At 61.3% G+C, this 57,500-nt stretch carries 50 protein-coding genes and 1 pseudogene (2 of these 51 running past the window's edge); 12 read left to right on the top strand and 39 right to left on the bottom strand.

Going from position 1 to position 57,500, the window contains the following annotated elements; translation table 11 throughout:
- A protein-coding gene (locus AB7M25_RS27305; RefSeq protein WP_454238228.1) for a dermonecrotic toxin domain-containing protein crosses the window boundary here: on the top strand, positions 1 to 3,571 show its 3' portion. 1,700 nt of this gene lie to the left of the window's left edge; the window shows 3,571 of its 5,271 coding nt (coding positions 1,701-5,271); the start codon falls outside the window, past its left edge; its stop codon occupies positions 3,569 to 3,571.
- Between the two features lie 66 nt (positions 3,572 to 3,637).
- On the opposite strand, the gene ureC is transcribed toward AB7M25_RS27305, so the two are convergent.
- The 25 genes and pseudogenes from ureC to cbiE all read right to left on the bottom strand — a co-directional run bounded on the left by ureC (position 3,638) and on the right by cbiE (position 26,714).
- Entirely contained in the window at positions 3,638 to 5,338 is a 1,701-nt protein-coding gene (gene ureC, locus AB7M25_RS27300) for an urease subunit alpha (RefSeq protein ID WP_429382449.1), read from the bottom strand.
- Between the two features lie 16 nt (positions 5,339 to 5,354).
- Positions 5,355 to 5,486, bottom strand: coding sequence for a hypothetical protein (locus tag AB7M25_RS27295; RefSeq protein ID WP_454238227.1), 132 nt, complete (start codon positions 5,484 to 5,486; stop codon positions 5,355 to 5,357).
- The gene (locus AB7M25_RS27290) at positions 5,476 to 5,781 is read right to left on the bottom strand and encodes an urease subunit beta (RefSeq protein ID WP_429382447.1); all 306 of its coding nucleotides are present in this window, start codon (positions 5,779 to 5,781) and stop codon (positions 5,476 to 5,478) included. Before AB7M25_RS27290 ends, AB7M25_RS27295 begins: the two co-directional genes overlap by 11 nt.
- Entirely contained in the window at positions 5,781 to 6,314 is a 534-nt protein-coding gene (locus AB7M25_RS27285; protein ID WP_104451521.1) for a GNAT family N-acetyltransferase, read from the bottom strand. The genes AB7M25_RS27290 and AB7M25_RS27285 overlap by 1 nt, the downstream gene beginning before the upstream one ends.
- 6 nt (positions 6,315 to 6,320) lie before the next feature.
- Positions 6,321 to 6,854 (bottom strand): GNAT family N-acetyltransferase, encoded by a 534-nt coding sequence (locus AB7M25_RS27280; RefSeq protein WP_104451520.1) that lies wholly within the window; start codon positions 6,852 to 6,854, stop codon positions 6,321 to 6,323.
- A 9-nt stretch (positions 6,855 to 6,863) separates the two neighbouring features.
- A complete protein-coding gene (locus AB7M25_RS27275; RefSeq protein WP_007945249.1) occupies positions 6,864 to 7,166 on the bottom strand; it encodes an urease subunit gamma in 303 nt (100 codons plus the stop codon).
- A 138-nt stretch (positions 7,167 to 7,304) separates the two neighbouring features.
- Complete coding sequence (locus tag AB7M25_RS27270) at positions 7,305 to 8,144, bottom strand: urease accessory protein UreD (protein ID WP_454238381.1); 840 nt, start codon at positions 8,142 to 8,144, stop codon at positions 7,305 to 7,307.
- Positions 8,145 to 8,309: 165 nt separating this feature from the next.
- Positions 8,310 to 9,008 carry an urea ABC transporter ATP-binding subunit UrtE gene (urtE, locus tag AB7M25_RS27265; RefSeq protein WP_007979642.1) on the bottom strand — a complete coding sequence of 233 codons (699 nt, stop codon included), beginning with the start codon at positions 9,006 to 9,008 and terminating at the stop codon, positions 8,310 to 8,312.
- 130 nt (positions 9,009 to 9,138) lie between these two features.
- On the bottom strand, positions 9,139 to 10,008 hold the full coding sequence (urtD, locus tag AB7M25_RS27260; protein WP_104451518.1) for an urea ABC transporter ATP-binding protein UrtD: 870 nt from the start codon (positions 10,006 to 10,008) through the stop codon (positions 9,139 to 9,141).
- Positions 10,005 to 11,084, bottom strand: a complete 1,080-nt coding sequence (gene urtC / locus AB7M25_RS27255; protein ID WP_429382443.1) for an urea ABC transporter permease subunit UrtC — start codon at positions 11,082 to 11,084, stop codon at positions 10,005 to 10,007. The genes urtD and urtC overlap by 4 nt, the downstream gene beginning before the upstream one ends.
- The gene (urtB, locus tag AB7M25_RS27250) at positions 11,084 to 12,586 is read right to left on the bottom strand and encodes an urea ABC transporter permease subunit UrtB (protein WP_429382441.1); all 1,503 of its coding nucleotides are present in this window, start codon (positions 12,584 to 12,586) and stop codon (positions 11,084 to 11,086) included. The genes urtC and urtB overlap by 1 nt, the downstream gene beginning before the upstream one ends.
- A gap of 156 nt (positions 12,587 to 12,742) precedes the next feature.
- On the bottom strand, positions 12,743 to 14,008 hold the full coding sequence (gene urtA / locus AB7M25_RS27245; protein ID WP_007979634.1) for an urea ABC transporter substrate-binding protein: 1,266 nt from the start codon (positions 14,006 to 14,008) through the stop codon (positions 12,743 to 12,745).
- A gap of 317 nt (positions 14,009 to 14,325) precedes the next feature.
- Positions 14,326 to 14,748 carry a hypothetical protein gene (locus AB7M25_RS27240; RefSeq protein WP_104451514.1) on the bottom strand — a complete coding sequence of 141 codons (423 nt, stop codon included), beginning with the start codon at positions 14,746 to 14,748 and terminating at the stop codon, positions 14,326 to 14,328.
- 201 nt (positions 14,749 to 14,949) lie between these two features.
- Entirely contained in the window at positions 14,950 to 15,960 is a 1,011-nt protein-coding gene (locus tag AB7M25_RS27235) for a FecCD family ABC transporter permease (RefSeq protein ID WP_429382438.1), read from the bottom strand.
- Positions 15,957 to 16,916: an ABC transporter substrate-binding protein gene (locus AB7M25_RS27230; protein ID WP_429382436.1), complete on the bottom strand. Its 960-nt coding sequence runs from the start codon at positions 16,914 to 16,916 to the stop codon at positions 15,957 to 15,959. Before AB7M25_RS27230 ends, AB7M25_RS27235 begins: the two co-directional genes overlap by 4 nt.
- Positions 16,913 to 17,701: an ABC transporter ATP-binding protein gene (locus AB7M25_RS27225; RefSeq protein WP_429518817.1), complete on the bottom strand. Its 789-nt coding sequence runs from the start codon at positions 17,699 to 17,701 to the stop codon at positions 16,913 to 16,915. The genes AB7M25_RS27230 and AB7M25_RS27225 overlap by 4 nt, the downstream gene beginning before the upstream one ends.
- Positions 17,702 to 17,864: 163 nt before the next feature.
- Entirely contained in the window at positions 17,865 to 19,244 is a 1,380-nt protein-coding gene (locus tag AB7M25_RS27220) for a PepSY-associated TM helix domain-containing protein (RefSeq protein WP_454238226.1), read from the bottom strand.
- Positions 19,245 to 19,372: 128 nt separating this feature from the next.
- Complete coding sequence (locus AB7M25_RS27215) at positions 19,373 to 21,490, bottom strand: TonB-dependent copper receptor (RefSeq protein ID WP_454238225.1); 2,118 nt, start codon at positions 21,488 to 21,490, stop codon at positions 19,373 to 19,375.
- A gap of 191 nt (positions 21,491 to 21,681) precedes the next feature.
- Entirely contained in the window at positions 21,682 to 22,125 is a 444-nt protein-coding gene (locus AB7M25_RS27210; protein WP_429561333.1) for a DUF2946 domain-containing protein, read from the bottom strand.
- 21 nt (positions 22,126 to 22,146) lie between these two features.
- Positions 22,147 to 22,626 carry a copper chaperone PCu(A)C gene (locus AB7M25_RS27205; protein WP_007979618.1) on the bottom strand — a complete coding sequence of 160 codons (480 nt, stop codon included), beginning with the start codon at positions 22,624 to 22,626 and terminating at the stop codon, positions 22,147 to 22,149.
- 48 nt (positions 22,627 to 22,674) lie between these two features.
- On the bottom strand, positions 22,675 to 23,073 hold the full coding sequence (locus tag AB7M25_RS27200; protein WP_033048371.1) for a DUF2946 domain-containing protein: 399 nt from the start codon (positions 23,071 to 23,073) through the stop codon (positions 22,675 to 22,677).
- Positions 23,074 to 23,110: 37 nt separating this feature from the next.
- Positions 23,111 to 23,430 (bottom strand): annotated as a pseudogene (locus AB7M25_RS27195) (addiction module antidote protein).
- 257 nt (positions 23,431 to 23,687) lie between these two features.
- Entirely contained in the window at positions 23,688 to 24,416 is a 729-nt protein-coding gene (locus AB7M25_RS27190; protein WP_454238224.1) for a cobalt-precorrin-6A reductase, read from the bottom strand.
- Complete coding sequence (locus tag AB7M25_RS27185) at positions 24,413 to 25,510, bottom strand: cobalt-precorrin-5B (C(1))-methyltransferase (protein ID WP_454238223.1); 1,098 nt, start codon at positions 25,508 to 25,510, stop codon at positions 24,413 to 24,415. Before AB7M25_RS27185 ends, AB7M25_RS27190 begins: the two co-directional genes overlap by 4 nt.
- A complete protein-coding gene (gene cbiE / locus AB7M25_RS27180; protein WP_454238222.1) occupies positions 25,503 to 26,714 on the bottom strand; it encodes a precorrin-6y C5,15-methyltransferase (decarboxylating) subunit CbiE in 1,212 nt (403 codons plus the stop codon). Before cbiE ends, AB7M25_RS27185 begins: the two co-directional genes overlap by 8 nt.
- A gap of 168 nt (positions 26,715 to 26,882) precedes the next feature.
- On the opposite strand from cbiE, the gene cobG reads away from it, so the two are divergent.
- The 6 genes from cobG (at position 26,883) to AB7M25_RS27150 (ending at position 32,987) form a co-directional block, all read left to right on the top strand.
- Entirely contained in the window at positions 26,883 to 28,205 is a 1,323-nt protein-coding gene (gene cobG, locus AB7M25_RS27175) for a precorrin-3B synthase (RefSeq protein ID WP_454238221.1), read from the top strand.
- Positions 28,198 to 28,824 (top strand): precorrin-8X methylmutase, encoded by a 627-nt coding sequence (locus tag AB7M25_RS27170; RefSeq protein ID WP_007979603.1) that lies wholly within the window; start codon positions 28,198 to 28,200, stop codon positions 28,822 to 28,824. The genes cobG and AB7M25_RS27170 overlap by 8 nt, the downstream gene beginning before the upstream one ends.
- Positions 28,824 to 29,555 (top strand): precorrin-2 C(20)-methyltransferase, encoded by a 732-nt coding sequence (locus AB7M25_RS27165; RefSeq protein ID WP_429382811.1) that lies wholly within the window; start codon positions 28,824 to 28,826, stop codon positions 29,553 to 29,555. Before AB7M25_RS27170 ends, AB7M25_RS27165 begins: the two co-directional genes overlap by 1 nt.
- Entirely contained in the window at positions 29,555 to 31,258 is a 1,704-nt protein-coding gene (gene cobJ / locus AB7M25_RS27160) for a precorrin-3B C(17)-methyltransferase (RefSeq protein WP_454238220.1), read from the top strand. Before AB7M25_RS27165 ends, cobJ begins: the two co-directional genes overlap by 1 nt.
- Positions 31,259 to 31,464: 206 nt before the next feature.
- Complete coding sequence (locus tag AB7M25_RS27155; RefSeq protein ID WP_429382415.1) at positions 31,465 to 32,280, top strand: hypothetical protein; 816 nt, start codon at positions 31,465 to 31,467, stop codon at positions 32,278 to 32,280.
- 56 nt (positions 32,281 to 32,336) lie between these two features.
- Positions 32,337 to 32,987 carry a hypothetical protein gene (locus AB7M25_RS27150; protein ID WP_429382413.1) on the top strand — a complete coding sequence of 217 codons (651 nt, stop codon included), beginning with the start codon at positions 32,337 to 32,339 and terminating at the stop codon, positions 32,985 to 32,987.
- Positions 32,988 to 33,071: 84 nt separating this feature from the next.
- On the opposite strand, the gene AB7M25_RS27145 is transcribed toward AB7M25_RS27150, so the two are convergent.
- The 14 genes from AB7M25_RS27145 to gcbA all read right to left on the bottom strand — a co-directional run bounded on the left by AB7M25_RS27145 (position 33,072) and on the right by gcbA (position 51,741).
- Positions 33,072 to 33,668, bottom strand: coding sequence for a MarC family protein (locus AB7M25_RS27145; protein ID WP_429382411.1), 597 nt, complete (start codon positions 33,666 to 33,668; stop codon positions 33,072 to 33,074).
- Positions 33,669 to 33,733: 65 nt separating this feature from the next.
- A complete protein-coding gene (locus AB7M25_RS27140; protein ID WP_429382409.1) occupies positions 33,734 to 36,511 on the bottom strand; it encodes a hybrid sensor histidine kinase/response regulator in 2,778 nt (925 codons plus the stop codon).
- Between the two features lie 100 nt (positions 36,512 to 36,611).
- On the bottom strand, positions 36,612 to 37,907 hold the full coding sequence (purD, locus tag AB7M25_RS27135) for a phosphoribosylamine--glycine ligase (protein WP_429382407.1): 1,296 nt from the start codon (positions 37,905 to 37,907) through the stop codon (positions 36,612 to 36,614).
- A 155-nt stretch (positions 37,908 to 38,062) separates the two neighbouring features.
- A complete protein-coding gene (purH, locus tag AB7M25_RS27130; protein WP_015093300.1) occupies positions 38,063 to 39,670 on the bottom strand; it encodes a bifunctional phosphoribosylaminoimidazolecarboxamide formyltransferase/IMP cyclohydrolase in 1,608 nt (535 codons plus the stop codon).
- Between the two features lie 82 nt (positions 39,671 to 39,752).
- Positions 39,753 to 40,073 (bottom strand): DNA-binding transcriptional regulator Fis, encoded by a 321-nt coding sequence (gene fis, locus AB7M25_RS27125; RefSeq protein ID WP_015093301.1) that lies wholly within the window; start codon positions 40,071 to 40,073, stop codon positions 39,753 to 39,755.
- Positions 40,070 to 41,080, bottom strand: a complete 1,011-nt coding sequence (gene dusB, locus AB7M25_RS27120) for a tRNA dihydrouridine synthase DusB (protein WP_454238219.1) — start codon at positions 41,078 to 41,080, stop codon at positions 40,070 to 40,072. Before dusB ends, fis begins: the two co-directional genes overlap by 4 nt.
- Before the next feature lie 184 nt (positions 41,081 to 41,264).
- The gene (locus tag AB7M25_RS27115; RefSeq protein ID WP_428610521.1) at positions 41,265 to 42,518 is read right to left on the bottom strand and encodes a DUF3426 domain-containing protein; all 1,254 of its coding nucleotides are present in this window, start codon (positions 42,516 to 42,518) and stop codon (positions 41,265 to 41,267) included.
- Between the two features lie 30 nt (positions 42,519 to 42,548).
- The gene (gene prmA / locus AB7M25_RS27110; protein ID WP_015093304.1) at positions 42,549 to 43,427 is read right to left on the bottom strand and encodes a 50S ribosomal protein L11 methyltransferase; all 879 of its coding nucleotides are present in this window, start codon (positions 43,425 to 43,427) and stop codon (positions 42,549 to 42,551) included.
- Between the two features lie 273 nt (positions 43,428 to 43,700).
- On the bottom strand, positions 43,701 to 45,059 hold the full coding sequence (accC, locus tag AB7M25_RS27105; RefSeq protein WP_008053950.1) for an acetyl-CoA carboxylase biotin carboxylase subunit: 1,359 nt from the start codon (positions 45,057 to 45,059) through the stop codon (positions 43,701 to 43,703).
- 17 nt (positions 45,060 to 45,076) lie between these two features.
- Positions 45,077 to 45,541, bottom strand: a complete 465-nt coding sequence (accB, locus tag AB7M25_RS27100; RefSeq protein ID WP_007971363.1) for an acetyl-CoA carboxylase biotin carboxyl carrier protein — start codon at positions 45,539 to 45,541, stop codon at positions 45,077 to 45,079.
- A gap of 24 nt (positions 45,542 to 45,565) precedes the next feature.
- Positions 45,566 to 46,021, bottom strand: a complete 456-nt coding sequence (gene aroQ / locus AB7M25_RS27095) for a type II 3-dehydroquinate dehydratase (protein WP_007971361.1) — start codon at positions 46,019 to 46,021, stop codon at positions 45,566 to 45,568.
- A gap of 132 nt (positions 46,022 to 46,153) precedes the next feature.
- Positions 46,154 to 47,899 carry a protein-disulfide reductase DsbD gene (locus AB7M25_RS27090; RefSeq protein ID WP_454238218.1) on the bottom strand — a complete coding sequence of 582 codons (1,746 nt, stop codon included), beginning with the start codon at positions 47,897 to 47,899 and terminating at the stop codon, positions 46,154 to 46,156.
- A 172-nt stretch (positions 47,900 to 48,071) separates the two neighbouring features.
- Positions 48,072 to 48,620 (bottom strand): methyl-accepting chemotaxis protein, encoded by a 549-nt coding sequence (locus tag AB7M25_RS27085; protein WP_371318459.1) that lies wholly within the window; start codon positions 48,618 to 48,620, stop codon positions 48,072 to 48,074.
- Positions 48,621 to 50,070: 1,450 nt separating this feature from the next.
- Positions 50,071 to 51,741, bottom strand: coding sequence for a diguanylate cyclase GcbA (gene gcbA / locus AB7M25_RS27080; RefSeq protein WP_102700469.1), 1,671 nt, complete (start codon positions 51,739 to 51,741; stop codon positions 50,071 to 50,073).
- Positions 51,742 to 52,224: 483 nt separating this feature from the next.
- Between gcbA and AB7M25_RS27075 the strand changes: the two genes are divergently transcribed.
- The 5 genes from AB7M25_RS27075 to AB7M25_RS27055 all read left to right on the top strand — a co-directional run.
- Entirely contained in the window at positions 52,225 to 53,292 is a 1,068-nt protein-coding gene (locus AB7M25_RS27075; RefSeq protein WP_104451492.1) for a DUF2333 family protein, read from the top strand.
- A 3-nt stretch (positions 53,293 to 53,295) separates the two neighbouring features.
- Complete coding sequence (locus AB7M25_RS27070) at positions 53,296 to 53,853, top strand: NUDIX hydrolase (protein ID WP_429561329.1); 558 nt, start codon at positions 53,296 to 53,298, stop codon at positions 53,851 to 53,853.
- Positions 53,854 to 54,185: 332 nt separating this feature from the next.
- The gene (locus tag AB7M25_RS27065) at positions 54,186 to 54,557 is read left to right on the top strand and encodes a translation initiation factor Sui1 (RefSeq protein ID WP_102700472.1); all 372 of its coding nucleotides are present in this window, start codon (positions 54,186 to 54,188) and stop codon (positions 54,555 to 54,557) included.
- 219 nt (positions 54,558 to 54,776) lie between these two features.
- Complete coding sequence (gene speA, locus AB7M25_RS27060; RefSeq protein WP_007971353.1) at positions 54,777 to 56,690, top strand: arginine decarboxylase; 1,914 nt, start codon at positions 54,777 to 54,779, stop codon at positions 56,688 to 56,690.
- A gap of 232 nt (positions 56,691 to 56,922) precedes the next feature.
- Positions 56,923 to 57,500 carry the start of a type VI secretion system Vgr family protein gene (locus AB7M25_RS27055; protein WP_454238217.1) on the top strand. 742 nt of this gene lie beyond the right edge of the window, so 578 of the gene's 1,320 nt are visible here — the first part of the coding sequence; it begins with the start codon at positions 56,923 to 56,925; its stop codon lies off the right edge, out of view.

Genomic DNA, 57,500 nt, shown 5'->3' with positions numbered 1-57,500 from the left:
CGGACATGTGTTGCCCGGCACCGCTGTCGCACCGATCAAGGTGTCGCCGTTTGTCGAGGGACTCAAACCAGTGGAAGTCGGGGGCAAGGAGCGATTGTGGAACCCTGACCTCGCTCCTTATGAGCAATCGATCGCATTGCCCGATGGGGCGAAGGCCGGTGACACAGGGCTGTACCATCATCAGGAGCAGGATCTGCTTCGGCTCGATGACAAATGCTATGCCGTCAGGCAAGACCCGGACACTGGCCAGCATCGGCTGCAACACCCGACTCGCGCCGATGCCTATCAGCCATTGTTGGAGCATAACGGTGCCGGCAGTTGGAAGACGGAACTCGATCAACCGCTCGAATGGGATCGGCGTGGCGTACTCAGACGTCTGGGCGCTTCGGTGGATGGGCTTTCCGATGAGACCCTGGAGCAGATTTTGACTGCCAGCGGCGTGCATGAAAACACCTTGCGCCGGCTCCATGTCGAGCACGAAACTCCGCCCGCGTTATTGGCCGATACCCTCAAGCGCTTCAAGGTCCATGCCGATGCCGAAGCCGGTGCGCAACAGATTCTGGCCCATCGGATTGGTGACGATTGGGCGGATTACTCGCTTCGGCTCATGACGGAGTTGCGCGGCTGGCCCGGCGACAAGGCCATTGAAGTCTTCCAAGGACCGGGCCTGACTGGTGCATCAATCAAGGAGGGCTACGCCGAGGCGTCAGCGACCAATACCTTGCAGATGACCTGGTCTGAACTGCTTGCGGGTGAGTTGCCTGAACGGGTGGTCGGCTTCCTTGACGAAAAAGCGCAACGCGAACTGCTTGGAACAGGGTATTCCGATGACCAACCCAAACGTGCCCAGGCACTTTGTGATCAATGGGCGGCGCTGGCGCGTCAGCGCAAAAGTCAGTTGTTCGACCTGTTGTACAAGCGCCGGACTCGGTCGGACGATCCATTGGTGAACATGCTCAAGGATGATGGGGCTGATATCTCTGTCAGTCAGGCACAGGAGCTGCTGAGTGAAGCGCACCCCTCGGATGTGCGGCATTTGAACGAAAAAAAACGTGTTCCGTTGAGGCTGGCTGAACAAGCCCGGGAGGCCGCGGAACAACTGCGTGTGACACGGGCTTATGAAGGCCTGTACCTCGACGTACTGCACAATCGCGATACCGCACGTCTGGAGCTGCACTCGCTGGTCGCATTGCCGGGCTGGCCGGCGGATCTGCGTCTGGAAATCCGTGAGTATTCATTCAAGGGATCACTGACCGACAGTCTCGGCCCCGTCGACGCAACGACCCGAAAAGTGCTGGTCCTGGGTGAGGATGGCCAATACGAGGCACGGGACGGCAACGATCTGCATTTGCACGGCGCGGACAATTTGTACGCGGCGGTGCTGCATGCCTTGCCTGACGCGCAGCGAAAAGCCCTGGGCTTTGAGATCCATGAAGCGCAGCGTCTTGAGCAAGCGGTCAAGGCCCGACCGCTGGATCGTGCAAGGCTTGAGCCGATTCTGCGGGATAACCCGGTGTTTAAACCTGCGTACGATCCACGCATCATGCGGCTGCGCGGCGGCATGCCAGGTTACGCGCAGCAAGTGCCGCGCGGGATGGGCCTGCGGCGGCGGGTCCGTGGGCTGTATCCGGGATACACACCGCAGGAGGTTGAAAACCTGCTGGCGGAACTCGGCCAGAGTGGCGGCGCGGTGCATGAGCGGCTGTCTGCGCTGGAGGCTGAGTTCAATCTCTTGCACGCCTCGCTGCTACGCTGGATGAACTCACCGACGCAGTCCTTTCGTTTCAGTCCGGCGGGTGTGGCCGAGTGGCAGGCACGCAATCAGCTCTACAAGGCGCTCAGACAGTGTTGGCAGCGCACTGGGCCGGAGGGTTTCGAGGCTTCTGGGGTAGTGCGGCCACAGGCGTTGAATCTGGACAACATTCCCAAGCTGGACCGACTGCTGGATACCCTGCCGAAGCTGGAGGCCAACTTTGACCACGTCACCAGCCTGAGCCTGCGCGGTGGGCAGTTGCGTTCCGGGAACCTGTCGTTCCTCGACCCGTTCCATAAGGTGCGCTACCTCAACCTGCAAGACAATCTGCTGACGACGCTTCCGCAGGCGGTGAAAGACATGCGTCATCTCACTCACCTGTTTCTTGACGGCAATAACATTGAACTGGATGCATTGGCGCTCGATCACCTGAAAAACCTGACGCGCATGACATTCCTGCGCTTGCGCGGCAACCCGCTCAAGCTCATTCCGAATATCAGCCGAATGCCGCATTTGCAGGTGTTGTTGCTGGACGAAACCGGACTGGACAGCTGGCCCGTTGGGCTGTTTTCGCAATCGCGACCGCGCAGTATCTACCTTGACTTGAGTAGCAACCCGATCAGTCGGATACCCGAGGTCGCACCCGGTTCATTTCGCGCAGAGTTACTGGCGCGCACCGTGATCAGTCGGGGCCCGCGTTGGATCTCGTCGGAGAATCTCGAGATCCTCAAGTCTTACATCGAGTCGGTTGGAATGGACCCGGAGCGTCCTTATCCGCCCCGAGGCGTACTCGACAGCGCGGAATGGGGGACGGGCATGACCGAGCGGCAATGGCAGGAAAAGCAGAACATCTGGAACGACGTTGAAGACGAGTTTGGTTCGGTGCCGTTTTTCAATGAACTGCGCAAACTCACCCAGTCCGCCGACTTCAAGGCCGGCGGTGCCTATCAGACGGAACTGACAACCAAGGTCTGGCGCATGCTCGAAGCCATGGCCAGCGACAGTGAACTGCGAAGCAAGCTGTTCAATGAGGCGGCAACGCCCACCGAATGCGTGGATGGCGGTACGCAGCTGTTCAATGCCATGGGCGTGCAGGTGATGGTGCACGAAGCCTACGCCCTGGTGCGTGCGGACCTGATCGAGGTGCAATTGCTGGAACTGGCCCTGGGCAAGTCCCGGCTCGATGAACTCGGTGCCATTGCCCGTCAGCGGGTGTCTGCGCGGTTGGCGAAAGGAGAGCGGTTCCGTCGCTACAACGCCGATGGCGACGTGATCGGCACTATCGATGAAGTGGAAGTGCACCTGGCCTACATGACCGATCTGGCGCAGCGTCTGGATTTGCCGTGGCAGGCGCGGGGCATGCAGTTTCGCAACATCGCCGGTGTGAGCAAGGAGATGATCGAAGCAGCGTTCCAGCGGATCAAGGCGCTGGAGGAGGGTGATCTGCTGGTTGATCGCGTCTTCGAGCAACCGCTCTGGCGAACCTGGCTGGAGTCTACTTACCGCGAAGAGTTGAACGGATTGAAGCGCAGGATCGACGCCACCACCGATTTGCAGGATGCGTTGCAGCGCCGGGCCGATGGTGCACGACTCTCGGTCGGGCAAAGGGCTGAGGTGGCGGCGGAAATCACCGCGCTTTGCCGCGAGTTGGGCAAAAGCGAAAGTGAGTTTGCCAATGGCCAGCTCATGACGGACGAGGCCTATGTTCAGGCGTTGAATGACATCGATCGGCAAATCACGCAGCAGTTGAAAACATTGACGCGAGAGGCAATGACTCGGGGCAGGCTGGACCGACTGCGGATAGCAGCGGATCAGTAACGGCGGAAAAGACAAAGGCCTCGATACGCTGTGATCGAGGCCTTTGTGTGTGGCGCAACAACCGGTTCAGAACAGGAAGTAACGCTGGGCCATCGGCAATGTCTCAGCCGGTTCACACCACAGCAAAACCCCATCGGCCTTGACCTGATAGGTCTGCGGATCGACGTCGATTTTCGGCAGGTAGTCGTTGTGGATCAGGTCGGTTTTCTGCACGTCGCGGCAACCTTTGACCACCGCGATTTTCTTCTTCAAACCCAGCGCTTCAGGCAAGCCTGCCTCCTGCGCCGCCTGACTGATGAAGGTCATGCTGGTGGCGTGCAGCGAACCGCCGAAGCTGGCGAACATCGGGCGGTAGTGCACCGGTTGCGGTGTCGGGATCGAGGCATTGGCGTCGCCCATCAGGCTGGCCGCGATGGCGCCGCCTTTGAGAATCAGCGTCGGTTTCACGCCGAAAAACGCCGGACGCCAGAGCACCAGGTCCGCCCATTTGCCCACTTCGACCGAACCCACTTCATGGCTGATGCCGTGGGTGATCGCCGGGTTGATGGTGTACTTGGCGATATAGCGCTTGGCGCGGAAGTTGTCGTTGCCCTCACCATCGCCGGGCAGCGGCCCGCGCTGTTTTTTCATCTTGTCGGCGGTCTGCCAGGTGCGGGTGATGACTTCACCGACCCGCCCCATGGCCTGGCTGTCGGAGCTGATCATCGAGAACGCTCCGAGGTCGTGGAGGATGTCTTCGGCGGCAATCGTCTCGCGGCGGATGCGGCTTTCGGCGAAGGCCACATCCTCGGCAATGCTCGGGTCGAGGTGATGGCAGACCATCAGCATGTCCAGGTGTTCGTCGATGGTGTTGCGGGTGAACGGCCGGGTCGGGTTGGTCGAACTCGGCAGCACGTTGGCAAAACCGCAGGCCTTGATGATGTCCGGCGCGTGACCGCCACCGGCACCTTCGGTGTGATAGGTGTGAATGGTGCGGCCCTTGAAGGCGGCGAGGGTGGTCTCGACGAAGCCGGATTCGTTGAGGGTGTCGGTGTGGATCGCCACCTGCACGTCGAACCGGTCGGCCACGCTCAGGCAGTTGTCGATGCTCGCGGGCGTGGTGCCCCAGTCCTCATGCAACTTGAGGCCGATGGCACCGGCCTTGACCTGTTCGATCAACGGCTCCGGCAAGCTGGCGTTGCCCTTGCCGGTGAGACCGATGTTCATCGGGAACGCGTCGGCAGCCTGAAGCATGCGCGCCAGGTGCCACGGCCCGGAGGTGCAGGTGGTCGCGTTGGTGCCGGTAGCCGGTCCGGTACCGCCACCGATCATGGTGGTGACACCGCTCATCAATGCCTCTTCGATCTGCTGGGGGCAGATGAAGTGGATATGGGTGTCGATGCCGCCGGCGGTGAGGATCATGCCTTCGCCGGCGATGACTTCGGTGCTGGCGCCAATGGCGATGTTGACGTTGGGCTGGATGTCCGGGTTGCCGGCCTTGCCGATCGCCGCGATGCGCCCGTCCTTGAGACCGACGTCGGCCTTGACGATACCCCAGTGATCGATGATCAGCGCGTTGGTGATCAGGGTGTCGACCACGTCGGCGGCCAGCAACTGGCTCTGACCCTGGCCGTCACGAATGACTTTACCGCCACCGAATTTCACTTCTTCGCCGTAGGTGGTGAAGTCCTGCTCCACTTCGATCCACAACTCGGTATCGGCCAGGCGCACCTTGTCACCGACGGTGGGACCGAACATGTCGGCGTAGGCTTGACGGGAAATCTTCATGTGTTCGCCTTGCAATTCAATTGAGTTTGAGACCGCTCGCGTTGCTCGCTATCGCTGGCAAGCCAGCTCCTACATCAATGCGATTCCCTGTAGGAGCCGGCTTGCCGGCGAAGGGGTCGGCACTGGCGCTGCATGACTTAGAGATCACCCATGATCCTGCCGGCAAACCCGAACACCCGCCGATGCCCCGCCAAATCCACCAACTCCACCTCGCGACTCTGCCCCGGTTCGAAACGCACCGCCGTGCCGGCCGGGATGTTCAGGCGCATGCCGCGACTGGCGGCACGGTCGAACGCCAGGGCGTCGTTGGTTTCGAAAAAATGGTAGTGCGAGCCGACCTGGATCGGCCGATCACCACTGTTGGCCACCTTCAGGCTGATCGTGCGGCGGCCGACGTTGAGTTCGATGTCGCCGGACTGGATCTGGTATTCACCGGGAATCATCAATGGGCCCCCTGAAGAATCTTGTAGTAGAGGGCGGTCGGTTTGTAGCGGCCGCTCGGGTCGCAGGCGTAGTCGGGGATTTCACCGGCACGGGTATAGCCCAGCGATTGGTAGAAGGCTTCGGCAGGCGAACCGGCCTCGGTGTCGAGGTACAGCATGCCGCGCTTGTGCTGCAGGGCGGCCGCCTCCAGAGCGCTCATCAGTTGCTGGCCCAGGCCGCGACGCCGGGCATGTTCGCGCACCAGCAGCTTTTGCACTTCGGCGCGGTTCAGGCCGTTGGCTTTCTGGCACAAACCCAATTGCACGCTGGCCTGCACCTGTTCGTCCTTGACCACCACCCACAGCAACAGATTGCCCTTGTTCAGGTTGTCCTGGACCTCATCGAAATAGGCGTGGGCCTGGGTCGCATCGAGGCCGGCCATGAAGCCGACACTGGCGCCATAACCGACGGCATCGAGCAGCAGGTCGATCAGGCCCTGACGATAGTGCGCAAAGCTTTCAACGTTGACGCGTCGCAGTTGGGCGGCGTTCATCGGGCATTACTCCTGGTTGACGCTCGGCGGTTGCGCGCCGGGGTTGAGGGTCAGTTGCATGAAGGTCAGGTCCAGCCAGCGGCCGAACTTGGTACCGACCTGGGGCATTTGCCCGGTGGTCACGAAGCCGATGCGCTCGTGCAAACGAATGGACGCAGCGTTGCCACTTTCGATGGCGGCGACCATCACATGCTTGCCGCAGTCTTTGGCGCGTTCGATCAGCGCTACCATCAGTTTCGGGCCGAGGCCGTTGCCACGCTGGTCACTGCGCACGTAGACCGAGTGCTCGACGGTGTGGCGGAAACCGTCGAAGGGGCGCCAGTCGCCGAACGAGGCGTAACCGAGCACCGAGTTGTCGGCATCGACAATCACCAGAATCGGATAACGCTGGGTTTGCCGGGCGCTGAACCAGGCCTGGCGGTTGTCGAGATCGACCGCTTGCTCGTTCCAGATCGCGGTGGTGTTGAGCACCGCGTCGTTGTAGATGTCGCGGATGGCCGGCAGATCGGCATGCTCGGCATCGCGGATGTGGTAAGTCATGGCGCGGCCTCAGGCGATGGGTTGGTGGACGGTGACCAGTTTGGTGCCGTCGGGAAAGGTGGCCTCGACCTGGATTTCCGGGATCATTTCCGGGATACCCTCCATCACTTGTTCGCGGGTCAGCAGGGTGGTGCCGAAGTGCATCAGGTCGGCCACGGTCTGGCCGTCACGGGCGCCTTCGAGCAGGGCCGCGGAGATGTAGGCCATGGCTTCCGGGTAGTTGAGCTTCACGCCGCGCGCCAAACGCCGCTCGGCCACCAGGCCGGCGGTGAAGATCAGCAGCTTGTCTTTTTCGCGTGGGGTCAGGTCCATTGTTGGCGTCCATCCGGGCAGATAAAAAATATTCGGATCTGTAAATACATAACCTGTAGGAGCTGGCTTGCCAGCGATGGGGACCTCAAGGCCGCCAAAAGCATCGCTGGCAAGCCAGCTCCTACAAGGGATCGGTGTTCAGGTGTTCCATATTCTGGGTGGCACGGCCTCGCGACCCAGCAGCGCTGGCCTAAGCAATCGCCACAAATCAATCAGCCAGCCCCGCGCCAACAACGCCTCACTCGCCAGGCACCGTGCAACCAGCAACCCCGGCAACTGGGTCAAATCCCCGCGCACGTTGTTGGGCAGCGAGCGGCAGCGCTCCAGCAGTTCGCTATCGATCTCACCCGTCACCAATAACGTGGCAAACACCGGTTGCCCATCCAGTCCGATGGGCGAATCAAGTAAACCGTCCGCTCCGACAATGCGCTGACGTTCATGCCAGAGCAACTGGCCGTCGCGGCGCACATCCAGTCGTGCCTGGAAATGCCCAACGTCGAAGCGCTCGCCACTGGCCGGGCGGCCCAGGGCCACGACGTCCCAGTAGAACAAACGCGCATCGCCTTCAAGGTCGATGGAGGTGCTGAGTTCAGCCTGGGCCGCACTGAAAATGATCGTCTCCTGGGGCAGCCATTCCAGTGTTGCACCGGCCGCCACCTTCAGATTCAGCTGCTGATAGGCGGGACCAGCGGCGCGATACCACTTGGCCGCACCGGGGCTGGTGATTTGCGCCCAGGCATCGCCCTCGACGCTGGCAGAAATGTCCAGTCGATCGCCGCCGGCGATACCTCCGGGTGGGTGGACGATGATGTGCTGGCAGACTTCCGGCCCTTCGGCATACAGGTGTTTTTGTACCCGCAGCGGGCCTTTGTGCCGGCGCTGGACCGGGCGCGTGGTGTTGTCGAATCGGGCGTAGCCCAGTTCCAGTTCGGCGTGCCAACTGGGGGTGAACAAAACGCCTGAAGCCGGAAGAGTCATAGTCAATGCTTGTCGAGAGGTCGTCAGGATGTTTGCAAAGGCTGTGCCGCAAGGATTTTCAGGCAGGAGGTGGCTGTTGAGTGTTGGGGTGCACCAATATCGTGCACGGCCGCAGCTTCGGCGCGACAAGTTGGTGCCTAGTCAAATGGAGCGGACCGTGACGCCTCAGATGGTAACGAGCCCACGCACGCCTTCTGCTTCCATGTTTTCACCGCGCCCCTGTTGCACGATTTCGCCCCGGGACATCACCAGGTATTGGTCAGCCAGTTCGGCGGCGAAATCGTAGAACTGTTCCACCAGCAGAATAGCCATGTCACCCCGGGCCGCGAGTTTTTTGATCACGGCACCGATCTCCTTGATCACCGACGGCTGGATGCCTTCGGTGGGTTCGTCGAGGATCAGCAGGCGAGGGCGACTGGCCAGCGCGCGGCCGATGGCCAGTTGCTGTTGCTGGCCACCGGACAGGTCGCCACCGCGCCGCTGCTTCATTTGCAAGAGCACCGGGAACAGTTCGTAGATAAACGCCGGGACTTCCTTCGCTTCGCTGCCCGGAAAACGCGACAGGCCCATCAGCAGGTTTTCCTCGACGGTCAGGCGGCCGAAGATCTCCCGGCCCTGCGGGACATAGGCAATGCCGGCATGCACACGCTGGTGCGGTTTGAACGTGGTGATCGGCTTGCCTTCCCAATTGACCGCGCCTTCTTTGGCCGGCAGCAGGCCCATCAGGCATTTGAGCAGGGTGGTCTTGCCCACGCCGTTACGCCCGAGCAGGCAGGTGACTTCGCCGACTTTCACGTCAAACGTCAGGCCGCGCAGGATGTGGCTTCCGCCGTAGTACTGGTGCAGTTTTTCGACTTGGAGCATGTTCAAATTCCCCTCAATCCCTTGTAGGAGCTGGCTTGCCAGCGATGAGGCCATGACATTCAACATCAATGTCGAAAGATCCATCGCTATCGCTGGCAAGCCAGCTCCCACAGGGTTTGTATTCGCAACCTCAGCGACCGAGATACACCTCGATCACCCGTTCGTTGTCCTGCACCTGCTCCAGTGAGCCCTCGGCCAGCACGCTGCCCTGATGCAACACGGTGACGTGGTCGGCAATCGAGCCGACGAAGCCCATGTCGTGTTCCACGACCATCAGCGAGTGCTTGCCGGCCAGGCGCTTGAACAGTTCGGCGGTGAATTCGGTTTCGGCGTCGGTCATGCCCGCCACGGGCTCATCGAGCAGCAGCAATTGCGGGTCCTGCATCAGCAGCATGCCGATCTCCAGGAACTGCTTCTGGCCGTGGGACAGCAGGCCGGCCGGGCGATTGACCGAGCTGGTCAAGCGAATGGTTTCCAGCACCTCGGCGATACGGTCTTTCTGCTCGCCATTCAAGCGCGCCCGCAGGCTGGCCCACACCGACTTGTCGGTTTTCTGCGCCAGTTCCAGGTTCTCGAACACGCTCAAGGCTTCGAACACCGTCGGCTTCTGGAACTTGCGCCCGATGCCGGCCTGGGCGATCTGCACTTCGCTCATTTGCGTCAGGTCCAGGGTTTCGCCGAACCAGGCCTTGCCGTGGCCGGGACGGGTCTTGCCGGTGATCACGTCCATCAGCGTGGTCTTGCCCGCGCCATTGGGGCCGATGATGCAGCGCAGTTCGCCGACGCCGATGTACAGGTTCAAATCGTTCAGCGCCTTGAAGCCGTCGAAGCTGACGCTGATGTCTTCCAGGGTCAGGATGGTGCCGTGGCGTGTATTCAGGCCTTTGCCGGCGCGCTGGCCGAGACCGATGGCGTCACGGCTGCTGCCGGCGTCCTTGTTGGGTTCTACGGGAAAAAATGCCGGTTCGAGCATGAATTCAGCGGTTGCCGTGACTCTCATGATTCACCTCTTTTCTTCAGCAGACCGATTACGCCTTTGGGCAGGTACAGGGTCACGACGATGAACAGCGCGCCGAGGAAGAACAGCCAGTACTCGGGGAAGGCCACGGTGAACCAGCTCTTCATGCCGTTGACCACGCCGGCGCCGAGCAACGGACCGATCAGCGTGCCGCGCCCACCGAGGGCGACCCATACGGCGGCTTCGATCGAGTTGGTCGGCGACATCTCGCTCGGGTTGATGATGCCGACTTGCGGCACGTACAGCGCACCGGCCAGGCCACACAACACCGCGCTCAGTACCCAGACAAACAGCTTGAACCCGCGCGGATCGTAGCCGCAGAACATCAGGCGGTTCTCCGCATCGCGCAGTGCGGTCAGCACCCGACCGAACTTGCTCTGCGCCAGGCGCCAGCCGATGTACAGGCTCGCCACCAGCAACAGCACCGTGGCGAAAAACAACACCGCGCGGGTGCCCGGCTCGGTGATGCCAAAGCCGAGAATCGTGCGGAAGTTAGTGAAGCCGTTGTTGCCGCCAAAACCGGTTTCGTTGCGAAAGAACAGCAACATGCCGGCGAAGGTCAGGGCCTGGGTCATGATCGAGAAGTACACGCCCTTGATCCGCGAACGGAAGGCGAAGAAGCCGAACACCAACGCCAGCAGCCCGGGGGCCAATACCACCAGGCACAGGGTCCAGAGGAAGCTGCTGGTGCCGGTCCAGAACCAGGGCATTTCGGTCCAGGACAGGAAGGTCATGAACGCCGGCAGGCCATCGCCCGAGGCCTGGCGCATCAGGTACATGCCCATCGCGTAACCGCCAAGGGCGAAGAACAGGCCGTGACCGAGGGACAGCAGACCGGCGTAGCCCCAGACCAGATCGAGGGCCAACGCGACAATGGCGTAACAGAGGATTTTGCCCACCAGGGTCAGCGTGTAGGCGGATACGTGCAGCGTGCTGTCCGCCGGCAACAGCGACAGCAGCGGCAACGCCAGCAATAGAACGAGGATCACCGCACCGACGGCAATCGTGACTTTCGGGCCGGCCTTTTGGGTGGCCTTGAGCATCAGGGGCTGGTTCATCAGTCGATCACCCGTCCTTTGAGTGCGAAGAGGCCTTGCGGACGTTTCTGGATGAACAGAATGATCAGCGCGAGGATGAGGATCTTGCCGAGCACCGCACCGATCTGCGGTTCGAGAATCTTGTTGGCTATCCCTAAGCCGAACGCCGCCAGCACGCTACCGGCCAACTGGCCGACACCGCCGAGCACCACCACCAGGAACGAGTCGATGATGTAGCTCTGGCCGAGGTCCGGGCCGACGTTGCCGATCTGGCTCAGGGCCACGCCACCGAGGCCGGCGATGCCCGAGCCAAGACCGAAGGCGAGCATGTCCACGCGCCCGGTGGGCACGCCGCAGCAGGCGGCCATGTTGCGATTCTGGGTGACCGCTCGCACGTTCAGGCCCAGGCGCGTCTTGTTCAGCAGCAGCCAGGTCAGCACCACTACAAACAGTGCAAAGGCAATGATGACGATGCGGTTGTAGGGCAGCACAAGATTGGGCAACACCTGAATCCCGCCCGACAGCCAGGCCGGGTTGGCCACTTCGACGTTCTGCGCGCCGAACAGCAGGCGAACCAGTTGGATCAGCATCAGGCTGATGCCCCAGGTGGCGAGCAGGGTTTCCAGCGGGCGACCATAGAGGTGGCGAATCACCGTGCGCTCCAGCGCCATGCCGATGGCGGCGGTGACAAAAAATGCCACGGGTAGCGCGATCAATGGATAGAACTCGATGGCCTGCGGGGCGAAGCGCTGGAACATCAGTTGCACCACGTAAGTCGAGTAGGCACCGAGCATCAGCATCTCGCCGTGAGCCATGTTGATCACGCCGAGCAGGCCGAAGGTGATCGCAAGGCCCAATGCCGCGAGCAGCAGGATCGAACCGAGGGACATGCCGCTAAACGCCTGGCCCAGCATCTCGCCGACCAGCAGTTTGCGCTTGACCTGGGCGAGGCTGGTTTCAGCGGCGGTGCGCACCATCGCATCGGTTTCAACGCCCGGCTCCAGCAGGCTTTCGAGACGAGTACGGGCCAGCGGATCGCCGGTTTCACCGAGAAGGCGCACGGCAGCGAGGCGCACGGCCGGATCGCCGTCGACCAGTTGCAGATTGGCCAGGGCCAGGCTGAGGGCGGCGTGGACGCCTTCATCCGTTTCGCCCGCCAGTTGCCGGTCGAGGAATTTCAACTGCGCCGGTTTGGCACTCTTCTGCAGTTGCTGCGCGGCGGCCAGACGGATTTTGGCGTCGGCGGCGAGCAACTGATGACTGGCCAGGGCCGAGTCGATCAGACCCCGCAGGCGGTTGTTCAGGCGCAGGGTTTTCGGTTGCCCGTCGATAGTCAGTTCGCCTTGCTGCAGGGCATTGATCAATTCGATACGGGCCGGATCGGGCTGCGCGGCCCAGGTTTCCAGGAGTTTGGCTTGCTGCACGGAATTGGCGGCGACGAAGTCTTCGGCGTCGCCGGCGTGGGTGGCCATCGGCAACAGCAGTGCGAGGGCGAGGATGAAGCGGTAAAGGGCGGTGGGCATGTCAAATGTCCTGGTCATGCGCGGACCCTGTAGGAGCCGGCTTGCCGGCGATGGCGGTCCATCAGGCAGAGCCGTGTGGTGCTGATCGCTGGCAAGCCAGCTCCTACAGGTATTGTGTCGGCCCGGGCTCCATGCCCGGGCCCGACATCCTGTGGCTTAATTGCTCTTCACCGCATACTCCGGCTTCTTGTCGTTGCCCTGGATGAACGGGCTCCATGGTTGTGCACGGATCGGTCCTTCGGTCTGCCACACCACGTTGAACTGACCGTCAGACTGGATTTCACCGATCATCACCGGCTTGTGCAGGTGGTGATTGGTCTTGTCCATGGTCAGTGTGTAGCCGGACGGCGCGGCAAAGGTCTGGCCGGCCAAGGCTTCGCGGACTTTGTCGACGTCGGTGGATTTGGCTTTTTCGGCGGCTTGCGCCCACATGTGGATGCCGACATAGGTGGCTTCCATCGGGTCGTTGGTCACCGCTTTGTCGGCGCCCGGCAGGTTGTGTTTCTTGGCGTAGGCTTTCCAGTCATCGACGAACTTCTTGTTCACCGGGTTCTCCACCGACTCGAAGTAGTTCCACGCGGCGAGGTTGCCCACCAGTGGCTTGGTGTCGATGCCACGCAGTTCTTCTTCGCCCACCGAGAACGCCACGACCGGAACGTCGGTGGCTTTCAGGCCCTGGTTGGCCAGCTCTTTGTAGAACGGCACGTTGGAGTCGCCGTTGACGGTGGAGATGACGGCGGTCTTGCCGCCCGCCGAGAACTTCTTGATGTTGGCGACGATGGTCTGGTAATCGCTGTGACCGAAGGGGGTGTAGACCTCTTCGATGTCCTTGTCGGCCACACCTTTGGAATGCAGGAACGAGCGCAGGATCTTATTGGTGGTGCGCGGGTAGACGTAGTCGGTGCCGAGCAGGAAGTAGCGCTTGGCGCTGCCGCCTTCTTCGCTCATCAGATATTCAACGGCAGGGATCGCTTGCTGGTTCGGCGCGGCGCCGGTGTAGAACACGTTCGGCGACATTTCTTCGCCTTCGTACTGCACCGGGTAGAACAACAGGCCATTGAGCTCTTCGAACACCGGCAGCACCGATTTGCGCGACACCGAAGTCCAGCAGCCAAACACCACGGCGACCTTGTCCTGGGTCAGCAACTGACGACCCTTTTCGGCGAACAGCGGCCAGTTCGACGCCGGGTCGACCACCACCGGTTCCAGCATCTTGCCGTTCACGCCGCCCTTGGCGTTGATCTCGTCGATGGTCATCAGCGCCATGTCTTTCAACGACGTTTCGGAGATCGCCATGGTCCCGGACAACGAATGCAGAATACCGACCTTGATGGTCTCGGCGGCCTGGACGGTCCAGGTCATGCCCATTGCGGCAATGGATGCCGAGAGAGTGAAAGCCTTGATCAAACTGCGACGCTTCATTGTGCGATCTCCATGAACTTATGAGTTTTCTTGGTTGGCAGATGCGGACTACTGAAGGGTCTTTAGCAAGGGCTGTGCCCGGTCGGGGAAAGGTACGGGAATGGCGTTTTAGAGCGGTTGTGCGGATTGATGGCGCACCAGGAAGGATCGCGGCAGGCGTATTGGTGCGAGGAGTTGCGCCAGATTGGGGCGGGCAGCATCGATCAATTGTGGGAGCGGGCTTGCTCGCGAAAGCGGTGTTTCAGTTGCCATTTATGTTGTCTGACACACCCTTTTCGCGAGCAAGCCCGCTCCCACAAGGTCAGCGGCGCATCAGCTCAGCTTTTGATGCAAGTTTCAAAACCATGCCCGCCACCTTCGTACTCCGGGCCGTAATAGTACTTGGTGAATGAAGTTTTTCCGTCAGGCGTGGAAGCGAAGTTCGCAATTCCGACACCGTAGTCCTTGAGCGACGGATCCGTATGGGCAAAGTAAATCGCCAGGGAGCTCGAGTTGGCGGCGGCAAACCCGTCATACCGGGAGTTGTCGAGTAATGTCAGGGTAAAACCGTAGGCGCCATGTTCGCCGGTACTTTGTTCGGCATTGAGTTTCATGTCGACAACACCTTCAAACGCACCGATATGGCTGTCCATTCCGGTGCATTGATATCGGCCGCTGTGGTCAACGCCAGTAAAGGGTGGCTTGGCTGCCCATGCAGGCGTTGAAACAAGTGCGATGGATATGATGAGTTTTTTGAACATGGTTACCTCTTTCCGCTCTTGTAGGAGTTGTGACGATTAAGATGTAGGAATAATCGTCATTGAAGTGCGCGAGTGTTTTTTATTATTCAACTCGCGGGAGCGGAGTATGAGCGTGGTAATGGATTTGTTAAGTACTAACTCAATACGAGGTTTTTCCAGGCATACATGCAGTTTTGAAGTTTATTTTAATTAAACATGGTGTTAACGACGTCGCATCAAGCCGATGAAGAACAACCCGCCAATCGCCGCCGTGGCCACCCCGATAGGCAAGTCCTCCGGAGCAATCATCGTCCGGGCAGCGACGTCGACCCAGACCAGAAACACGCTGCCGAGCAACACGCACACCGGCAGCACTCTTCGGTGTTCAGCCCCGACCAGTCGCCGCGCGATGTGCGGCACCATCAGCCCGACAAAACCGATCGAGCCGCTGATCGACACCAAGACCCCGGTCATCAGCGATGCAATCAGAAATACCCGCAGGCGCACAGTGCGCGCATTCAGGCCCAGGGTCACTGCCGTCTGCTCACCGGCCATCAGCGCATTCAACGGTCGCGCCATGCCCAGCAGCAAGACCAGCCCGAACAACACACTGGCTGTCGGTACCGCCAGCAATTCCCAGCGCGCCAGCCCGAGTCCGCCGAGCATCCAGAACATCACCGCCGAACTGGCTCGATGGTCGCCCAGGAACAGCAACAAATTGGCGATCGCCATCATCACGAATGACACCGCCACGCCGCACAACAACAGACGATCACTGTCGAGGCGACCGTGGCGGCTGGCGATCATCAGCACCACTAACATGCTCAGCAGTGCACCGATGAAGGCCGCGATCGGCAAGGTCAGCAGGCCAACGATTTCTCCGACATGCAACACCACGATCACTGCGCCCAATGTCGCGCCGGACGTGACGCCGAGTAAATGCGGGTCAGCCAGCGGATTGCGCGTCACCGCTTGCAGCACCGCGCCGATCAAAGCCAGCCCGGCGCCCACCAACGCGCCGAGCAGCATGCGCGGGACACGGATCAGCCAGACGATATGCTCCTGCCCGGGGCTCCAGTGCGGCACACCGAAGCCGAACAGCTTGTGCAGCAGGATGCGCCACACCACGTCCAGCGGTACCCGCGCCGGGCCGAAACCCAGGGACACCACGCACGACATCAGCAACAGCGCACCGAGGACGATCAGCAACAGGGCGTAGCGACGGTTGTTCATTCGCTGTGGAAACCCTTGGCCAGGGTGGCGACTGCCAGCACGTTATCGATGCCCGGCGTGGCCTGCACGTACGGGATGACGATGAAGCGCCGCTGCTTGATCGCTTCCACCGATTGCAAGGCCTTGTTGGCCAGCAGGAACTGAATCTTCTGTTCGGCGGTGATTTCGCTGTAGTCGACGATCACGATCACCTGCGGATTGTGTTCGACCACGCTTTCCCAGTTGACCCGGGTCCAGCTTGCGTCGACATCCTCCAGGACGTTACGCCCGCCAGCGGCGTCGATCAGCGCTTGCGGCATGCCCAGGCGGCCTGAAGTCATGGCCCGGTCTTCCCCGCTGTCGTACAGGAAGACCCGCGGTCTTTGCGCGGGCAGGGTTTTGCGAATGTCCGCCACTTGCGCCTGCATGTGGGCGACCAGGGCGTTGGCGCGGTCCTGCACGTCGAAGATCCTGCCGAGGTTGCGCAGGTCGTTGTAGGTGTCTTCGAGGCTGGCCGGTGGGCGCTTCATCACGAAGGCGCAGGATTCGCTCAGCTCATACACATTGATGCCCAGCGGCTGCAGGGTTTGCGGAGTGAGATCGCCGCCGACCCGCATGCCGTAGTCCCAACCGGCGAAGAGGAAATCGACGTTGGCATCGAGCAGGGTTTCCACCGACGGGTACTTGGCCGCCAGCTCCGGCAGACCGTCGAGCAGCGACTGCATGTCGGGTGTCACGGCCTTCCAGCCACTGACGCCGCTGTAGCCGGCCATCCGTGGCTTGAGGCCGAGGGCGAGCATCATCTGGGTCATGTTGATGTCGTGGCTGAGGGCGTGTTGCGGTGCTTGCGTGAAGGTCACTTCGCGGTTGCAGCTTTTGACTGTCAGCGGGTAATGGGTGGCTTCGGCCAGGGCCTGGGCGCAGACCGACAGCATCACGAGGCAGAGGCCGGAGCGCAGCAGGGAACGCAAATTCATGGTTGGGTTATCCAGGTGATTCGTGGGTAGCCGTGCAGCGGATGGTCATCAATAAGCGCTTCGACGCCAAACACATTGCGCAGCAGAGCGGCGGTGAGCACCTCTTGCGGTGTGCCGCTGGCGACGATGCGCCCATGGTTGATCACATACAGGCGATCACAAAAAGCCGCCGCCAGATTGAGGTCGTGGATGCTCGCCAGGGTGCCGATGTTCAAGCGCCTGACCAACTTCAACAGCTCAAGCTGATAGCGTGGGTCGAGGTGGTTGGTCGGCTCGTCGAGGATCAGCAGTTGCGGTTGCTGGGCCAGGGCGCGGGCGAGGATTACCCGCTGTTTTTCTCCGCCTGAGAGGGTGGCGAACTCATGGTCATCGAAGCCCTTGAGGCCGACGGCCTCCAGCGCCTGATGAATGAGTGTCGAGTCCTCGAGCGTATCGCCATCGAACAGACCTTTGTGTGGCGTGCGGCCCATGGCGACCACTTCCTCGACGGTCAGGCCAAAGGCGTCGGGGAACTCCTGCAAGACCACGGCGATGCGTTGCGCACACCAGCGTGAAGACTGTTTCCAGACATTCTGGTGATCGAGCCTGACCTCGCCGTGCTCCGGTTTGCTGAAGCGCCAGGCACAACGCAACAGGCTGGTCTTGCCACTGCCGTTGGGGCCGATCAACCCGACGAACTCACCCGCGGCCACGTGCACGGAGGCATCGCGCAGCTGGAATTGGTGGTGGCAATGGCCGTGGCCCAGGGGCGTCCAGGAAATGTTTGCGAGGTTCAGCGAGGTCATGCAGTGGCTCTTGAGGTGATGCTGATGGCCTCATCGCTGGCAAGCCAGCTCCTACAGGGGTTGTGCACATTCTGTAGGAGCTGGCTTGCCAGCGATGGGGCCCGAGAGAGGGTGACGCGGGGGGGAGTTTACAGCCCCTTGAGCCCCGCGCATCTCAGCTGTTTCATGATGAAGATGAGGCACTCTCAGTCTGCCGGGTAAAACGCGACAGCAGCACACGATCCAGCACCCACACCACCACCAGTGAAGCGCCCACCAACGGGAAGGCCACCGCGAGGGCGAACATGATCACCATGGCGGTTTTCCATTTCGGCAGGTCGTGACGCAGCGGCGGTACGCCGAGTTTTCCTTGCGGACGACGCTTCCACCAGATCACCACTCCGCTGACCGCGCTGAGCAGGATCATCAGGCAGATCAGCAACACGATGAGCTGATTGAGCGTGCCGAACATCTTGCCTTCGTGCAGCATCACGCCGATTTCCGTGGCGCGGGCGACGGCGCCATATTGCTCGTAACGCACATCGGCAAGGACCTTGCCGGTGTACTGGTCGATGTGCAACGTGGCGTCATTGCGCGGGTCATCGGCGAACACGGCGATGGTGAACACACCGGTGGCGGTCGTTGGCAAGGTGACGCTGTAGCCAGGCTCGACCTTGCTTTGGGTGGCGATGTTTTGCACGTCCTGCAGGCTGATGGTCGGTGCGGCCGGGCCGGCTTGCGCGCCATCGTGGGCCATGTGTTCGGCGTGGTCGCCGGACATTGGCATCGGCGTGTTTTCCATGGCCCAGGGCACGGTCTGGCGGGTGGCGCTGTTGAGGCTGCGCGCCTCGACGTCGGACTTCGGTACGTTGTCCCACATTGCCGCCGGAAAGACGTTCCACACGGCCGCGTATTGCTGGCCCCAGAAGCCGGTCCAGGTCATGCCGCTGAGCAGCATCACCAGCAGCAGTGAGGCGCCCCAGAATCCGGTGACGGCATGCAAGTCACGCCACAGCACCCGCCCGCGACTGCTCAGGCGTGGCCACAGAATGCCGGCGGCCTGACCGCGCGGCCACCACAGGAATACCCCGGAAACCACCAGCACCACACCCCAACCGGCGGCCAGTTCGATCATCCGATCGCCGACGGTGCCGATCATCAGCTCGCCGTGAATCGCGCGCGCAATGGCTTGCAGGTTCTTCTTGGCGTCTTGCTCGCCAAGGATGTCGCCGTGGTACGGATCGACAAAAACGTTCAGCTCGTTGCCGCCGGTGAGTACGACAAACTGGGCGCTGCGTTCGGCATTGACCGGTGGCAGGTACTGTTTGATCGTTGCCTGGGGATACGCATCTTTCACCCGCTTGAGCAAGTCGTCGGCCGCGATAGTGTGATGACCGGCCGGCACGTTGAGCAGGCTGCTGTACATCAGCGAATCGAGTTGCGGCTTGAACAGGTAGATGGTGCCGGTCAGGGCCAGCATCACCATGAATGGCGCAACGAACAATCCGGCATAGAAATGCCAGCGCCAGGCCAGGTTGTAGAAATTCACTTTGGGCTGTTTCATCACGTGTGCTCCGCTTGGCTGGATTTTTTAGTTGTTTGTTTTACGGTTGCTGCGCAACCGATCGCGGGCAAGCCCGCTCCCACAGGTTCAACATTGTCCATGTGGGAGCGGGCTTGCCCGCGATGCTCTTAAAAGCTCATGTCCACCTTGGTCCAGAACGTGCGCCCCGGCTCCTTGATGGCTTGCGGGTCATTGGCCGGGTAGCCGAAACCTGCGTTCCCTGCCAGGTTCAAGTGCTCGGCGTAAGCCTTGCCGAACAGGTTGTCGACGCCGCTGCTGACCTTCCAGTGGCTGTTGATCCGATAGGCACCGTTGAGGGAGAACACGCCGAACCCCGGCGTCTTGCCGAAGTCCTTGCCGACCACGTTGCCCTTGTTCTGGTCGATACGGTTTTGTGCGGCGACCACTCTCCACAGTGCGCCGGCACTCCAGTTGTCTTCGCTGTAGGTCAGGCCGAAACGGGTGTCCAGCGGCGGCATCTGCGGCAATGCAGAGCCATCGCTGCTGTTCTTGCCCCAGGCGTAGGCCAGGGTCGCGTCGGCTTTCCAGTGTTCAGTGAGGCTGTACGCGGCGCCCAGTTCGCCGCCCATGATTCGTGCGTCGATGTTCTCGGCTTGCGAGGTCGTGCCCATCATTGTCGGGGTGTAGTTGAACAGGATGTAATCGCGCACCTGCCCGATATAACCCGAGGCCCAGGCTTCGAGTGTTTCGGTCTTGTATTGCAGGCCGAAATCGAGCTGGGTGGTTTTTTCCGGTTTGATCGAATCGAAGGCATTCACCGAACCGGCGGGGCCGGACTTGGGTGAAAACAGCTCCCAGTAATCCGGGAGCCGCTGGGTGTGACCGAAGCCCGCATACAAGGTGGTCGGGCTGTCGGCCAGGTCGTGCTCGTAGCGGATGAAGCCGCTTGGCAGGGTGTCGGCGCGGGTGTCATCGGCGGTCGGATTCGGGCGGGTCATCATTCCCGAGCCGATGGTCTGCCGATAGTCCTTGGCCGAGGCGCGGTCCAGGCGTGCGCCGCTGATCAAGCGGTCACGGTCCGCTGCGTACCAGGTCAGTTCACCGAACACACCGTAGTTATGGAAGTCGGCATCCTTGGTGTAGGGCAGGTCCTTGTAGGTGTCGACACCCATGGCACCGCGCTGGCGATGCTCGTTGGTCTGTGCGTCGATGCCGCTGATCAGCTGCACATCAGCCCAGCGCCAGGTGGCCTTGATCCGTGCGCCGAGGGTGCGTCGGTCGACGTTGGAGGCCATGGGGCCGGCCATCATGCCGGTGCCGGACGGCGTGCGCAGGGTGTAGTTGTCCATCACGTGGTCGGCGTAGTTGTAGTAGACCTGCGCCTCGACCGTGTCCAGCACATCGCCGATGCTGGATTTCTCGAAGCGCAGGCCGAGGCTTTCGCGCAGGAACTGCGAACCGTCCATGCTGCGCCCGGCGTAGCGCGCTTCACCGTCACCCTTGCCGGCGGTCAGCTCCAGCAGGGTATCGGTATCCGGGGTCCAGCCGAGTGCGACGTCGCCGTTCCATTTGTCGTAGCGCGATGGGACGGTGTCGTTGTTGCCATCCTGATAGTCGTCTGCATGTGCGGTGTTGCCGATCACCCGCACGTAGCCCAGTGGCCCGCCGGCAGCGGCGTCCACCAGTTTGTCGAAGCGCCCGTTGGAGCCGGCCAGCACGCTGGCGTTGACCCGTGTTCCGAGCTCGCCGAAGTGTTCCGGCTCGCGGTCGAACAGGATGGTGCCGGCCGAAGCGCCCGGTCCCCAGAGCACGGTTTGCGGGCCTTTGATCACGGTGAGCTTGTCGTAGGTTTCCGGCGAAATGTAGGAGGTCGGGGCGTCCATCCGGCCCGGGCAGGCGCCCAGCATCATGCCGCCGTTGGTGAGGATGTTCAGCCGCGAGCCGAACATGCCGCGCAGCACCGGGTCGCCGTTGGTGCCGCCGTTGCGCACCTGGGCGAAACCCGGAATGGTTTTCAGATAATCCGAGCCGTCGCTGGCCGGCACCGGTTGGCGCGGGTCCTTGGGGTTGGTGACGATGGTCAATGGCGAGCTGGGAGCAACGGCGGTAATCACCGTCGGGCTCAGTTCTTCAGTGTGACCGGCGTGTTCATCGGCCAGCGCGGAAGGCGCCAGCAAAGCACCGCACAGGATCGCGGTGGCGTGCCTGAAACGAATGCAGGATTCGTTCAGGGCAAAAGAGGCTTGGGCAGCGTTCAAGCACGGGGCAGCAGAAAACCTGGACATGACAACTTCCATCGAACAGTCGTAAACGACACGGCCGGCAGCCTGCGCAATCCCTGTGGGAGCGGGCTTGCTCGCGAAGAGGGAGTGTCAGTCAACACTGATGTCGCCTGGCACACCGCTTTCGCGAGCAAGCCCGCTCCCACAGGTTGCTGTGGTTGTCTGGCGGACCGTGTGAGATCGGAGGTGGGGGTTTACGCGACGGAAGGCGGGGCGCGGGTGCGGGCGCCGGGGAAGAAGGTCTGCCGGGCATGACCCAGGCGTGGCGAGGGCGCGGTGAAGGTGTTGACGGGTGCAATGACGAAGTTGGCGAAGGACACGCCACCGGTCAGCGCCGGGCAGTTGAACAACAGGCCGCAATAGCCGCACTTTTCCCACAGCACATGCTGACCCGGGGCAGGCGGGCAATGCTCGGCGGTGGCTTGCGTGCCATGCTCGGCATGCTCCATCGCCGGCATGTCCATGCTCATACCCGCAGGCATGCTCATCGACATGGCGCGCGAATCCATCGGCATCGACTGGGAAATCAGCGGACCGATAAAAATCATCAGCATGGCGAACAGGCTGATCCAGCTGCCGCGTGTCAGGCTCGATGCCTGACTGCGTGGCCTGGATGACCTGGCGCTAAGCGGGCGCATGGGCGTTTTCAGCTCAGGCGATTACGGATTGTGCGCGTGCGCTTGCATGCCGTCCGGCGCCTGCTTCTGCACCGCGACTTCGACCGTCACGTCACCGGCCTTCTCGAAGTGCAGCGTCATGGGGAAGCGCTTGCCGTCGACCAGCAGGCTGCGGTCCTTGAGGCCCAGCAACATCACGTGATAGGCCATCGGTGCGAAAGTGACTTCGCCACCGGCGGGCACTTCCACGCTCGGTACGTGCTGCATTTTCATCATGTCGCCTTGCATCACGTGCTCATGCAATTGCGCTTCGCCGGCAATGGGGGTGTCGACGCTGAGCAGGCGGTCGGCGGTCTTGCCTTCATTGTCGATCACGAAATACGCCGCAACGGTGGGCGCATTGGGCGGCAACTCCTGGGACCACGGATGAGCGATTTCCAATGTGCCGACCTTGTATTCGTGGGCATTGGCAAAGCAGGCAGGCAGCAGCAACGCAGCCAGAACGATGAGTTTGTTCAACATGGCAGTTCTCCGGAACGATTTAAAACGCAGGTCAATTGCGAGAAAAAATCACACCAGAGGGGACGCGCGGGGGTTGAGACTCGGCCATTGCTGGCGCGGTGACGGGCTGGTGAGCGAAGTGGCAGGCAGGCTTCGGTTGGATTCGAAGTGCGCGAAATACAGCTGTGGCGAATGCCCCGGCAACGCCACCAATGGCGCAGAACCCGAGCAGCACCAGCAATGCTGCATATTGGAATGATCGTCGTTTTGCGGGGCTTTCTGTTCAAGGTCGCCGATGGACGTCGCCACCATCCTGGTGCCGCTGGAACTGCAGAAGCTGCCCCACAACAACTGTTCGGCAGGTGACTTCGATGTTTGCGCCATCGCTCCGGACATCGGCATGGCGAGCAGGTTGAACAGCACTGCGAAGCAGGCTATCCAGGCAATTGCGAGCCGTTGTCGGGACATGGGACAAAATCCGTTTGGGTGGGCGATCAGGCGCGGGCTATTTAGCCTGATCAGGGCCGATAAGTAAAAACGCGGCGTGCGGTTTGGTGTCGCAGCGCGTTGCGTTCATTGATTTCATCATAGCTGCGAATTCCAGAATGCCAGCACCGCTTAAACATTGTTCAGAATCTCACGAGCTGTACCGGCGTCACGGTCAAGTTGTGTTGCACCTTGTGCACGGGTTATGTCGTTGAGTGCTGCGCGTATCAGGAGGCCATCGCCCACATCTTCTTCAAAGCAGGCATTAAGATATGCGGCCATTTCATCCGGCGATTTGAGGAACTGCACGGCATCGAAACGGGTGAACTGTTCAGTCATTTCGGTTCTCGGACACATTGCTTACATGAAACGAAAGCGTAACTTGATTGCTGAGCCGGTCAGTCAGTAGTTCCTTAAAGATTTGTACGTAAAGTCTGAGTGATTAGTAGGTTCCAACCTTGCGTCGCCACTGATGGCGCCTTCGCGGGCAAGCCCGCTCCCACAGGGTTTCTTTGTATAGCCCTGGACTTGTGTTCGGTGAGGTCCACTGTGGGAGCGGGCAAGCCCGCGAAGGCGTCCTGACGCGTTCGCAAAAATCAGGTTAAAAACTGCTCTGTCATCGCTCGCAACAGGTCTACGACCGAATCGAACTCCCGTTCCACGCTTGGCAATTCGGCGCGCTTTAAAACAATCACCGGCACCCCCCGCTCACGCGCCACTTCCAGCTTCGGCTCGGTCGCCGTGCTGCCACTGTTCTTGCTGATCAATACGTCGATGTTTCGCCGTTCGAACAACTCGCGTTCATCGTCGATCAGGAACGGTCCCCGTGCGCCTATCACTTCGCAGCGCTCGTTGCCCGGATAGATATCCAGCGCGCGCAGGGTCCAGAATTGCTCCGCAGGAATTTCATCCAGGTGTTGCAGGGGCTCGCGGCCGAGGGTGAACAGCGGTCGGCGGAAGGGTTTCAGAGCTTCGATCAGTTCGGCCCAATCGGCAACTTCCCGCCAGTCATCACCCGCCCGGGCTTGCCAGGCCGGACGCCGTAGCGCCCAGCAGGGAATACCGCTCAAGCGCGAGGCGGTCGCAGCGTTCTGGCTGATTTGGGCGGCGTAGGGGTGAGTGGCGTCGACCAGCAGCTCGATACCTTCATCGCGAATGAATTGCGCCAGACCCTCGGCACCGCCGTAACCGCCAACGCGGATCTGACATTGCAGGTCCGTCGGCACCCGGCCGATACCGGCCAGGCTGTAAATGTGCTGCGGCCCCAGCGTGCGGGCAATGGCCAGGGCTTCGGTCACACCGCCGAGCAACAGGATGCGCTTCATTGGAAAGCGCCTGCATGGCCGACAATCCCGCCCTGGCGATCGATGGCAAAGACTTCCACTTGAACCTGCGCCGGCACCACGCTGCGGGCAAAGTCCAGGGCGTGCTGACAGACTGCGTCGCCCAGGGCAACCCCGGCTGCGGCGGCCATGGCCAATGCCTGCTGGCTGGTGTTGGCTTCGCGGATGCTTTGCTGCAATGCCGTATCGGCACCGACCTGCGCGGCCCATTGCGCCAGTTGCGGCAGGTCGATGCTCGAATGACGACTGTGCAAATCCATATGCCCGGCCGCCAGTTTGCTGATCTTGCCGAATCCACCGCACAGGCTGAGCCTGTCCACGGGCACTTTGCGCAGGTGCTTGAGTACGGCACCGACGAAGTCGCCCATTTCGATCAGGGCAATTTCCGGCAGGTTGTAGACCTGGCGCATAGTGTCTTCGCTAGCGTTGCCGGTACAGGCGGCGATGTGCAGGTAACCGTTGGTTTTCGCCACATCGATGCCCTGGTGGATCGAGGCGATGTAGGCCGCGCATGAAAACGGCCGGACGATGCCGCTGGTGCCGAGGATCGACAGTCCGCCAAGGATGCCCAGGCGCGGGTTCATGGTTTTCAGTGCCAGTGCCTCGCCATTCTCGACATTGACCGTCACGTCGAAACCGCCGGCATAACCGAGTTCGTCGGCCAGCCGGGCCAGGTGATCGCCGATCATTTTGCGTGGCACCGGGTTGATCGCTGGTTCGCCGACCCCCAGCACCAGCCCGGGCCGGGTCACGGTGCCGACGCCGCGACCGGCATGGAAGCGAATCCCCGGCTCGGCGTTCAGGCGCACCTGCGAGTAGAGCAGGGCGCCATGGGTCACGTCGGGATCGTCTCCGGCGTCCTTGAGGGTTCCCGCTTCGGCGCCGTCCCCGGTGAGGCGGCAGAACTCCAGGCGCATCTGCACGTGCTTGCCTTTGGGCAGCACGATGTCCACCGCGTCGGCTGTTACACCGGCCAACAGCAAGCGTGCGGCAGCGAGGCTGGTAGCGGTGGCGCAACTGCCGGTGGTCAGGCCACTGCGCAGCGGGGCGGGTTGTTCGGCGGTTTCGTCACGCATCGAAAGGCTTCGTCACGTCCAGCAAGGTAATCGGCAGGGCCTGGCGCCAGGTGTCGAAGTCGCCCAGTGGTTGTGCTTGCGCGATATGAATTCGCGTCAGCTCTCCGCCGTGTTGCTCGCGCCAGGCCATCAGGGTCATTTCACTTTGCAGGGTGACCGCGTTGGCAATCAGCCGGCCACCGGGCTTGAGTTCGGCCCAGCATGTATCCAGCACGCCGTCACGGGTAACACCGCCACCGATGAAAATCGCGTCCGGTCGCTCCAGGCCGTCCAAGGCCTGCGGCGCACTGCCACGAACCAGCTGCAGGCCAGGAACGCCAAGGGCATCGCGGTTGTGTTCGATCAGCGCCTGGCGGCCGTCATCCGCCTCGATGGCCAGTGCGCGACAACCGGGGTGGGTGCGCATCCATTCGATGCCGATCGAGCCACTGCCGGCACCGACATCCCACAACAGTTCGCCGGGGATCGGGGCCAGACGTGCGAGGGTGATGGCGCGCACATCGCGTTTGGTCAATTGGCCGTCGTGCTTGAAGGCGGAGTCCGGCAGTCCGGCCAGTCGGGACAGGCGAGGTGTATTCGGTTCAGCGATACATTCGATGGCGACCAGGTTCAGGTCGGCGATCAGCGGGTCGTTCCAGTCGCTGGCGATACTGTCGACACGCCGCTCGGCTTCGCCGCCCAGGTGTTCCAGCACGGTGAGACGGCTGGGGCCAAAACCACGTTCGCGCAACAGTGCCGCGATGGCGGCGGGGCTGCGGCCGTCGTTGCTCAATACCAGCAAGCGCACGCCGCTGGACAGCTGGGCGTTGAGTGCAGCGACCGGCCGGGCCACCACTGAAAGGGTAACCACGTCTTGCAAGGGCCAACCCATTCGCGCTGCGGCGAGCGAGCAGGAGGAGGGCGCGGGAAGCGCCAGCATCTCGGCGGCGGGGAGTTGCCGGGCCAGGCTGGCGCCGACGCCGAAGAACATCGGATCGCCACTGGCCAGGACACAAACGGGTTCGCCACGGTGCGACAGCAGCGACTCAAGGCAGAAGGGGCTGGGCCACGGCTGGCGCTCGCCGCGTATGCACGGCGGGAGCAAATCCAGATGCCGCTGGCCGCCGAAGATTTTCGCGGCGCGCAACAGCGCATGCCGGGCGTTCTTGCCCAGGCCCTTGAAACCGTCTTCGCCGATGCCTACTACCGTCAGCCAGGGGGTCATGCCGTTCCTCAATCACGCGTTCAACATTGTTGGGCGGCATGATAGCGCGGGTTCCTTGAGCTGACTGCCTTCTCTTCCCGACCGGAGTCTTTTCATGCAGCGAAGTAAAGCAGGCATAATACCGCGCACTTTCGCCGTGAATCGCCTCGCCACCTGAACGGGTCCGCCTTGAACGAACGTCCGCTGTCCGCTGCCTTACGCCCCTCGGCTTGCCCGGGGTTGCTGCGTATTGTGCCGGCGCTGGATGGCGGCATCTGTCGGATCAAGTTGAACGGTGGTTCGATCAACAGCGTCCAGGCCGAGGCCGTGGCGTCTGCGGCCGAGCGTTACGCCAGCGGAGCGATCGAGGCGACCAACCGGGCCAACCTGCAGATCCGCGGAATTGGCAACGAGCAATCGGCGTTGATCGACAGCCTGCTGGCCGCCGGTCTGGGACCGCGAACGGCGGCTGGCGACGATGTGCGCAACCTGATGCTCAGCCCCGGCGCCGGGATCGACCGGCGCATGCTGTTCGACACTTGGCCGCTGGCCGGGCAGATCCTCGCCACATTGCAAAGCCACGAAGTTTTTCACGACCTCAGTGCCAAGTTCGCCGTGCAGCTTGATGGCGGTGAAGACCTTGCGATGCTCGAACATCCCCATGACCTGTGGCTTTCGGCGTTTGAGCAAGGCGGCGAGCAACGGTTGGGGTTCGGTTTGGCGGGATGCCCGACGGACAGCCCCGCCGGTTCGGTTGCACTCGCTGACGGGCATGCGCTGGTGGTCGCGGTCCTTGAGTTGTTCCTTGATCTGGCGCGCCCCGAGCAGACGCGGATGCGTCATTTGCTGGCCGAATATTCGCTCGAGGATGTTTTGCTTCGGCTGGCTGAGCGAGTACCGATGCAAGCGGTTGTCGGTTGGCAGCGGGTTGGGGGTTGCCGTGATTTGCACATCGGCGCGCATCTCCAGGCCGAATCCGGTGTTGTCTATGTCGGGGCTGTCCCGCCATTGGGACGGCTCGATCCGGCGATGCTGCGGGGTGCGGCACAACTGGCACGGGAGTTCGGTGATGCCAGTCTGCGCTTCACGCCTTGGCAAAGCCTGTTATTGCCCAATATCCGCGCGGAAAACGCCGCTGAGGTCATTCGGCAGTTGCACTGTCTGGGCTTGCAGTGCGAAGCCGATCAGCCATTGTCCCGGTTGATCGCCTGCACCGGTTCAAACGGCTGCGGTAAAGGCCTGGCCGAGACCAAGGGCGATGCCCTGCAACTGGCTACATTGCTGCAACGTCACGGGCAAACGCCGAGCGTGCATTTGAGCGGGTGCGCGCGTTCCTGCGCCGCCGCGCATACGGCGCCCGTCACATTGCTGGCCGTCGCCCCCGGTCACTACGATCTCTATTTTCGCGATGCAGCGCAGCCGGGTTTCGGCGCGCTGCACGCACGCAACCTTACTATTGAAGCGGTCGCGGCCCTGCTCGACGCCCGCTCACGGAGCCCCCTTGATGCTTGATTACATCCGCGACGGTCAGGAGATCTATCGCAACTCCTTCGCGATCATTCGCGCCGAGGCCAACCTCGACCGAATTCCGGCCGATCTGGAGAAACTCGCGGTCCGTGTGATTCACGCCTGCGGCATGGTCGAGGCCATCGACGGTTTGCAGTTTTCCGAAGGCGCGGGCAAGGCCGGGCGTGATGCGCTGGCGGCCGGCGCGCCGATTTTGTGCGATGCGCGAATGGTCTCCGAAGGCGTGACCCGCGCGCGGTTGCCGGCGAACAATCCGGTGATCTGCACCTTGCGCGACGAAAGCGTTCCGGAACTGGCCCGTGAGCTGGGCAACACCCGCTCAGCCGCTGCGCTGGAGCTGTGGCGTCCCCATCTGGAAGGTAGCGTGGTGGTCATCGGCAACGCCCCGACAGCATTGTTTTATTTGCTGGAAATGCTCGACGCCGGTGCGCCGAAACCGGCGCTGATCCTCGGCTTCCCTGTAGGTTTCGTCGGCGCCGCCGAATCCAAGGCAGCGCTGGCGGCTGACAGCCGTGGCGTGCCGTTTGTCATCATGCAGGGGCGCCTGGGCGGTAGCGCCATGGCTGCCGCCGCCGTCAATGCCCTCGCCACGGAGATCGAATGATGCAGCAACCTGGACGTTTGATCGGCCTTGGCGTAGGTCCCGGTGATCCGGAACTGATTACCGTCAAGGCACTGCGGCTGCTGCGCGAGTCGCCAGTAGTGGCGTACTTCGTCGCCAAGGGCAAGAAGGGCAACGCCTTCGGTATCATCGAAGCACACCTGCAAGACGCACAGAATTTGTTGCCACTGGTGTACCCGGTGACCACCGAAGTCTTGCCGGCGCCATTGTCCTACGAGCAAGTGATCAGCGACTTCTACGATGACGCTGCCGCCGAACTGGCCGCGCATCTCGACGCAGGCCGCGACGTAGCGGTGATCTGCGAGGGCGACCCGTTCTTCTACGGTTCCTACATGTACCTGCACGACCGGCTCGCCCAGCGTTATCAGGCTGAAGTCGTGCCTGGCGTGTGCTCGATGCTCGGCGGAGCCTCGGTGCTCGGTGCGCCGCTGGTGTATCGCAATCAGAGTCTGTCAGTGTTGTCCGGTGTGCTGCCGCACGACGAACTCAAGCGTCGCCTGGCCGATGCCGATGCGGCTGTGATCATGAAACTGGGACGCAACTTTCCCAAGGTCCGCCAGGTGCTGGAAGAACTCGGCCTGGCCGAGCGTGCGCTGTACGTCGAACGCGCAACCATGGCCAATCAGAAGATCGTGCCGCTGGATCAGGTCGAGCCGATGTCTTCGCCGTACTTCTCGTTGATCATCGTTCCCGGTGAAAGGTGGCAAGGCTGATGACCCGTCCAGTTCCGGCGATTGTCATTCTCGGCAATGGCAGCCTCGCGACCGCGCGCAGCATTCAACAATTTTATCCCGATGCGCTGATTCACGGCCTGGCTGAACGGGTTGAAGGCGCGGATCGGGTCTATCACGAATTCGGTGCGACCCTGCGCGAACTCTATCAACAGGGCACTCCCGTCATTGCCCTGTGCGCCGCCGGGATTGTGATCCGCACCCTGGCGCCGTTGTTGCTGGAAAAGGGCGCCGAGCCACCGGTATTGGCGGTGGCCGAAGACGGCAGCGCCGTGGTTCCACTGCTGGGTGGTCTCGGCGGGGTGAATGTGATGGCGCGGGAGATTGCCGCCGTGCTTGAAGTCGCTGCGGCGATCACCACCAGCGGCGAGTTGCGTTTTGGCACTTGCCTGCTCAACCCGCCCAGCGGTTATGCCCTTGGCGATCTGGAACTGGGCAAGCGTTTCGTTTCCGATTTGCTCGCCGGTGAAACGCTGCGCATCGAGGGTGAGGCCCCGTGGCTGGCGCAGGCGCAGTTGCCCGAAGATGCACAGGCCCGATTGGCGGTGCATGTCAGTCATGCCGAACGGACACCCGCGGCCAACGAATTGTTGATCTACCCGCGCAATGTGGTGGTCGCTGTGGATGCTGGTCTGGTGAACGTCGCGGGGGCGGTGCGCGAGGCATTGCATCAGGCAAAAATCGCCGTGCAGTCGCTGGCCTGCCTGTTGGCTCCCGAGACCGAAATGGCCTGCCCGGGGTTGCGCGAAGCGGCGCTTGAATTAGGCGTGCCGCTGCGTTTTGCCAGCGCTGAGAAGGTGCTTGGCGAACGTCTGAGTGCTGCCATAGCCCAGCCCGTTTCCATGCTCGGTAGCGACACCGTTGCCATTGCGGTGGCAGAGCAGCCGCTGGCCCCGTCGCAGATCGGCCGCCCGCGTGGACGGCTGGCGGTGATCGGCCTCGGGCCGGGCGCCGCCGAATTGATGGTGCCGGCCGTGAAAGCGGAACTGGCCCGTGCAACCGACGTGCTGGGTTACGAAACCTACGTGCGCATGGCCGGGCCGTTTCGTGCCGATCAGGTGTTGCATTGCACCGATAACCGCGAAGAGATGCAACGCGCCCGTCACGCCTTCGAACTGGCAGCCCAGGGGCGTTCGGTGGTGGTGGTTTCTTCGGGGGATCCGGGGGTTTTTGCCATGGCTGCGGCGGTGCTGGAAGCGCTGCATGATTCCACCGACGTCCATTGGCATAACGTTGATCTCGAGATTCTGCCGGGGGTTTCCGCCTCGCTGGCGACGGCCGCCCAGGCCGGCGCACCGCTGGGTCATGATTTCTGCGTGCTGTCGCTGTCCGATAACCTCAAGCCTTGGGCAATCATCGAAAAACGCCTGGATCTGGCCGCTCAAGCCGATCTGGCCCTGGCGTTCTACAACCCGATTTCCCGTTCGCGGCCATGGCAACTGGGCCAGGCGCTTGAAATCGTCGCCCGGCACCGTATGCCGCAAACACCTGTCGTGTTGGGGCGGGACATTGGCCGACCGGGACAGACATTGCGCGTCACGACTCTCGGACAATTGACCCCCGACCAGGTCGATATGCGCACGATGGTATTGATCGGCTCATCCCTGACCTGTGTTTTTCCGCGGGTCGGCGGCGGTGATTGGGTGTACACGCCGCGCTGGTACCCAAACAAGCCAGCCACCTGAGTGAAAGCGGCTTTGTTCAATGGTCGCTGATGTTCAAGGCAACAACTAACGATAGGGCCTGCGATTGACGAAAGTTGTCGCGGGCCTTTTATTTTCTAATGACTCCTGAAATAAGTTCTGCGTGTTTTTGCTTTGACCGACTCAATTCTTCGCTTTAGTTTTCAGCGGGTCGCATGAAGCGGCTTATTGATTAAATGGAGATTTAAATGGTCGATATAAAAGATTATTCAGTGGCTCAGGTCGCATTTGATGATGCCATGCAGGATAAGTATTTCGAAGGCATTGCGGCAGAACTTGAAAACGTTGTGCCACGGGCGCGGACCAAGCGTTCCACCTCGACCCTGGGCGCAGTATCGAGTGACTCGTCAGCGCAAGGTGTGGGGGCTTCGGTAGTAGGCCCCTCGCTGGTGGTGTTCGAGCAGGCGCTTTCGGAGGGCGACAGGCAGGATGCACTGGACTGTCAGCAGTTTGCCGAAGCGGTGGTCCGGCGTCTGCCCAACGGAACCAGCAACAAAGATCGCTACCTGAAGTACAACGAGGCATTGTTGGCGGTGGGCTGGGTGAGCGGAGGCTTCACCCACAAGAACTACGTCAGCAAAAAGCTCACCATCACGATGAATGAAGCGATTTTGCAAGTGCTTGAGACCGTTGTTCCGGGTGGAGCAGTCAGCGTCCTGAACCTGGTGGCATCGGGTTTCAGCAAGCTTAAGGGCGATAAGGACGCACTGAAGATTGTCGATGCCGGCAGCAAGAAAAACGACGTTATCAGCTTCAAGGCTGTGCCCTTCATTGCGACGCCAGGCGGTGGCATGTCCATGTTGATTGGCGGCCTGGACTTGGTGGACAAGGAATATAACGGCAACTTTTTATTCGTGACTTACAAGGCGCAGGGTTTGCAGGTTTTCCAGGCTGCCGGTGTGCGCCTGTTTAATCGACGTGCATTCGAACGAAAGAAAGACATGATATATGCCTATAACGACCAATTTGCCGATGGTCTTTTCAAACAATTGACAGGTCAATAAGGCGGGCAAGCCTTGATCGATATAATCGATCAAGGCACTGACTGTATGGGATAAATATGCCTGCGTCTGTTAATGCCGTTGTAGTGGGTGGTTGCCTGTTGTCCTTTACCCAGCGGGTAAGTTCGCAAGACCAACAGGATATACAGGATTGCCTGTTGTACGCGGAACTGGCGGCCAATGAGAAATACCCTGGCCAAGTGTCGAGGAAGGCCTGGTTCGATTATTTTCAAGGGCGATTGATCAAGGCGGGATACAGGCTCAAGACCATCGTTCCGGCTGATCCGATCCGGGTCACGAGTGTCCGACAATTGCTCAGTGCCAGTTACAGCGTGATTGGCCACTTGGGCGTGGAGCGTTTGAGCCAGCTTCTCGAGGACACCTATCAGGCATTGCGGCTGGATGAGTTTGCCTGGGACTTCTTTCGCGGCAATGTGGCCAATGGCGGATCGGGTATCCTCAAGTGCGCACCTTGCGAGCGGCTCGCCTCGGGTGAAGTGGTCGTCTGCCTGCTGGGCTTGCGCTACAGCGCGACCGTGATTGAAAGCGACTTTTTCCTGTGGAGCGAGTTCGATCGAGAGCTGGCGATCATTCCCGGTGGCGGGGTGTTTGTGTTCGACCGACGGGCGTTTGAAAACTACCGTAAACGGGTCCACGAAAAAATCGAAGCTTATTCAAACAAGGTGTTCGTGCGCAAAATCCAGTCCTGACTCAAAGGTTTTGCACGCAATAAAAGACAAGGCCCTGTGATTGATGCACAGGGCCTTGTTTTCGGGTTCGGACAAGCCGTCGCTTCAAGGCACCAGGTAGCCCCTCACCCCGGTGAAGATGATCTGCGCCGCCAGTGCGCATACGAACAACCCCATCAAACGGCTGACGATCTGCAATCCCTGGTCACCGAGAATGCGCTCGATTCGACTGGACAAAAACAGCACCACGCCCACGGTAAAACTGGCCATGGCAATGCCGACAATGGCCGTGAGCTTATCGTCCCAGTGCGGCTGACTCACGCCCATCACCAGCAACGCACCGATGGTGCCGGGGCCGACGGTCAGTGGAATGGTCAGCGGGACGATGGTCACATCCTGCTGCACGTTGTCGGTCTGTACCGCCGATTTGCCTTGTGCCATCCCCAGCGCCGAGATGAACAGGACGCTACCGGCGCCGATGCGGAATGCGTCCACGGTAATGCCGAAAACACTGAAAATCACTCGGCCGAACAAGTACAGCAGCACACTGGAGACCAGTGTGGCGACCGCAACTTTCCAGGCCAGTCGTCGCTGTTCCTTGCGCGAATAACCACGGGTCAGGCTGATGAAGCAGGACAACACGAAGAATGGGCTGTAGAGCACCAGCATCTTCAGGTAAACGCTGAACAACACTTGGAGCATGGTGCCGGGCTCACTGGCGAGGGAGGTCGAGGGGGAGTCTATCAGGGGTTGCGCAGTCTGTCGGCTCAGGAAGTTTGGGTCGTTGCGCGATTCTGCTGGTCACGCTGGGCGACCCAGTGTTCGATCAATTCACGCAGTTGTGACAGTTCGACCGGTTTGGCCATGTGTCCGTCCATGCCGGCCTGGCGCGCACGCTCTTTGTGTTCGGCCAGGATGTGGGCGGTCAATGCCACCACGGGGGTTCGGACCCGCTGGTTGCCGACTTCCCAGGCACGCAATTGCTGGGTGGCCGAGAAGCCGTCGAGGATCGGCATTTCGCAGTCCATCAGCACCAGGTCGTAACGCTGGGCTTTCATCGCCTGCAAGGCCTCTTCGCCGTTGCAGGCGGTATCCGGTTGCAGGTTGAGCTTGCTCAGCATGCCGCGGATCACCTTGGTCGAAATGCTGTTGTCTTCGGCCACCAGAATGCGGAAATCGCTGGGGACCTTGACCGGCGGGGGCGGGCCGCTTGGCAGTGATTGCGTGACGACCTGGCCTTTGTTGCGTTGGGTCAGTTCGTCAGCCAGGGTGGTCTTGAGGGTGTAGCCGGCCACCGGTTTGGCGAGGATGCGCTTGATCCCGGAGTTGCGCGCAATGATCTTGCTCGGCGCATTGCTGATGCCGGTGAGCATGATCAGCAGGATGTCATGGTTCAGGCTCGGGTCTTCCTTGATCTTGGCCGCCAGTTGCATGCCGGTCATGCCGGGCATGTTCTGGTCCAGCAGGACCACATCGAAGTAATCGCGCAAATGCGCCTTGGTGCGCAGCAGTGCCAGGGCTTCCTTGCCGGAAGGCGCGGCGCTGACGTTCAGGCCCCAGGCGCTGCATTGCTGCACCAGCACCTTGCGACAGGTGTCGTTGTCGTCCACCACCAATACCCGCGCACCTTGCAGCGGGCCGTCGAGGTCGGAGGTCGGGTGTTCGAGGCGATCCGGATCCAGTGGCAGGGTCAACCACAGGGTGCTGCCCTGGTTGCTGCCACTCTTGATTCCGAATTCCCCTTGCATCAAGCGTATCAGTTGCCGGGCAATCACCAGGCCCAGGTTGCCGCCCAGGTGGGTGGCTGACAGAAAATGCCGGCTGTGCAGTTCGGCGTGCATCAGGGCGTCGCGTTCTTCGGCGTCCATCGGCTCGCCGCTGTCCTGCACGGCGATACGCAGGCGCGGTTTGGTGTTGCGCTCGTCGAGCGCCACGACGATCAGGATTTCGCCTTCATCGGTTTTTTTCAGGGCGTTTTCGAGCAGGCTCAACAGGGTCTGGCGCAGGCGTGTCGGGTCACCGCTGATCACTCGAGGCACTTGCGGCTGGATGAAGCTGATCAACTCGACGTTTTGCTGCTCGGCCTTGGCGCGGAAGATGCTCAGGCAGTCTTCGATCAGCGCGTTGAGGTCGAACTGCACATCGTCCAGCTCGATCTGCCCGGACTCGAGTTTGGAAATGTCGAGAATTTCGTTGATCAGTGTCAGCAGCTCGTTGCCGGCGCTGTGGATCGTCTGCACATAGTCGCGTTGCTTGACCGACAGCGGTGTGCCCAACAGCAGCTCGGTCATGCCGAGAACACCGTTCATCGGGGTGCGGATTTCATGGCTGATCTTCGCCAGGAACTCGGCCTTGGCGTTGATCTCGGCATTGCTGGCCGCCAGGTCGCGGCTGATGCTGAAGCGGTCTTCGGTGATGCGACGCTGGCGCTCGCTCAACGCGATGCTCATCAGCAGGCCGCTGATGCAGATGAACACCAGCAAGGTTGTGATCAGGCCATGGGGTTCGACCAGGGTCAGCCCCAACAGCGCAGGCAGGATGACCAGGGACCCGAGGTTGAACACCACCATGGCCGCCACGAAGAGACGGGCCGGGCGATAGCCTTTTTGCCAGTGATAGGCGCTGATGAACAGCATGGTCAGGCCAGCCAGGGCTACCAGGCCGTAGGTAATGAAGTTCAGCGGCAAGGTATTGACGAAGAGCAGCATCAGGCCGCAGGCGGTGATCAGCAGGACCTCGCCGAGCAGCAACCGGTTCAGCGGGTGCGGCCCGAGCGGGGAGAAGAAGCGATAGGCAAGCATCAGGCCGCAGGGCGCCGTCAGCAGCAATGCCAGGTAAGCCCCCGGCGTTTGCAGGGCGTGCCAGTCTGGTAGCCAGGGACCGGCGAGGTTCAGCAACAGCAGCAGGCTGAGCATCAACAGCCCTTCGCACGTTGCCAGCCAGAGGGCGCTGTGCGAGCGGGTGTAGGCGTAGCGGATGAGGTTGTGCAGGATCAGCATGGCGATGCAGCCGAACAGCAGGCCATAGATCAGCGTCTGGTTCTGGTTGGCAGCCGCGATGACCGCCGATTGCAGGGTGATGTAGGGGCGTAACTGGTGGTCGGAGGCCAGTCGCAGGTAGACGTCCAGGGAGCTGTCGCTTTGCGGCAGGGGCAGCATGAAGTCGCTGCTGGGCAATGGACGCTCGGATTGGGGCTGTTCGTTGCCTGTGCTGGTTTGGTCGATCAGCTTGTCGCCGTCCAGTACGTACATGTTGAACTGGCGCAGGTCAGGCGCGAACAATCGCAACACCTGTTCGTGCTTGCCCGGTGCAAGCTTGAATCGCAACCATAGCGCTCCATCGGGTTCAGCCGCGGTAATGCGGTCGAGTTCGATGGGGCTGAATTGATTGGTGTAGCGTGCGGAACGGATGTCGCTCAGTTGCAGGTCGCCCTGTTCGTCGAGCAAAACCGCCCAGCCACTGCCTTGCGCGGCCTGGGCCGGTAGCATGCAGAGCAGGGTCAGCAATGTGACGGTTAAGCTTATGGCAATCCTGAGCCAGCGCACGGCGAAATCCCTTCGTTAGGTTGATGCCAGAATATAACGATGCGCGGCGCCGGAATAGCCAGGCAATGAACCGTGTTCATTGCCTGGTGCGGTGTCTACCTTATTCCTGGCTTTCGCCACGCTCGCGGGCAATGGCGCGGTAGCCAATGTCCTTGCGATAGAAGCAGCCTTCCCAGTCAATTGTTGCCGCCAGCTTGTAGGCCTGCTGCTGTGCAGCGTCGACGCTGGCACCCATGGCGGTGGCGCACAACACACGACCACCGGCGGTCACTACCTGTTCATCCTTGAGCGCCGTACCGGCGTGGAAAACCTTGCCTTCCAGTGCGGCGGCTGCATCCAGCCCCTTGATGGCTGTGCCTTTGGCGTAGTCACCAGGATAGCCGCCAGCGGCCAGAACGATGCCGACGCTCGGACGTGGATCCCATTGGGCTTCCACTTTATCCAGCGCCTGGGCCAGGGCGGCTTCGACCAGCAACACCAGGCTCGACTGCAGGCGCAGCATCACCGGCTGGGTTTCAGGGTCGCCGAAACGGCAGTTGAATTCGATGACTTTTGGGTTACCAGCCTTGTCGATCATCAGGCCTGCGTACAGGAAACCAGTGTAGACGTTGCCTTCTTCGGCCATGCCGCGCACGGTCGGCCAGATCACCAGGTCCATGACGCGCTTGTGCACGTCGGCGGTGACCACTGGCGCCGGGGAGTAAGCACCCATGCCGCCGGTGTTCGGACCGGTGTCGCCGTCGCCGACGCGTTTGTGGTCCTGGCTGGTGGCCATCGGCAGCACGTTCTTGCCGTCGACCATGACGATGAAGCTGGCTTCTTCGCCGTCCAGGAACTCTTCGATGACCACGCGCGAACCCGCATCGCCAAAGGCATTGCCCGCCAGCATGTCGCGCACGGCGTCTTCGGCTTCGGCCAGGGTCATGGCGACGATCACGCCTTTACCGGCGGCCAGGCCGTCGGCCTTGATCACGATCGGAGCGCCTTTTTCACGCAGGTAAGCGAGGGCTGGCTCGATTTCGGTGAAGTTCTGGTAGTCGGCAGTCGGGATCTTGTGGCGAGCCAGGAAGTCCTTGGTGAAGGCTTTCGAACCTTCCAGCTGCGCAGCGCCAGCGGTCGGGCCGAAGCAGTCGAGGCCGCGGCTGCGGAACAGGTCCACGACACCGGCAACCAGCGGCACTTCAGGGCCGACGATGGTCAGGGAAACGTTTTTCTCGGCAAAGTCTGCCAGTTGCTCAAGCGCCAGTACGTCGATGGCGACGTTCTCACACTTGGCTTCGATGGCGGTACCGGCGTTGCCCGGCGCCACGAACACTTTCTGCACGCGCGGATCCTGAGCCACTTTCCAGGCCAGGGCGTGTTCACGGCCACCGCTGCCAATGATCAAAACATTCATTTCAAAAACCTCGGATGACGCTAATTCTTGATAGCACCGCTGGGATGCTCTTATGTGGGAGCGGGCTTGCTCGCGAAAGCGGTGTTTCAGTCACATCAATATTGAATGTGCCGCCGTCTTCGCGAGCAAGCCCGCTCCCACAGTTGATCGTTGTATCAGTGACGGAAGTGGCGCATGCCGGTGAAAACCATCGCGATGCCGGCTTCGTCGGCCGCCGCAATCACTTCAGCATCACGCATCGAGCCGCCTGGCTGGATCACAGCAGTCACGCCCGCCTTGGCCGCATTGTCCAGACCGTCGCGGAACGGGAAGAATGCGTCGGAAGCCATCACCGAACCGGCGACCTGCAAGCCGGCATGTTCTGCCTTGATTGCAGCAATACGCGCGGAGTTCACGCGGCTCATCTGGCCGGCGCCGACACCGATGGTCTGGCGATTCTTGGCGTAGACGATGGCGTTGGATTTCACGTACTTGGCGACTTTCCAGGCGAAGATCAGGTCGTTGATTTCCTGTTCGGTCGGTGCGCGCTTGGTCACCACTTTCAGGTCGTCGGCGCCGATCATGCCGATGTCGCGGCTCTGCACCAGCAGGCCACCGTTGACGCGTTTGTAGTCCCAGGCAGCGGCACGGTCAGCCGACCACTCGCCACAGGCCAGCAGGCGTACGTTGGCTTTGGCGGCGACAATGGCGCGGGCTTCTTCGCTGACGCTCGGGGCAATGATCACTTCGACGAACTGGCGTTCGACGATGGCCTTGGCGGTCTCGGCGTCCAGTTCGCGGTTGAAGGCGATGATGCCGCCGAAGGCGGATTCGGTGTCGGTGGCGTAGGCCAGGTCGTAGGCCTTGCGGATGCCGCCTTCGGCGTCAGGGCTGACAGCCACGCCGCACGGGTTGGCGTGCTTGACGATCACGCAAGCCGGCTTGACGAAGCTCTTCACGCATTCCAGCGCGGCGTCGGTGTCGGCCACGTTGTTGTACGACAGTTCCTTGCCTTGCAGCTGGGTTGCGGTGGCGATGCCGACTTCGGCAGGTTTGGCTTCCACGTAGAACGCCGCGCTCTGGTGCGGGTTCTCGCCGTAGCGCATTTCCTGGGCCTTGATGAACTGGCTGTTGAAGGTGCGCGGGAATTCGCTGCGGCCTTCTGTGCTCAGGGTGTCGGCCGCCTGGTTCACGGTGCCCATGTAGTTGGCGATCATGCCGTCGTAGGCGGCGGTGTGTTCGAACGCCTTGAGCATCAGGTCGAAGCGCTGAGCGTAGGTCAGGCCGCCGGCCTTGAGGTTCTCAAGGACGCTGGCGTAATCGCTGGCATTGACCACGATCGCTACGTCTTTATGGTTTTTCGCGGCCGAACGAACCATGGTCGGGCCGCCGATGTCGATGTTCTCGATGGCGGTCGGCAGGTCGCAGCCTGGCTTGTTGATGGTGGCTTCAAACGGGTACAGGTTGACCGCGACCAGGTCGATCGGCTTGATGCCGTGTTCGTTCATGATCGCGTCGTCGATACCGCGACGACCGAGGATCCCACCGTGGATTTTCGGGTGCAGGGTTTTCACCCGGCCGTCCATCATTTCGGCGAAACCGGTGTAATCCGCGACTTCCACTGCGGCAACGCCGTTGTCTTGCAGCAGCTTGAACGTCCCGCCGGTGGAGAGGATCTCGACGCCCAGGGCTTCAAGCTCCTTGGCGAATTCGAGGATCCCGGTCTTGTCGGAAACGCTGATCAAGGCGCGGCGGATCGGCAGGCGGGTAGTCTGGTCGGTCATCTCAATTTCCATCAAAAGCAAAGGAAGTCAGCAAAAAAGGCGACCGGTTTTACGCGGGCGCCTTTCTGGTTTGATTGAATGCTTACAGCAAATCGTACTGCTTGAGTTTCTTGCGCAGCGTGCCCCGGTTCAGTCCGAGCATCTCGCTGGCCTTGGTCTGGTTGCCCTTGACGTAGTTCATCACGCACTCGAGCAGGGGAGCCTCGACTTCGGAGAGCACCAGGTTGTACACATCAGTGACGGCAGCGCCCTCAAGGTGGGCGAAATAATTGTGCAGCGCCTTCTCGACACTCCCGCGAAGGGTCTGGCCCTCTTCGCTCGGTGTATTGAGGTGCTGTTTCAAATTCACGTTGTCGCTCACGGGTGTTGTTCCACTCACTAAAGTCTCGGTCATCATCGTCATGCGGCCACCCACTCTCCGTCCCCTGTCAGGCTCTTGTAACGCTCGGCGAAAAACGCCCGAACGTTGGCGCATTGTGTATCCGTACCATCCAAACGATTGAAGTGGGCGCGAAACTCCCTGGCGCCCGGCAGGGTTGCGAGATACCAGCCCACATGCTTTCGAGCAATGCGTACACCCATGACATCGCCATAGAAGGCGTGCAGGGCAGCCAGATGCTCTAGCAGGATGCGTTCCACCTCGATCAGTTCCAGCGCCGGGAGTTTCTCGCCGGTACGCAGGAAATGGTCGATCTCGCGAAAAATCCATGGCCGCCCCTGGGCAGCCCGGCCAATCAACAAACCATCGGCACCGGTCGCGTCGAGCACGTACCGGGCTTTTTCCGGCGAATCGATATCGCCGTTGGCGAAGACCGGAATCGACACCGCCTGCTTGATCGCGGCAATGGTGTCGTACTCGGCAACACCTGTGTACAGGTCGGCACGGGTGCGGCCATGCACTGCCAGCGCCGTAATGCCTGCCTGCTCGGCGATCTTCGCCACCGTCAGGCCGTTTTTGTTGTCCCGGTCCCAGCCGGTCCGGATCTTCAGGGTAACCGGCACATCGACCGCAGCCACGACGGCCTGCAGGATCTCGGTTACCAGGGCTTCATCCTTCAACAGTGCGGAACCGGCAGCCTTGTTGCAGACTTTCTTGGCCGGGCAGCCCATGTTGATATCAATAATCTGCGCGCCCATTTCAACGTTGGCACGGGCAGCGTCCGCCAGCATCTGCGCGTCCCCACCGGCGATCTGTACCGAGCGTGGCTCGGGATCACCTGTGTGGATCATGCGCATGCGCGATTTGCGGGTGTTCCACAGACTCATGTCGCTGGTGACCATTTCCGAGACGACCAGTCCCGCGCCCAAGCGCTTGCACAGCTGACGAAAGGGCTGGTCGGTGACACCCGCCATGGGGGCGAGAATCAAGCTGTTATGTAATGTGTATGGGCCGATGCGTACCGCCGACATAGGACTTCCCTGTTGTGGGGCCGGATCATGAGAGTTCGAAAAAGGGTTGGCATGATACCCGCTCTCGATGACTGGATAAAGGCTGAATTGAACAAAATCTGAACAGTTATTCTGTTATTACCCGTGGTTTGGTTGGCCAGGGGGAGTCAGAAAGCCGACGTCAATCGGGGAGCGATGACGCGCTTCACTCCGGAGAGTGAAAGCTCAGACTGTAGTTCACGGCCTTGGCGCCGGGGTCGAGAATGTCCAGGGCGATGTGGATCGGCGTCTGCGGAGGCATTTCTGCCATGCCTTCGAGATCGCCATTGAGGTACTCGCCTGGCTTGAAACGGCGGCTGGCGATCAGATGGCCATTGAGGTCGGCGAAGCGCAGTTCCAGCAGCGGGAAGGGCTGGGAAAAGGGGGCGCGGTTATAGATGATCGCATCGACCACCAGTGCGCCATTGAATTCGGGATGGCTGCGCACCACCAGGTTGCTGCTTTTAATTTTTGCAATGTCGACTTTGGAGGGCACGGTGCAGCCGATTTGCGGGCACAGTTGCTGGAACCACGGGCGATATTGGTCCTGTCTCGCCAGTTCGTCGAAATGGTAGGCGATGTACTGGCCGGCGAGCGCGCCCGCGGCGATCAGCACCAGCAGCAACCACAACAGCCGTCGACCCCAGGGCGAGCGGCGTTTTTGCCAGTCCAGTTGCAGCGGGTCGTCGGTCAGGTCTTGCAGCACTTCGGCACGCACGCCCGTCTCGCTGCGTTCACGTCGCTTGCGCAGCGGTTCGACCGAGGGCAGGTTGTCGTCGATTTCGTTCTCGTCGGCGGCCGACAGACGTTCGTGGTGCAGCGGCGCATCGAGCGGGTCGTGCAAGCGCAACTGGGGTGGCTGCAGTTCGTCGTCGAGATCGACCGGTTCCAGAGACAGCGAAGGTTCGGTGCGCGAGGCTTTGCCCGGTTCGACCGTTGGCTCTGGCGATTCAAGGCTGTCGAACGGTTCGTCGACTTGCGCACGATCGGCCGCCGACTCACTGAACAGGCTGTCGGACCACGGCTCCTCGTCATCCTGCCCGGTGCTGTCGCGGCGGGCGCTCAGCGAGTCGTCGCGATGGCGGCCGAGCTCGGTGGCCGGCTGGATCTCCCGCTGTTCGAGCCGGGCGAGTTCTTCGTCGAGGTCAAGACTGTCCAGGTCCAGTTCGGTCGCGCTCCATTGCTTTTGGCTGATGGCGCGCGGTGCCGATGGCTCGAGCGGTTCGGCAGGCTGCACAGGCGGTAACGGCGCCACTACCGGTGGTTCCTTGCCGGCCTGCTCAAGCAACTGCCTGGCGGCATTGAACACCTGCAGGCAGGAGCCGCAGCGAACCACGCCGCGAGCCACGCTCAATTGGGCATGGCTGACGCGGAAGCTGGTTTGGCAATGCGGGCACTGAGTGACGAAGCTATCGGTCATGCGGCGTTCCGGATTATGCAGGCGGCCATTCTAGCGCCGACGGCCAGTGATGCGCACCCAACCATCGCGATTGGCGATCGGATCCAGATCGAAGTCCTTGGCGTAGGCGGCAGCGACTTCGTCGCCTTGTTCGGCGAGGATGCCCGACAGCGCCAGGCGACCGCCCGACTTGACCAGGCCGGACAGCTGTGGCGCCAGGGAAACCAGCGGACCGGCGAGAATGTTGGCCACCAGTACGTCGGCCTGCACCTGCGGCAGGTCTTGCGGCAGGTACAGCGGGAACAGGTGTTCGGCGATGTTGTTGCGCCCGGCGTTGTCGCGGGAGGCTTCCAGCGCCTGCACGTCGATGTCGGTGCCCACGGCTTCCCTGGCGCCCAGCAACAGCGCGGCGATCGCCAGGATCCCGGAGCCGCAGCCGAAGTCCAGTACGTTGCAGTCCTTCAGGTCCTGACCGTCGAGCCATTCCAGGCACAGTGCGGTGGTCGGGTGGGTGCCGGTGCCGAACGCCAGGCCCGGATCAAGCAGCAGGTTCACGGCGTCAGGTTCCGGCGCGGCGTGCCAGCTCGGCACGATCCACAGGCGCTGGCCGAAACGCATTGGCTGGAATCCGTCCATCCAGCTGCGTTCCCAGTCCTGGTCTTCGATCACTTCGCTGTGGTGTTCAGGCAGCGGACTGCCGGTCAGCAGCTCCAGGTGGGCCAGTACCGGGCCGGGCTCGGTGCCACCTTCGAACAGCGCCAGCAGGTGTGTGTGCGACCACAGTGGCGTGGTATTGAGTTCCGGCTCGAAGATCGGCTGATCTTCGGCGTCCATGAAGGTCACCGACACGGCGCCCACTTCAAGGAAAGCGTCTTCATAGGTTTCGGCTTGTTCTGGGCTGATGGCGAGACGTACTTGCAGCCAAGGCATGGCGGGCACCTTTGAAAAATGTTGATTGCAGCCTGGCGGGCTGCGAGAAGGGCGCAAGTTTACGCGAGAGCGGGGGTTTTGTGGGAGTTCGCTGTGTCTGTGGGAGCGGGCTTGCTCGCGAATGCGTACTGTCTGTCTCCTCGATGTTGGATGTGCCGACGTCTTCGCGGGCAAGCCCGCTCCCACAGGGATTGTGCAAGGCCACCTATCCGATGAAATGTCCAGATACAACAAAGCCGCCCGAAGGCGGCTTTGTCATGTGCCAGCTGAAGCTTAGTGCTTCTCGCCAGCCAGCTTGTGCTCGAGGTAGTGAATGTTCACGCCCCCTTTGCAGAAGCCTTCATCGCGGGTCAGGTCGCGGTGCAGCGGGATGTTGGTCTTGATCCCGTCAACCACGATCTCGTCCAGCGCATTGCGCATGCGCGCCATGGCTTCGTCACGGGTTGCGCCGTAGGTGATCAGCTTGCCGATCAACGAATCGTAGTTCGGCGGAACGGCATAACCACTGTACAGGTGCGAGTCGACGCGAACGCCGTTGCCGCCTGGCGCGTGGAAATGCTTGACCGTGCCAGGGCTCGGCATGAAGGTTTTCGGGTCTTCGGCGTTGATCCGGCATTCCAGCGCGTGACCGCGGATGACCACGTCATCCTGGGTGAACGACAGCTTGTTGCCGGCGGCGATGCTGAGCATCTCCTTGACGATGTCGATGCCGGTGACCATTTCCGAAACCGGGTGCTCTACCTGGACACGAGTGTTCATCTCGATGAAGTAGAAACGACCGTTTTCGTACAGGAACTCGAAAGTGCCAGCGCCACGGTAGCCGATGTCGATGCACGCCTTGACGCAGCGTGCGAGTACTTCCTCACGTGCGTTTTCGTCAATGCCCGGTGCCGGCGCTTCTTCAAGAACCTTCTGGTGACGACGTTGCAGCGAGCAATCGCGGTCGCCCAGATGGATAGCCTGGCCCTGGCCGTCGGAAAGAACCTGGACTTCCACGTGGCGTGGGTTGGTCAGGAATTTTTCCAGATAGACCATCGGGTTGCCGAACGCCGCGCCTGCTTCGGAGCGGGTCAGTTTCGCCGAGGAAATCAGGTCTTCTTCCTTGTGCACAACGCGCATGCCGCGACCACCACCGCCGCCAGCGGCCTTGATGATCACCGGGTAACCCACTTCGCGACCAATACGCAGAGCGGTTTCTTCGTCTTCCGGCAGCGGGCCGTCAGAACCCGGAACGGTCGGTACGCCAGCTGCGATCATGGCGTGCTTGGCCGATACCTTGTCGCCCATCAGGCGAATGGTTTCGGCTTTCGGGCCAATGAACGCAAAGCCGGAATTCTCGACCTGCTCGGCGAAGTCGGCGTTTTCCGCAAGGAAGCCGTAGCCCGGGTGAATGGCGGTGGCGCCCGTCACTTCGGCTGCGGCAATGATTGCCGGAATGTGCAGGTAGGAGTGGGCGGCCGATGCCGGTCCGATGCAGACGGATTCGTCTGCCAGGCCCAGGTGCATCAGTTCCTTGTCAGCCTTGGAGTAAACGGCGACGGTCTTGATGCCCATCTCTTTGCAGGCGCGCAGGATCCGCAGGGCGATCTCACCGCGGTTGGCGATCAGAACTTTTTCCAACTTCGCAGTCATCAAAGGCTCTCCGCGGTTCAAACGATGGTGAACAGCGGTTGGTCGTACTCAACCGGCTGGCCGTCTTCGACGAGGATGGATTCGATCACACCGCTGGTTTCAGCTTCGATGTGGTTCATCATCTTCATGGCTTCAACGATGCACAGGGTGTCGCCTTTCTTCACGGTCTGGCCGACTTCAACGAAGGACGGCGAGGTTGGCGAAGATTTGCGGTAGAACGTACCGACCATTGGCGAACGGGCAACGGTGCCGTTCAGCGCTGGTGCGGCGGCGGCAGCAGGAGCAGCAGCGGCAGCCGGAGCGGCGGCAGCGACAGGCGCGGCAGCCGGAGCAGGCATTGGAGCCGGTGCGTAGTACTGCTGAGCCGGGGTCTTGCTATGACGGCTGATGCGTACGGACTCTTCGCCTTCCTTGATCTCGAGCTCGTCGATGCCGGACTCTTCCAGCAATTCGATCAGTTTCTTAACTTTACGGATATCCATGAATCATCAACTCCCAAGGGTCGGTCAGGGGCGGTTAACTTGTTGTTCAAGCTGTTCCAGGGCGGCCTCCAGGGCCAGTCGGTAACCGCTGGCGCCAAGGCCGCAGATCACTCCCACCGCTACGTCGGAGAAGTAAGAGTGATGGCGGAAAGGTTCGCGTTTGTGCACGTTGGACAAATGCACTTCGATGAATGGGATGCTCACCGCCAGCAGCGCGTCACGTAATGCGACACTTGTATGTGTAAAAGCTGCCGGGTTAATCAAAATGAAGTCCACGCCTTCGCTGCGGGCAGCGTGAATACGGTCGATCAATTCGTACTCGGCATTGCTTTGCAGGTGCAGCAGGTGGTGACCGGCTTCGCGGGCACGGCGTTCCAGGTCCTGGTTGATCTGCGCCAGCGTCGTGGCGCCGTAGGTGCCTGGTTCACGAGTGCCGAGCAAGTTCAGGTTGGGTCCGTGCAGAACCAGTAGGGTCGCCATCGGCTGTTCCTTTATTTTCCGTGAGCAATTGTCAGAACCCGGCGACTATGCCGCAAAGCCTTTGTGACTGTCCAGTTCTCTGCAATAGGCAGCACGATGACCGATGTTTGCGCGAAATATATGACTGCTTGATTAAATGTGGTCATTCGCCCTGGCAACACGTTCGGCGAAGTCTTTGGCGTTGATCTCGCCGATCACCCGCACATCGGCGCGTTCGACACCGTCCTTGCCAAAAAACATCAGGGCCGGGGGGCCGAACAACTGGTAGCGGTCGAGCAGGGCGCGTTGCTCGGCGTTGCTGGCGGTGATGTCGAAGCGGATCAGCCGGTAACCCTTGAGGCGTTCGATGACGATAGGGTCGTCCAGCACCTCACGCTCGATGACTTTGCAACTGATGCACCAGTCCGCATACCAGTCGAGCAGCAGCGGTGTGCCGGAGGAGCGTGCGTCGGCGAGTGCGCGTTCCAGATCGGCCGGCGTGCTGACGGTTTGCCAGGCGCTGGAGATTTGCTCCTGGCCGCGGTTGTCGACGATGCGAGGCTGGCCTATCGGGTTGAACGGGTCGGTCTGGCCGCTGAACGCGCCGTACCAGCAGGCCAGCGCGTAAAACACCAGGAACATGCCGAGCAACTGTCCGAGGCGTTTGCGTGGTGGTTTATAGACGAATTCCAGCGCCCCCATGAACAGGCCGACACCGCCGGCCAGCAAGCCGAGCAGCAGCAAGGTGACCTGGCCCGGCAGGACGCGACTGAGCAGGCCGACGGCCAGCCCGAGCAACAACACGCCTATCGCGTTTTTCACGTAGACCAGCCACGGACCGCTTTTTGGCAACCAGGCCGCGCCACCGGTGGCCACCAGCAACAGCGGTGCCCCCATGCCGAGGCCGAGCATGAATAGTTTCAGGCCGCCGCCCAGCGCATCGCCACTGGCACTGATGTACAGCAGTGCGCCGGCCAGGGGGGCCGAAACACAGGGTGAAACCAGCAAGCTGGAAACCACGCCCAACACCGCGGCGCCCCACAGTGACCCGCCTTCGGTGCGACCGGCGATGCGGTCCAGGCGACTGCTGATGGCGTGCGGCAGTTTCAGTTCGAAGACGCCGAACATCGCCAGCGCGAACAGCGCAAAAAACATCGCAAAAGGCACCAGCACCCAGGCCGATTGCAGCCGCGCCTGCAGATTGAGCTGGGCACCGAACAGGCCCATCAGCGCACCGAGCAGGGCAAAGCACGCGGCCATCGGCAGCACATAGGCCAGTGACAGATTGAAGCCGCGCCAGCCGCCGACCTGGCCGCGCAGCACCACCCCGGACAGGATCGGCAGCATGGGCAGCACGCAGGGTGTGAAGGTCAGGCCCAGGCCCGCGAGGAAAAACAAGGCCAGTTCGCGCCAGCTCCATTGAGATGCCGTCGTCGTCGCGCCGCTGCCGTCGATGCTCAGGCGCTCGGTCTCCGGCGGATAGCACAGGCCTTTATCGGCGCAACCCTGATACGTCACGGCCAGCGTGAAGGCCCGCTGATCGGTGCGCGGTAGTTCGACGTCGAGAATGCCGTGGTAGACCTCGACGTCGCCGAAGTACTCATCGTGCTTTTTCTGGCCATCGGGCAGTTTCGCCGCACCGAGCACGACTTCGGCCGGATCGGCGCGAAACTGGAAGCGGTGACGGTAGAGGTAATAGCCTTCAGTGGCGACGAAGCGCAGCTTGATCGATTGCGGCGTGCTTTCTACCAGGCTCAACTGGAAGGCTTCGCGCACGGGCAGGAAGTCGGCGCTGTTGTTGATCGAGCCCAGGCTGGAGCTGGGACGATTTTCCAGCAAGCCGGTGGCGCTGGCCGGCAGGGCGAATACTAAAAGCAGCAGGCAGAGCAAACGGCGCATGACGATCTCGCGTATCGGAATTGGGGGGATGATAGCGGACAGCGGCGGGGTGTGCAGGCTGGGAATCTGTGGTGATTGATCTGGCGCCTTCGCGAGCAAGCCCGCTCCCACAGGGGATTTGCGTCGTGCACAAATCAAATGTGGGAGCGGGCTTGCTCGCGAAGGCGGTCTGTCAGACGCGGAAGGCTTGAACCGCAGTGTGCAATCGCCCGCCCAACACCAGCAAATTTTCCCCTTGCTCACGCCCTTCGCCGATGCGCAGCAAGTTATCCCCACCCAACTGATGAATCCGCTCGCTGTGATCACGGATCTCGCTGACCGCGCCGCTTTGCTGGGCGGTGACATCGGCGATGCGCACCGCCGTGTCGGAAATGGTCTGGATCGCCCCGACGATTTTATCCAGCGCGCCATCGGCGGCCTGGGCCTGGCTGGCCGTGGCTTCGGCGTGTTCGACCTGGGCACGCATGCCTTCGACCGACTGCCGCGCGGCGGTTTGCAGCCCGGCGATCAGCGTCTGGATTTCTGCCGTGGCCCCAGCGGTACGTTGCGCCAGTGAGCGCACCTCTTCGGCCACCACGGCAAAGCCGCGGCCCATTTCCCCGGCCCGGGCCGCCTCGATGGCGGCGTTCAAGGCCAGCAGGTTGGTCTGGTCGGCGATCGAGCGGATCACCGTCAACACGCCGCCGATGGTGGCGGACTCCTCGGCCAGGTGTTCGATCATTTGCGCATTGCCTTGCACTTCATCCACCAGCGCATGCAGGCCGGTGAGGCTCAGGCCGATGACTTTCTGTCCGTGCTCAACGGCCAGGCCGGCGTGGCGGCTGGCGTCGGCAGCCTGGCTGGCATCGCCAGCGACTTGCTGAATGGTCGCTTCCAGCTCGCTGAGGGAGTCGCGGATCAGCGCCGTGTCGCCGGCCTGATGTTGCGCACCGTCATGTAAATCGTTGCTCAGGTCGGCCAGGGTGCGGCTGCTGCCGGCCACTTGCTCGGCATTGAGGCGAATGGTCCCCACCAGGTCCACCAGATAAGCGCGCAGGCGGTTGAGCGAGGCTTCAATGTCATGCAGTTCACGGTTGGTGTTGCCCAGTTGAATGTCGCGGCTGAAGTTGCCTTCGGCCCAGGTCGACAGGGCCGGGGCGAGGTTGGTCAGGGTCCGGGCCAGTTTGCGCTGCAGGGTGTCGATCAGCAGCGCGATCAACAGGATCAAGCCGATCATCACGCCTTGCATTAGTCGCACTTCACCCTGGATCTGCCCGTGCTGGGCGCGTACCACCGGCTCCAGCCCGGCAATGGCCTGTTGCACGTCGGCGATTTTCAGGTGAGTCGCGGTACTCAGTTCAGCGCGTTTGCCGATTTGATCACGGGTGCGCGCGAGCTCGGCCGGGTAGCGGGTGAGCAGGCTGTTGAGCTCACGCTTGAGGCCGACACCGGCATCTTCGGCGACGGTTTTTTCCTTGTTCTCAAGGCCCATCATCGCGGCGAAATCATCGGTGTTCGATTCGCTGCTGGAGGTCACGCCCAGCAATGGCAGGGTATCGAGTTTTTCCGCCTGGGTGCGGATGTTGGTCACTTCGCGTTCGACGTCGGCGGCCAGCTCGCTGCGGCCGCTGCTGACCAGCTTTTCCCGCGCCAGGGACAGCTTGCCCAGGTGCTGCGATGCGCTGAGCAGCGGTGTCAGATAGGCGGCATTGCCACTGGCGTACTGGCTGAGCTGATCGAGACTGGCGCCCAGTTCCCGTTCGGCCTGCAGCAGCAGTGCCTGCGGATCGCCGGCCAGTTTGCCGGCTGCCAGCAGGTCGGTCTTGCTGAACTCTTCAAGGGTCGACAGGCTCGGGCGCAAGGTCTCGGCCAGGGCGGGTGGCAATTCGCCGAGTTGTTTTTGCAGGCTGTCGATGCCTTGGGCGGCACTGCTCAGGCGCAGGGCATCGCCGCTGCCAAGGTAGTCCTCGACGCTGCGGGCGACTTCATTCTGAAACTGCTGCGACAGGCCCAGGTAGCGCTCCATTAATAGATACGGACGCTCAAGGGCTTTTTGCGACCACCACAGCGTGGCGCCGAGGGCCACGCACACGGCCACCAAAAGGAGGGTATTGAGATTGGTCAGCAGCTTCAGGCGCATTACGGACTACCAACGACAGAAATGGTAAGCGCCTGAAGTTATTGCGTTTCTGTTACAGGGTTATGACTGTATCGGTCGATTCCGATGAAAAAGTGGCACTTTGCTTTGATGTACGAGCGGCCTGTACGCGATTGCGTCCGCCGCCCTTGGCGCGGTACAGCGCCTCGTCTGCCAGGCTGGCCATCATCAGGCTGTCGGAGCTTTCGCATAATTCCACCACCCCGGCACTGAAGGTGCACCACAGGTCCTGGGGCTGAGCGGGGTAGTGAATCTCGGCAAAACGCTGACGGATTTCATCGAGCACGTTGTAGGCCGCTTCGATATCGGTGTCCGGCATGACGATGGCGAACTCTTCTCCACCGTAGCGGCCGATGAAGTCGGTTTTGCGCAGGCGTTGCTTGAGAAACAGCGCCAGGCTCTTGATCACCCGGTCGCCCATGGGGTGGCCGTGGCTGTCGTTGACCCGTTTGAAGTGGTCGATGTCGAGCATGGCAAAGCTCAGCGGCTTGTTCTCGCGGCGGGCGCGGAACGAGCAGTCTTCGAGCAATTGCAGGATGTGCGTGTGATTGTACAGGCCGGTGAGGCTGTCGCGGACCATCCGTGCCTTGAGGTTGCGGGCCCTTGCTGCGCGGTTGCGCACGGTGGTGATCAGGTGCCGGGGCTTGATCGGTTTGGTCAGGAAGTCATCGCCGCCCTCGCTCATGGCGTCGAGTTGCTTGTCCAGGTCGTCTTCGGCCGACAGGTAAATGATCGGCACGCTGACATAACGGTCGTTGTGACGGATCACCTTGGCCAGTTCCGTACCGGTGCAGGCCGGCATGTACATGTCGAGGATGATCAGGTCCGGCTGGAAGTCTGCCAGTTCGGCCATGGCCTGGATCGGCTCGATCAACGTCCGGGTGACGATCCCGGCACTGTTGAGCAGGCGCTCGGTGTGCAGGGCCTGGGCGCGGGAGTCGTCGATGATCAACACTTTATAAGGTTCGTACTGGGCGACGCAGGTCAGGACTTCGATTTTCTCCAGCAGGCTCGACGCTTCGAGGGTGCCGGTGAGGAACTCCTGGCCTCCGGCACGCACGGCGGCGAGGCGGGTCGGTGTGTCGGTTTCGTGCAGGCTGAAGAACAGCAGCGGCAAGCGATGGTCCAGGCCTTCCTGGGCTTCGGCGGCCAGTTTCAGGCCGACGCCGGGGCCGCTGAAGTCCACGTCCATGACAATCGCCGCCGGCAAGCGCTCGACCATCGATGAGCGAAACGCGTCTACGCTGTCCAGGGACTGGGCGCTGAGCCCGAAGAATTCCAGTTGTTTGGCCAGGCGCTCGGCGCGGTCGTGATCCTGCAGCATCACATAGATGGGCTTGCGCAGTGGCGGCAGGAAGGTTTGATCGAGTTGGTCGCCATGGCGCAGGCCGGTGCGTGACAGGCGCTGCATCAAGCGGTTGAGGTCGGTGATCAGACCGCTGCTCAGGCGTCCGCGGTTGGCATCGACCGCCTCCAGGGATTGACCGATATGACGCGCCAGTTGCGTGTGTTCCGGTTGCTCGAAGCGCTCGGCGAAACGCAGCAGGCGCAGATTGGCCTCGCTGAGTTCCGACAGGTCGGCGGTGGACCACTCGCTGCGTTGCAGGCGCTGCCATATCTCAAGAATCTGACGAGCCTGATGAATTACCCGCTGGGCAAAGTGGTGCTTGAGGCGCTCGCGGCTCGGGTCTTCTGGCTCGGTCATATCCTGACTACTAGTTAGGGTGCACACTGAGGTCGACTGGTGGCTCTATGCTAGCATCACTTTCCCATTACATGAGTGCTGTACGTCAATAATCTGCAATGCGACCTCATTCAGTTTGTGACCGGGTAGTCGGGTTTTAGCCTTTAAAGTCGCGGTGTGCGGGGGTGAAGTGCTTTATTCAGGGCACTTGGTGGGCGTGGGGCGGCGATTGGAGGGTGACCGGCATTGGGAGATTCATGATTTTCCAGCCAGTGTGCAGTGGCCCGTTTTTTTCGGTTTTGGGGGTAGGGGATTCCCTTAGGCGGTCGTTCAGGGCACTAGCCGGATTTTGAAGGTCGTAGCATCGTCGGGAGACCAGGAACACTTTTCATCCACAAGCCCGGTAATTTCCCCCATTGATGCAATGGCGGGTGCCGGGCCAAGGCACGTTGTTGTATGGTTGTGGTCGAACCGTTGAACTCAAGAGATTGAAAGGATATCGCCATGCTGGACTGGAAGAACCGCACAGGCAGTGCGCCTGAACGTACCGCTGAACCGAAGTCGGAGGCCCGCAGTTACCTGGGTGGTCTGTTGTTCAGCCGGGCGCTGGCCACGCTGCTGGGCATCTACCTGTTGGTGGCGTGTGTCCTGGGCTGGTACTGGAGCCAGGAGCCGGCGCTCTTCCCGGTCCAGCAAACCGCACAACTGGCGGCCGAGAAAGAAGGCAAGCAGATGGTCGTCGGCTACACCACGGTGGAAACCCTCAAGACCGTCGCCGGCACCTTGCTGACCAAGCCGGGCGGCTATATATCCAACGACCGTTTCCCGCCAGGCCTGTGGATGGACAACATGCCGAGCTGGGAATATGGCGTGCTGGTGCAGGTCCGCGACCTGAGCCGGGCGTTGCGCAAAGACTTCGCCCGTTCACAGTCGCAATCCGCCGAAGACGCCGACCTGGCCAAGGCCGAGCCGCGTTTCAACTTCGACAACAAGAGCTGGGTGCTGCCGTCCAGTGAGTCCGAGTACCAGGAAGGCATCAACTCCCTGAGTCGCTATCAGGCGCGCCTGTCCGATCCGAACCAGAAAAGCGCGCTGTTCTATGCCCGTGCCGACAACCTGAACAACTGGCTGGGTGATGTCGGTACCCGCCTGGGTTCGCTGTCGCAACGGCTTTCGGCCAGTGTGGGTCGGGTCAAGCTCAATACCGCATTGAAAACCGAAGTCGTGGCACCGGGCGAAGTGCCGCAGGTCGACGAGGAAATCGTCGAAACGCCGTGGATGCAGATCGACAACGTGTTCTACGAAGCCCGCGGCCAGGCCTGGGCGCTGTCGCACCTGTTGCGCGCCATCGAAGTCGACTTCGCCGATGTGCTGGCCAAGAAAAACGCCACGGTCAGCGTGCGCCAGATCATTCGTGAGCTGGAAGCCTCGCAGGAGCCGGTATGGAGCCCGATGATCCTTAACGGCAGTGGCTTCGGCGTACTGGCCAACCACTCGCTGGTCATGGCCAACTACATTTCCCGGGCCAACGCGGCGGTGATCGATTTGCGTCAACTGCTCAATCAGGGCTGAGTCATGGTCGAAAACACCAGGGAAGCCGCCCACCGTGCGGCTTCCGATGCCGAACAGATCGCCTGGGTCGACGAGCAGGACAACCTGCTGGGCGCCCTGGTCCGTTCCGATTTGCGCGAGCGCGGGCTGATCGGGCGCGGTACCTACATCATGTTGTTCAATTCCGCTGGCGAGCTGTGCGTGCATCGCCGCACCCTGAGCAAGGCGATCTATCCCGGTTACTGGGACGTGGCAGCGGGGGGCATGGTGCTCGCCACTGAAACCTACGCCGAATCGGCGGCCCGGGAACTGGAAGAAGAACTGGGCGTGAGTGGCGTGGAACTGACCGCCCATGACCATTTCTTCTTCGAGGACACGGGCAATCGCCTGTGGTGCTCGGCGTTCTCGGCGGTGTGGGACGGCCCGTTGGTCCTGCAACCGGAAGAGGTGCTCGAAGCACGCTTTATCCCCATTGATCAGGTCATGCTGGAGATCGAGCAAAAGCCTTACTGCCCGGACTCTCTGGCGGCGTTGAAGCGCTATCTGAAGGCTCAACAACGCAACGTCGCAAAACAGCTATAAATTGGCGCTGATTGGCTCTTAGCAATCGGCGTTTTTGCCGTTACACTGCGCGACCTTTTCAAACTGTAACGGTATCGCTGTAACTGTAGGAGCGAGCTTGCTCGCGATGGACGTCAACGATAACGCGGGCATCCAGAATGAACGCGTCGTCCTTGAGTTCATCGCGAGCAAGCTCGCTCCTACAGAGAAGACGCGCTTTGTCCGATGGACGTTAGCGTGTTTCGAAAAAGCTCTGCCGTTTCAGTAGCGCTGCCCCTGCCTGAGTGGGGCTTCGCGGTCGATAGCCTTCCCAAGTGCTGCGACCAGTCTTTGTCCTCCGAAGAGGATTGCCGGTGGCCAAAAAAGCCGCATCCTTCGCCGCCCTGGGCGGCCTGGTATTTTCCACCGACGCAGGTCGTCATTGCCCGGAATGCAGTAAACCGGTGGACGCCTGCATCTGCAAACAGACCGTTATCCCGGCCGGCGACGGCATTGCGCGCGTGCGTCGCGAAAGCAAGGGCCGTGGCGGCAAGACGGTGACCACCATCACCGGCGTGCCATTGGCTGAAGAGGCGCTCAAGGAACTGGCCACGACGTTGAAGAAGCGTTGCGGTACCGGTGGGGCGTTGAAAGACGGTGTCATCGAAATCCAGGGCGATCATGTCGAGCTACTCTTGGCAGAACTGATCAAGCTCGGTTTCAAGGCGAAGAAGTCCGGCGGCTAGCAGCCTCTGTGAAAACCACCCTCGGCTTGACCCGGTCCTGATGGCATTCAGGCCTGGCGCCGTCCACATGGTTTTCACAGAGCCTGTTCATGACCGGTTTCTAAACTCACCGCGGTCGACGGGGTCTATTGCCTCGTTGACGAACCGTCATTTTCATTCTTTAGACTGCGCCGGCCTGAACCCAGGCGACGCACTATGACTTCTTTATAGGGGACTTCGATGTCCGTACGACGCACACGCAAAGACGATGGCAGCCAATGGACAGTTGCGGACAGCCGCAGTGTTTACGGGATTCGCCATTGGGGGGCCGGGTATTTCGCGATCAATGACGCCGGTCGCGTCGAAGTTCGTCCGAACGGTCCGAGCAGCTCGCCTATCGACCTGTTCGAGCAAGTCGACCAGCTGCGTAAAAGCGGCCTGTCCTTGCCGTTGCTGGTCCGTTTCCCGGACATTCTGCAAGACCGCGTGCGTCAGCTGACGGGCGCGTTCGATGCCAACATCGAGCGTCTGGAATACCAGAGCAAGTACACCGCGCTGTATCCGATCAAGGTGAACCAGCAGGAGGCGGTGATTGAAAACATCATCGCCACCCAGAACGTTTCCATCGGTCTGGAAGCCGGGTCCAAGCCCGAACTGCTGGCGGTGCTGGCACTGGCGCCGAAGGGCGGCACCATCGTCTGCAACGGTTACAAGGACCGTGAGTTCATCCGCCTGGCGCTGATGGGCCAGAAGCTCGGCCACAACGTGTTCATCGTGATCGAGAAAGAATCCGAAGTCGGCCTGGTGATCGAAGAAGCGACCTCGCTCAAGGTCAAGCCTCAGGTCGGCCTGCGGGTGCGCCTGTCGTCCCTGGCATCGAGCAAGTGGGCAGACACCGGCGGCGAGAAATCCAAGTTCGGCTTGTCGGCGGCGCAACTGTTGTCGGTGGTCGAGCGTTTCCGCGCGGCCGGCCTGGACCAGGGCATTCGCCTGCTGCACTTCCACATGGGCTCGCAGATCGCCAACCTGGCGGACTACCAGCACGGCTTCAAGGAAGCGATCCGTTACTACGGCGAGTTGCGCAACCTCGGCCTGCCGGTGGACCACATCGATGTCGGTGGCGGCCTGGGCGTGGACTACGACGGCACGCACTCGCGTAACGCCAGTTCGATCAACTACGACATGGACGATTACGCCGGCGTCGTGGTCGGGATGCTCAAGGAATTCTGCGATGCGCAGAGCCTGCCGCACCCGAACATCTTCTCCGAAAGCGGCCGTTCCCTGACCGCGCACCACGCCATGCTGGTGATCCAGGTGACCGACGTCGAGAAGCACAACGACGACGTGCCGCAGATCGAGAACAAGGAAGCGCTGCCGGAAACCGTGCAATGGCTGGTCGATCTGCTCGGCCCGACCGACATCGAGATGGTCACCGAAACCTACTGGCGCGCCACGCACTACATGAGCGATGTTGCCTCCCAGTACGCCGACGGCAAGCTGACCCTGGCCGAAAAAGCCCTGGCCGAACAATGCTACTTCGCGGTGTGCCGTCGCCTGCACAACTCGCTGAAGGCGCGCCAGCGTTCCCACCGTCAGGTGCTGGACGAACTCAACGACAAACTGGCCGACAAGTACATCTGCAACTTCTCGGTGTTCCAGAGCCTGCCGGACACCTGGGCCATCGACCAGGTCCTGCCGATCATTCCGCTGCACCGCCTCGACGAAGAGCCACTGCGTCGTGCGGTACTGCAGGACCTGACCTGTGACTCCGACGGCAAGATCAACCAGTACGTCGACGAGCAGAGCATCGAAACCAGTTTGCCGGTGCACGCGCTGAACGAAGGTGAAGACTACTTGCTGGGTGTGTTCCTGGTCGGTGCCTACCAGGAAATTCTTGGCGACATGCACAACCTGTTCGGTGACACCGACTCGGTGAACATCTACCAGAACGCCGACGGCAGCGTGTACCACGCCGGTATCGAAACCCACGACACCATCGAAGACATGCTGCGTTACGTGCACTTGTCTCCGGAGGAGTTGATGACTCACTACCGCGACAAGTGCGCCAGTGCCCGCATCAGCGCCACCGAGCGCACACAGTTCCTCGATGCCTTGCGTCTGGGGCTGACCCGTTCGTCTTACCTGTCTTCCTGAGGTAAGCACCACGCTCATCAGGTTGTCTGAAAATTTTCCTTTTGCCTCGGAAATTTCAGATGACCTGGTGCGGCAATTCTTCTATTCCACAGGAAACTCCCTGCCTTTTCGACTACCCAACGCATTTGGTCTTCTTTTCGCGTAGGTTATTTCCTAATTTGTATTTCGGCACTCTACTCGGCCATGTCTCTCAGCGAGAATCCCCGGCCGCCCCTCCCGTAGAGAAACGCCGATGTTCAATCCAGTCAGCGAACCGCCATTTCGTCTGGATGTTGCAGGTTTGCCCGACGCCTTTGAGGTCCTGGCCTTTACCGGTAGAGAAGCCATCAGCGAGCCGTTCGTGTTCGACCTGGAGCTGCTGATCGATGACCCGGTGCTTGACCTTGCCAGTTTGCTGTACCGCCCGGCCTCCTTGCATTTCGGGCCAGCCGGAAACCATGTGCATGGGCAATTGAATGAACTCGTCCAGCGTGATCATGCCTCGGGGCCCCGACTCTGCCAGGCGCGCCTGGGACCAGGGCTGGCTTGTCTGGCCCAGCGCTTCAGCCAACGAATTTTCAGCGCCCGTTCGGTGCCGCAAATCCTCGATCAGGTGCTCAGGGAGCACGGCATTACCGGTAAAGATCGACGCCTGGCACTGAGCGGCGACCACCCGCCCCGGGATTTCTGCACGCAATATCGAGAGTCGGACCTGCAATTTGTCCAGCGACTGTGCGCCCAGGAAGGACTGCATTACCACTTCGAAAACCGGGTCGGGGGGCACTGCGTGGTGTTCAGCGACGATCAGCAACATTTTCGAACCGCAGAGCC

This window comes from Pseudomonas sp. AP3_22 TE3818 (assembly GCF_053628995.1).
Note: the sequence above shows the minus strand (reverse complement) of the source record. Positions and strands in the feature narration are given on the sequence as shown.

Excerpts from the sequence above, each read along its gene's own strand:
- AB7M25_RS27230 (WP_429382436.1), bottom strand. The coding sequence starts at position 16,916 with ATGAATTTGCGTTCCCTGCTGCGCTCCGGCCTCTGCCTCGTGATGCTG.
- AB7M25_RS27235 (WP_429382438.1), bottom strand. The coding sequence starts at position 15,960 with ATGAACAACCGTCGCTACGCCCTGTTGCTGATCGTCCTCGGTGCGCTG.
- AB7M25_RS27070 (WP_429561329.1), top strand. The coding sequence starts at position 53,296 with ATGGTCGAAAACACCAGGGAAGCCGCCCACCGTGCGGCTTCCGATGCC.
- speA (WP_007971353.1), top strand. The coding sequence starts at position 54,777 with ATGTCCGTACGACGCACACGCAAAGACGATGGCAGCCAATGGACAGTT.
- AB7M25_RS27220 (WP_454238226.1), bottom strand. The coding sequence starts at position 19,244 with ATGAAACAGCCCAAAGTGAATTTCTACAACCTGGCCTGGCGCTGGCAT.
- AB7M25_RS27225 (WP_429518817.1), bottom strand. The coding sequence starts at position 17,701 with ATGACCTCGCTGAACCTCGCAAACATTTCCTGGACGCCCCTGGGCCAC.
- AB7M25_RS27215 (WP_454238225.1), bottom strand. The coding sequence starts at position 21,490 with ATGTCCAGGTTTTCTGCTGCCCCGTGCTTGAACGCTGCCCAAGCCTCT.
- ureC (WP_429382449.1), bottom strand. The coding sequence starts at position 5,338 with ATGAAGATTTCCCGTCAAGCCTACGCCGACATGTTCGGTCCCACCGTC.
- AB7M25_RS27240 (WP_104451514.1), bottom strand. The coding sequence starts at position 14,748 with ATGTTCAAAAAACTCATCATATCCATCGCACTTGTTTCAACGCCTGCA.
- AB7M25_RS27200 (WP_033048371.1), bottom strand. The coding sequence starts at position 23,073 with ATGTCCCGACAACGGCTCGCAATTGCCTGGATAGCCTGCTTCGCAGTG.
- AB7M25_RS27275 (WP_007945249.1), bottom strand. The coding sequence starts at position 7,166 with ATGGACCTGACCCCACGCGAAAAAGACAAGCTGCTGATCTTCACCGCC.
- prmA (WP_015093304.1), bottom strand. The coding sequence starts at position 43,427 with ATGCCTTGGCTGCAAGTACGTCTCGCCATCAGCCCAGAACAAGCCGAA.
- AB7M25_RS27185 (WP_454238223.1), bottom strand. The coding sequence starts at position 25,510 with ATGCGTGACGAAACCGCCGAACAACCCGCCCCGCTGCGCAGTGGCCTG.
- AB7M25_RS27155 (WP_429382415.1), top strand. The coding sequence starts at position 31,465 with ATGGTCGATATAAAAGATTATTCAGTGGCTCAGGTCGCATTTGATGAT.
- AB7M25_RS27190 (WP_454238224.1), bottom strand. The coding sequence starts at position 24,416 with ATGAAGCGCATCCTGTTGCTCGGCGGTGTGACCGAAGCCCTGGCCATT.
- AB7M25_RS27150 (WP_429382413.1), top strand. The coding sequence starts at position 32,337 with ATGCCTGCGTCTGTTAATGCCGTTGTAGTGGGTGGTTGCCTGTTGTCC.
- urtC (WP_429382443.1), bottom strand. The coding sequence starts at position 11,084 with ATGAACCAGCCCCTGATGCTCAAGGCCACCCAAAAGGCCGGCCCGAAA.
- AB7M25_RS27090 (WP_454238218.1), bottom strand. The coding sequence starts at position 47,899 with ATGCGCCGTTTGCTCTGCCTGCTGCTTTTAGTATTCGCCCTGCCGGCC.
- AB7M25_RS27170 (WP_007979603.1), top strand. The coding sequence starts at position 28,198 with ATGCTTGATTACATCCGCGACGGTCAGGAGATCTATCGCAACTCCTTC.
- dusB (WP_454238219.1), bottom strand. The coding sequence starts at position 41,080 with ATGTCGGCGGTACGCATCGGCCCATACACATTACATAACAGCTTGATT.
- AB7M25_RS27165 (WP_429382811.1), top strand. The coding sequence starts at position 28,824 with ATGCAGCAACCTGGACGTTTGATCGGCCTTGGCGTAGGTCCCGGTGAT.
- accB (WP_007971363.1), bottom strand. The coding sequence starts at position 45,541 with ATGGATATCCGTAAAGTTAAGAAACTGATCGAATTGCTGGAAGAGTCC.
- urtE (WP_007979642.1), bottom strand. The coding sequence starts at position 9,008 with ATGCTCCAAGTCGAAAAACTGCACCAGTACTACGGCGGAAGCCACATC.
- cobJ (WP_454238220.1), top strand. The coding sequence starts at position 29,555 with ATGACCCGTCCAGTTCCGGCGATTGTCATTCTCGGCAATGGCAGCCTC.
- AB7M25_RS27205 (WP_007979618.1), bottom strand. The coding sequence starts at position 22,626 with ATGTTGAACAAACTCATCGTTCTGGCTGCGTTGCTGCTGCCTGCCTGC.
- AB7M25_RS27210 (WP_429561333.1), bottom strand. The coding sequence starts at position 22,125 with ATGCGCCCGCTTAGCGCCAGGTCATCCAGGCCACGCAGTCAGGCATCG.
- urtA (WP_007979634.1), bottom strand. The coding sequence starts at position 14,008 with ATGAAGCGTCGCAGTTTGATCAAGGCTTTCACTCTCTCGGCATCCATT.
- fis (WP_015093301.1), bottom strand. The coding sequence starts at position 40,073 with ATGACGATGATGACCGAGACTTTAGTGAGTGGAACAACACCCGTGAGC.
- cbiE (WP_454238222.1), bottom strand. The coding sequence starts at position 26,714 with ATGACCCCCTGGCTGACGGTAGTAGGCATCGGCGAAGACGGTTTCAAG.
- purH (WP_015093300.1), bottom strand. The coding sequence starts at position 39,670 with ATGACCGACCAGACTACCCGCCTGCCGATCCGCCGCGCCTTGATCAGC.
- AB7M25_RS27290 (WP_429382447.1), bottom strand. The coding sequence starts at position 5,781 with ATGATTCCCGGTGAATACCAGATCCAGTCCGGCGACATCGAACTCAAC.
- AB7M25_RS27115 (WP_428610521.1), bottom strand. The coding sequence starts at position 42,518 with ATGACCGATAGCTTCGTCACTCAGTGCCCGCATTGCCAAACCAGCTTC.
- aroQ (WP_007971361.1), bottom strand. The coding sequence starts at position 46,021 with ATGGCGACCCTACTGGTTCTGCACGGACCCAACCTGAACTTGCTCGGC.
- AB7M25_RS27270 (WP_454238381.1), bottom strand. The coding sequence starts at position 8,144 with ATGACTCTTCCGGCTTCAGGCGTTTTGTTCACCCCCAGTTGGCACGCC.
- purD (WP_429382407.1), bottom strand. The coding sequence starts at position 37,907 with ATGAATGTTTTGATCATTGGCAGCGGTGGCCGTGAACACGCCCTGGCC.
- accC (WP_008053950.1), bottom strand. The coding sequence starts at position 45,059 with ATGACTGCGAAGTTGGAAAAAGTTCTGATCGCCAACCGCGGTGAGATC.
- AB7M25_RS27280 (WP_104451520.1), bottom strand. The coding sequence starts at position 6,854 with ATGACTTACCACATCCGCGATGCCGAGCATGCCGATCTGCCGGCCATC.
- AB7M25_RS27285 (WP_104451521.1), bottom strand. The coding sequence starts at position 6,314 with ATGAACGCCGCCCAACTGCGACGCGTCAACGTTGAAAGCTTTGCGCAC.
- AB7M25_RS27085 (WP_371318459.1), bottom strand. The coding sequence starts at position 48,620 with ATGATCGAACACCTGGCCGAGGAGTCCGCCACCATCGGCGGCGTGTTG.
- AB7M25_RS27145 (WP_429382411.1), bottom strand. The coding sequence starts at position 33,668 with ATGCTCCAAGTGTTGTTCAGCGTTTACCTGAAGATGCTGGTGCTCTAC.
- AB7M25_RS27075 (WP_104451492.1), top strand. The coding sequence starts at position 52,225 with ATGCTGGACTGGAAGAACCGCACAGGCAGTGCGCCTGAACGTACCGCT.
- urtB (WP_429382441.1), bottom strand. The coding sequence starts at position 12,586 with ATGCCCACCGCCCTTTACCGCTTCATCCTCGCCCTCGCACTGCTGTTG.
- gcbA (WP_102700469.1), bottom strand. The coding sequence starts at position 51,741 with ATGACCGAGCCAGAAGACCCGAGCCGCGAGCGCCTCAAGCACCACTTT.
- urtD (WP_104451518.1), bottom strand. The coding sequence starts at position 10,008 with ATGAGAGTCACGGCAACCGCTGAATTCATGCTCGAACCGGCATTTTTT.